The organism is Pueribacillus sp. YX66, from assembly GCF_041725775.1.
Classification (GTDB): Bacteria; Bacillota; Bacilli; order Bacillales; family UBA6769; genus Pueribacillus.
Genome location: NZ_JBEUEL010000027.1, coordinates 1 through 41,056 on the forward strand (window position 1 = coordinate 1; position 41,056 = coordinate 41,056).

The window sequence follows — 41,056 nt, forward strand, 5'->3', positions numbered from 1 at the left end:
GAGAAGGAATTCATAGAGCTACTCTTCTATATCCGAGAACACGATAACTTAGACGATGTCATGAAAGCAGTCAATCAATTAAGCATGATGGGTCCAAGCCATGTCACAACCGAGAAGATCGTCTTTATTTGTGAACAAGTGGAGCCTATAGAGTCACAATCGCTTTACCGTGATGAGACTACGGCTCAATCCGAACACAATTTGAAAGCTTATGCAGATCTCTTTCAACAACAGGAGGAAGAGGTGACGCACTGTGGATAAAAAACAGCGATTGGTAGAGTTATGCAGAATTACGGTTACCAAGTATTCGTCACATGGTTCAAGAAGAAACGTCATTTAAAAATCCAGATGAAGCATTTGATGTGTTGCTTCAGGTGCTTCTCCAAGAACAAAGCGATCGTTTCGTACGTGCGAAACAAAACCGAATCCGAGCAGCGAATTTCCCGCAAAAAAAGCTGTTGGAAGAATTAGTAGAAGAGACCTTACCCGAACAGGCAAGACAAAAGCTACCTCATTTAAAGACACTTGAATTTGTAAAGGAAGGACAAAATGTCATTTTAGCTGGTTCTCCTGGTACAGGGAAAACACATCTAACGATTGGACTTGGAATGGAAGCATGTTTAGCCGGCTATAAAGTGTTTTTTGCGACGGTACCGTCGTTCATCAATCAACTAAAAGAACACCGTTCTGAACGAACATTACGGTCCTTTGAATTAAAGTTTGAGAAGTATGATCTTGTGATTATTGATGAGCTCGGTTATATCTCTTTTGATAAAGAAGGTGCGGAACTCTTATTCACCCACCTCTCTTTACGGGCTGGAAGAAAATCAACGATCATTACAAGTAATTTACCATTTCTAAAATGGCAAGAAATCTTCCACGACCCTGTTCTGACCGCAGCACTAACCGATAGACTGACGCATAAATCACATGTCATCAATATGAATGGCCCTTCCTATCGAATGAAAGAAACGCAGGAATGGATCAATTTTGAAGCCAATCAAGTGGATCAAAATTAAATTGCGAAGTGGATCACTTTTCACTTGCGAAATACAAAAAAACAGCAAAAAACCGAGTCATGACTGCCATTACCAAGTTTATCGAAAAGAAGCTAGGACTTAAGGTCAATATGGAGAAAAGTCGAATTTCTCGTCTAGCCAAACGAAGTTTTTAGGTTTTGGATTTTACTTTGACCCAAATAAAAAGCAGTTTCAACCGAGACCGCATGAGACGACTGTTCAGAAATTCCAACGAAAACTTCGGTCAAGAATTCGTGTCATCATTTGGAAACAATGCAAGAACAACAAGAAGAGAATCAACGCTCTTGTCCAACTCGGTATACCCGAAGGAGAAGCGAAAGGCTTAACTTACTGCCGAAAAGGCTATCGTTTTATTGGATTATCGAAAGTCATCCATCGAGCATTATTAAACAAACGTTTAGGGCAAAGGGGAATTTCCTTTGCCCTAAATTATTATCTAAAAGTACACATTGAAATATAAATTGAACCGCCGTATGTACGTACGGTGGTGTGAGAGGAAAGTTAATCAACATTCCCTTCTACTCGATCTTTAAGAGAGAAGAAATTAGTTTTGTGCTAAGATAATGAAGTAAACGACATAAACAAGATTGCGGAAAGAGTGAGAATTACAATGTACTCAATATTAAAGGATATTCAAGTTCGTTATGGGGAAACTGATCAAATGGGAGTTGTTTATCATGCGAACTATATTATTTGGTTTGAATTAGGTAGAACGGAATTAATTCATAGTCTCGGATTGAGTTATGTAGAAATGGAAAAGAAGGGGATTATTTCTCCAGTTATTGATGTGCAAGCATCTTATAAAAAACCCGTTCGATACGGAGATAAAGTGAAAGTAAAAACTTATATCAAAAAATATGATGGGTTAAGAGTAACGTATCACTATGAAGTATTAAATGGAGAAAATGAAGTGTGTGTGACGGGTGAAAGTGTACATATTTGTGTTATTAAAGACAACTTTCGTCCAATTGCCATTCGAAAGCATTTACCAGAATGGCATGAAGCGTATGAAAAAGTGAAGTTGAGTTGATCTTGAAATGGCATTTGGAATAACGAGAAGTGAGTTAAGCAAATGGAAGTATAAAGTGTTGCAAGGGGAAATCGCTTTTTTAACTCATTACTGGTTTGATGAACGTTTTCCCGAGGCTAATACAGTAACAAAAGTAGGTTGTATTGATATTGAGCGATTAATCTATTGGGGAAAGCAATACAATTTGAAAGACTCTTGGATCGATAGAAGAAATGCGTTTCCGCATTTTGATCTAATTGGGGAAAGGCAAATATTCATTTTAAAAAAAGAAAAACAATGGGATCAAATTCATCGTTTTCAGTTAATTCGTCAAACATGGGATTGAGTCATTGATGAAAAAAAGATTATTGTTAATGAATATTTTTCTTGTTGCTATTTTGTTAATTGGGTCATCGATTTATTTTTTTAAAATGAAGGTAAGTAATCATAAAGCGATTGAAGCGGTAACAGTTCAAATTTTACCTGAACGTACACAATTAATTGAAAGGAAACGAGTAAATATTATAGGATTAGGTGATTCACTAACTGTAGGTGTTGGTGATCCATCTAGTCAAGGATATATCGGTATCGTGAAAGAAAAATTAGAAATGAAAAACGTCATTACAGTTCATTTAAAAAATGAAGCGAAAAAAGGATTGCGTAGTGAGCAATTAGTAAAAAAATTGAAGAAAAAAAAATTACGTGAAGACGTAAAAGAAGCAGATGTTATTTTCCTTTCACTAGGTGGAAATGATATAATGAACGTGTTTAAAAATCATTTTTTTCATTTGAACGTTCATTTATTTGAAAAACAAAGTGAAGATTTTGCAAGTAACTTAAAACAAATTATGCATCTCATTCGTAAAGAAAATACCGACGTTCCAGTTGTTATGATTGGATTGTTTAACCCATATTTCACTTATTTCTCAGAAATTGTTGAAATTAATCAAATCATCCACATATGGAATACCGAATCAAAAGAAGTGCTTAGTCAATTTAATGATGCGTATTTTGTTGAGATCGACTCCATTTTTTCTAATGATAACGATGTGTTGTTACACGAAGATAACTTTCATCCAAATCGAGAAGGATACGAACGTATAGCCGAAACAGTGATGAAAGAGTTACATGAGCAACAGATCATTAGATAGTGAATGTTTTTTTGGGGAGAGTGAGATGAGCGAATCTTTTCAAACGATCATTGAAAAATTAAGTGAAAATTATAGTGTGCAATCATTAATTCCAAACACGGCTACTTTTATATTTATTTTAGAATCTCCACATGTTCAAGAGTTAAAACATCAAGCGCCTATCGCTGGTTCTTCAGGTAAAACGATGACAACTAAGCTGCTTGGGGAAACGTATAATCAGCCGTTAGGTTTACTAATTAAACAGAATCTTGAGGTAAGAAATTACGAGACCTTGTTAAATAAAATTGGGGTTATGAATGTTTCGAACATTCCGTTGCAACGAAAAGCATATAACGACGAACAACTTGTCCATCGTTACGAGTCATTTTTTACTTTGTTGGAAAAAATAAGAACGACAAACGAAAAAACAACATATGCTTCAGAGAAATTGAATGAATTACAATGCATCCTATTATCCCGTTTTAACAGTGAGTTAGAAAAACTGCTTGATCGGAAATGTACAATCATCCCATGTGGTCGATTTGCACAAAAATTTTTAAAACTATCGACCGTGAGAGGCGAGGATTGGACGATTATTCATAATATCCCTCACCCGTCTTATAATTCTTGGAATCAAGCAAAGTATAAACAAAAAATCGATGAACTTCTACAAGCATTTATCTATCGTTAAACGGTTTAGAAATCATTAAAAATTGGAATTATAGTAATAAAAGTTCAAAATTTTAAGGAGATATTCATTTGAAAACGTTTTATGAGTTTAATTTAAGCCACGAAGTGATTCAATCAGTTAGCGCGCTAGGATTTGAAGCGGCTACACCGATTCAAGAACAAACTATTCCACTTGCGCTTGAAGGTAAAGATGTTATCGGACAAGCTCAAACGGGGACAGGAAAGACTGCGGCGTTCGGAGTTCCAATCATTGAAAACAGTGATAAGCAAAACCGAGCAATCCAAGCGGTTGTGTTAACGCCAACGCGAGAATTAGCAATTCAAGTTGCGGAAGAACTAAATAAACTCGGGCAACATAAAGGGATTCGAACTGTACCGATCTATGGAGGTCAAAGTATTGATCGCCAAATTCGAGCATTAAAAAATAAACCTCAATTAATTGTTGCAACACCTGGGCGATTAATGGATCATATGCGCCGAAGAACGATACGTTTTCAAGGAATTAAAACAGTCGTTTTAGACGAAGCGGATGAAATGTTGAATATGGGGTTTGTTGAAGATATTGAATTGATTTTAAGTGAAATGCCGACCGAACGACAAACGTTACTATTTTCAGCAACGATGCCGAATCAAATTCGCATGCTAGCTGAGAAGTTTATGGATAAACCACAATTAATTAAAATTAAAGCTAAAGAAATGACTGTTTCGAATATCGAACAACAGTATATTGAAATACAAGAGAAAAAGAAATTTGATGTATTGTGCCGTTTCCTTGACATTCAAGCGCCAGAACTTGCCATCGTGTTTGGGCGAACGAAAAAGCGTGTTGATGAACTTTCTGAAGCATTGATTAAACGAGGATACTTTGCCGAAGGTATTCATGGCGATTTAACACAATTAAAGCGTGATCAAGTCATTCGTAAGTTTAAAGATAAAACGATTGAAATTATGGTAGCGACAGATGTGGCAGCGAGAGGGTTAGACATTTCTGGTGTCACACATGTCTATAACTTTGACATTCCACAAGACCCTGAAAGTTATGTCCACCGAATCGGAAGAACAGGACGAGCAGGACATACAGGGTTAGCGATAACATTTGTTACACCGAGAGAACTAGACCATCTAAAAGTGATTGAACGAGTGACGAAGAAAAAAATTGTTAAAATAGCAATTCCAACTTATCAAGAGCTATTAGTCGGTCAACGCCAGCATGCGATCGACGCATTGTTACAAACAGTAGAGGAAGAAGATTTAAAAGAATATAAAGTAGCTGCTGAGCAATTATTGGAAGATATAGACTCCGTTCAATTAGTGTCAGCTGCATTAAAATTGATAACAAAAGAACCGAATACAACGCCAGTTAAATTAAGTGCGATTGAGCCATTAAGAGCGAAGAAAACAAAACGGAGAGAAAATAAAAAGCGTAATTATAGTAGAAACCGTGAGCGAAGATATAGAAAGAAGCAGAGCCAGTCAAGAAGACAAAGATAAAATTGTTAATCATGGGTCTCCTCCCGTAACAAGCTGCCCTTTTCAAAATGATGGGGCAGTTTTTCATTGCATCATGTTATTGAACCTAGTGTTTGTTTAATTAACCTTGATAACATTTCTAATGGACCTGATATGTTAAAATATAAGTACTATAGATAAAGAGTGGGGAACAAGTGATGAATATAAAAGTTTCGGAGAGAGTGACAGAAGACATCATAACTGAATGGGTCAATCGCCTAGCGGTTATTCGACACCGAATGCAAGAAAAAGGTGATGATGCGAGCGGGGAAAAAATGTGGCAGCTTATTCGTAAAGCTCAAAAACGTGAATTTTCTATTGGTTTTTGTGGGCATTTTTCAGCTGGAAAATCAAGTATGATTAATGAACTGTGGAATGAAAGCTTATTACCGTCGAGTCCGATTCCGACGAGTGCAAATTTGGTGAAAGTGAGAACTGGTGAACCGTGGGCACGGGTTTATTTTAAAAATCGTGATCCAGTCCAGTTTGCCTATCCGTACGACATTAACAAAGTAAAAGCCTATTGTCTCGATGGCGATGAGGTGGACTCTGTTGAAATTAGTCATCCGAGCGAACATTTTCCGAATCAAGTTGCAATTTTAGATACTCCGGGCATTGACTCAACGGACGATGCTCACCGTGTTGCGACAACGTCTTCACTTCATTTAGCTGATGTCGTTTTTTATGTGATGGATTATAATCACGTCCAATCGGAATTAAATTTTCATTTTGCAAAAGAAATTAAAGAGCAAGGGAAACGCCTTTACTTTGTCATTAACCAAATTGATAAGCATCATGAAGGAGAACTTCCATTTTCTGAGTTTAAACGTGGAGTAAAGATGGCGTTTAATCATTGGAATATTGATCCAGACGGCATTTTCTATACATCATTGATGCAACAAATTGACTTTAATGAGTTAGACGAATTAAAACAGTTTATTCAATCGTTAATTGAAAAGAAAGACGAACTCTTTATTAGCAACATTCAAAAGGCATCCGCAACTATCATTAATGAACATATGCAATGGATACAAGCTAAACATGAGGAGAAAAGAGAACAGTTTCAAACTACGATCGCATCTGCTGACGTCAGTCGAGTAAAAGAGGATTATGAAAATGCTTTACATCGTAAAGAGAAACTTGAAGGTAAGCTTGAACATTTTGAACAAGAAATAAAAATCGAAATCGCAAACATATTAAAAAATGCGATTCTAATGCCTTTTGAAACACGAGACCTTGCGAAACAGTATTTGGAGGCAAACGAAGAGAATTTTAAAGTTGGTTTTTTATTTTCCAAAAACAAAACTGAACAAGAGCGACAGCGAAGAATGGATGCGTTTTATACTAATTTTATGGAAAAGGTGACTTCACAACTCGACTGGCACATTAAACAATTACTTGTTGAACAAGCGAAACAGAATGAAATTAACGACAATACGCTATTTACATCAATTTATGATGAAGACATCGATATTCCAATTGAGATATTAAGTGAACAAATAAAAACCGGTGCAAGTGTAAACGGTGACTATCTTTTAAAATATGCGGAAGACGTTGCAGACGAAGCAAAGAAAATTTATCGAGCTTTTGCGTTTAAAATGGTTGATAAGCTATTAGCTCGGCTTAGATCAAATGTTAATGATGAACTAAAGGAGCTTAAGACGACTATTGAACAAAATGAAGGGGTCATTCGTGCCCTAGAGGCAGAAAAACGGCTTCAGCAAGCAGAACAACACATTTATGAACAATTCCATTCGATATTATTAGAAAAATCTACAATTTCTTCTGCTGAAGTCGCAGATGCATTATCAAGCCTTCCAGCTGACCCACAGGTTACGATTGTCCATGACGAGGAGGAAATTAACGCTTCACAACAAATAAGTGAGCGAGAGCGACAATCGCAGCCGAATCATCATGAAAAAAGTGTGCGTGAACCGAATCCGATCGAGAATGTCGAAGAAACAATAAATAAACTTAAATTGTTCGCTCATGAAGTAAGTGAAATAAAAGGGTTTACGACGATAGCGAAAGAAATGCAAGAGCGGGCAAATCGTTTAGAACATCAACGTTATACCGTTGCATTATTTGGAGCGTTTAGTGCAGGGAAGTCTTCGTTTGCAAATGCGTTAATCGGGCATCCCGTACTACCTGTATCACCAAATCCAACAACGGCTACGATTAATAAAATTATGCCTGTTGATGAAAAACATCGTCATGGAACGGTTGTCGTCAAAATGAAGTCTAAAAAAGATCTATTTCATGACATTGAGACGTCGATGAAATTTTTAGATGAATCGATCGAATCTCTACAATCCGTAGAAAAGAAAATCGCAACGATTCATAGCGAAAACTTACAACCGAAAGCAAAACCGCATTATGCTTTTTTAAAGGCAGTTGAAAAAGGAATCGAGTTTTACCGTAAACGCGCTGGTAAAGAGTTTGTCATTTCGTTAGATGAATTTCAATCTTTTGTTGCACAGGAAGAAAAAGCGTGTTTCGTCGAATGGGTTGAGCTTTATTATGATTGCTCATTCACTCGACAAGGAATTACGTTAGTTGATACACCTGGAGCTGATTCAATTAATGCTAGACATACAGGTGTAGCATTTGAATATATAAAAAATGCTGATGCTATTTTATTTGTAACGTATTACAATCATGCTTTTTCACACGCTGATAAAGATTTTTTAACACAACTTGGAAGAGTAAAAGACGTTTTTGAATTAGATAAAATGTTTTTCATTGTCAATGCTGCAGATTTAGCTAAATCTGATGAAGAGTTATCCTTAGTTTTAACTCACGTTGAAAATAATTTACTTCAACATCAAATTCGTAAGCCGAGAATTTTTCCAATTTCAAGCCAAGTCGCGTTGTTGTCACGTCTAGGGAAAAGTGGTGAAATAACGGATAAACAATACGAGAGATTAAAAGAATTACTTCACGAAAATGAAAGCGAAAAGAACGGATTATTTGAGAAAGGGTTTGCTTCCTCCAAGATTGAAACGTTCGAACGTGCATTTCACCAATTTATTCATGTTGAATTGACAAGTACAGCAGTAGCAGCAGCAAAGACGGAGATGACACGAACGATTGCAACATTACATGATTGGCTTTCGTCAGCAAAACAAGGGGAAGAAGTACGTTTACAGCAAAGAAAAGAGACAGAAAAAACTAGAAGAAGCTTAGTCGAACTTATCGAAACGATTCATCCGACTTCAGAAAAACAAGCGCTTCTTCAAGAGATTGAAGAGTTATTTTATTATGTGAAACAACGGTTGTTTTTACGGTTTAACGATCGATTTCAAGAAGCATTTAATCCAGCTGTACTTCAAATCGATGAACGATCAATAAAGGAAAAATTAAAAATTAGTTTACAACAACTCGTTGATTCAATTGAATTTGATTTAGTTCAAGAAATGAGAGCAACTTCATTACGAGTTGAAGCTTTTTTGCGTAAACAAGTAACAGCGGTTTTTAAACAAGCTGAAGATAACATTCATAATCTCGTTTCCGCTAAGTTTTTACATTCATTTGAGCTTGGAAAAATTGAGATTCCGAACTTCCAAGAATCGTTTTATTCGTTGAATATACAGTCTTTATATCCACTTCTAGCGATGTTTAAAAATCCGAAGCAGTTTTTTGAGCATAACGGGCAAATTGAGATGCGAGAAGTGTTTGAAGATGCGCTACAACAACCAGTGGATCATTATTTACAAGTGAACTTTGAGCAGTTTAAAACATATTATGAAAACGAATTTTCATGCGGAATTGAGGCAATGCAAAAACAACTTGAAAAAGAAATTGAAGATTACTGCGAAGGAAAACTTTCAGTCCTTTCTGCTACCGTTGATCTTGAACACTTAGAAACGACATACAATAAAATAAAGGCACTATAAAAGAACTTGGCTCACACCAAGTTCTTTTAATCATTAGCATTTGTTTTTATTTTAGATAGAGATAAAGTGCACTCATATCTTGATCACCATGACCGGAATCAACAGCTTTTTTAAGCATGTCCGTTAGCTTTTTACCGATAGGCAATGGGATATTTTGTTCATCTGCAAGCTCACCGGCAATTCTTAGATCTTTATGTAACAGTTTCATAGCAAAGCCAGGATGATATTCATTTTTCGAGATGAAGTTTTCATAGTGTCGGTCAAATACACGGCTTTGGGCATAGCTTGCATGCAATATATCAAAAAGTACGTTAGAATCGACACCCATTTTTTCTCCAAGATTTAATGCTTCGGCGACCGCTTGCGTATGGAAACCAACCATTAAGTTGTTAACGAGTTTGACAATGGATCCGCTACCACAATCTCCGACATGGTAAATATTTTCGCCTAACACTTCAAATAAAGGCAACATTTCATCAAAGGCGTCTTTGTCGCCTCCGACCATGATGCTTAATGTCCCTGCTTCAGCGCCAAAGTTACCCCCGCTAATTGGTGCATCGAGAAAACGTATTTTTTTCGCTTCGGCTTGTTCATAAACTTGTCGATTTAACGTAGGAGAGACTGTACTAAAATCGATGATGATTTGTCCAGCACGTCCGTTGTTTACAATCCCATCCTCTCCTAATATTACTTTTTCAACATCTTCTGGGAAAGGCAGGCACGTCATAAGCACATCACATTTTTCAATCACTTCTTGTAGTGTATACCCAGCTTCTCCGCCAGCATCGATAAATTGTTGCTCTTTCCCTTTACTGCGATTTAATCCGATTACTCTATAATTTGCTTTCACTAAATTTTTTGCCATTGGCAATCCCATTGCACCTAACCCAATAAAGCCAATTACTTTAGCATTTGACATTAATGATCTTCTCCTTCCATCATTTTCATTTATTTTAACACAGTTTTATGCATGTCCCGGGTAAATTTATAAGATTAATATTCTGAAAAGACTAAAAATAGATTGAAATTTCATTCATTATTCGATATAATAAAAAAAAGCAGAGGAGGAACAAACATGAGAAATGAGAGCTCCTACAAAGAAAATATGAAGAAATCTGCTATGGAAAAACAGAGAAAAGACAATGCTTTTATGCTCGATCTCTTTTCTCAAATGGTCATTGATGAATCGATTTTGAAGTCAAAACGTGAAAAACTTTTAGATTTAATTGACGATGCACTTGATAAAAGGGATGAAAAAAAATTTTATAGTTTGTCACAACAATATAAAGAGATGATGAAACAAATTTATAAATAAGTAATTTTAGCCCCCTTTTGATACGCAAAAGGGGGGTTTATTGTTTATATCGGTTGAACTATAGTCGTAAACCATTGTCGTGTTTCAGCTATAAATGAATGGTTTCCGACGACTACAATGAGATCGTTTTTTGATTGGTTTAAAGCATGCTTCACTGCTTCTTCGGGTGATGAAACAACTTCACACGGCAACAAGTGTGACGAATAGTGGAAAATTTCTTGTTCATGAAAAGATTTATAGCCTTTTGTCGGTTTGCTTATAATACATCTTTTCGTAAATGGCGCCAGTGTATGAACGACTCCTTTATAATCTTTGTCTCTTGATAGACCGACAATAGCAACGACGTTTTTACGTGAAAAGTATGTGATCACTTCACGTAAATAAGTAGCAGAATGTTCGTTGATCGTTGCATCAGCGATAACGACAGGTTCGTCTAAAAGTAGTTCACATTTTCCGAAATTCGTTAACGTTTTTAGCCATTGGTGAATCTCTGTTTGGTTGATCATTTTACCAAGTATTCTTTCACACGTTTGCACTGCAAGTGCAATGTTCTCACATTGAAATGAACCGAACAAAGGAACGTGCAAATTTTTGTATATTGCACGGCTCGTTTTAAAATCAAACGTCATTCCAGATTTTGAAATGTCCGAATGTAAAACAGAAAAGTCACGCTCGTACGTAAAAACATTCTCATGAGCCGCAAGTGATTTGTCTATTTCTTTAACAATATTTTTTTGTTGTTTACTAATTAAAGTGACTGAATTTTTTTTAATAATTCCAAGTTTATGCGTAATAATGTGCGATATCGTAGGACCGAGTTCGTCGATATGCTCATTAAAGATCGGGGTAATTACAGACCATTGGTTGTGTACGACATTCGTATCGTCATTTTTGCCACCTTTTCCCGCTTCTAAAATGATAAAGTCAACCTGTTTTTCGGAAAAATAAAGTAAAGCAATTGCTAAATTTATGGCGATAGGACCTAAATATTCATTCGCTTTCAGACGTTCAACGATTTTATATACGTGTGGGGCAACACGGTTGGCTAGACGAACAAAGTCTGAATCTGAAATGGGTATCCCATTTACTTGAACTCTCTCATTAAACGATATGTAATGAGGAGAGGTAAATAATCCCGTTTTGTACCCTAAACGATGTAATAACGATGAAATAAATGAAGCGGTTGATCCTTTTCCTTTGCTACCTGTAACGAGAACGATTTGTTTGTGATTATCTGGAGATCCGAGCGAATTTAAAAGTTCACGGGCAAGATATTGGACTCTAGTTATTTCATCTGAGCTTGTTTTTGCTTTATTATAAGATGAATAAATGAGGTCGATAGCTTCAGTTTTTGTTTGAATCATATCTATATACCTTAAAAAGCCGCATAAGCTGCGGCTTTTTCCCTTTTTTACTCCCAATAATATGGTGTCTCTTGATAAACATAATAATTAAGCCAGTTGCTAAAGAGAAGATTCGCATGTGAGCGCCAAGTGTGAAGTGGTAGCTTATTCGGGTTATCGTCTGGAAAATAATTTTTTGGTATTGCAATTTCCAGCCCTTTGTTTAGATCTCTTTCGTATTCGTCCCTTAATGTACAGGCATCATATTCGAGGTGACCTGTAATAAAAATTTGTGAGCCACTTTCGTTTACAACGATTGTTACACCCGCCTCCTCTGACTCACATAAAATGGATAATTCTCTCACATTTTCAATCTCTTCTCGGCGAACTTCAGTATATCGCGAATGGGGAATATAAAAAAGGTCATCAAATCCCCTTAATAATCTAACATTATATTTTAACAAACGGTGTTCAAAGATCCCAAATATTTTTTCGTCTAAATCATACTTTTGTATATCGTAGTGATAATATAGGCCTGCTTGAGCACCCCAACATATGTGCAATGTTGACGTAACGTTCGCTTTCGTCCATTCCATGATGTCTTTTAGTTCATCCCAATACGTCACATCAGTAAAGTCAAGGTGTTCAATAGGTGCACCAGTGATGATCATGCCATCAAACTTTCGATGTTTTATATTTTTAAACGTTGTGTAAAATGAATCTAGGTGTGATTTAGCTGTTGTTTTTGGTTGATGCGTTTCAGGAATGATTAACGTAATGTTGACTTGCAATGGTGAATTCCCTAACAATCGAAGTAATTGTGTTTCAGTTTTAACTTTTTCAGGCATAAGGTTAAGTATAACAATATTTAAAGGCCTAATATCTTGGGTATAGGCTCGTTGGTTATCCATTACAAATATATTTTCTTTCTCTAATATTTCTTTAGCTGGTAAGTCAGTAGGGATATTTATTGGCATAGCAAAAAAGCTCCTTATTCCATATTTTTGATCGTGGTGTCACGTGTATCATTTATTTTATCATATAAATTATAAAAATAGCACATAAGTAAGCTTAATCACTTGGATGTTTTAATTGTTACAGAGGGGGATTACTGAGTGGAAAGAAAACTCGTTGTTCATAAAGTGAACGAATTGCTTGATACCTTTTGTCAAGATTGTTTTTTAAATAAATATTTACGTCAGACATACGGTAAAAATCATGCGCAGCGTTTTTGTATCCAACAATGTTCTGTAGGTGACGAATTAAAAACGTATGGAAAAATGTTAGTTAGTCGTGACAGTTAAGATAATTACATAAATGATAATTAATATGCATATTGTATCCGTTTTTTGAACGTGTTCGAAACCGTTTCTTTTGGGGAAGTTACGGGCTTTTCTTCGGACACATTGCTAATGAAGCCGAAGTTGTACTTTCACAATTAGGAATTTTTGTCCCTTCCGCTTCAAAAGGGTACAGTTACAGACTAAAAATGCGCACAAATATTGACTTTTCCACTTATATTGGTAATAATTATGGTAACATTATATTAGGTTTGCTATGATAGGGATTAGTAAAAAGACCGTCTTGTATTAGAGAGTAGGATTCACGGCTGAAAGATCCTATTACATGACCCTTTTGAACCTGCCCTTGAGCTGTCAACGTACAAGTTTGACCGGAACACACCGTTATCGATTGAAGTGGACATTTAATATACGTGTCAAAAAAGGTGGTACCACGGAAAACTTTCCGTCCTTTTATAGGATTGGAAAGTTTTTTCTTTAATCTGCAAGTTGTCATATGGAAAGGTGAAAGAAATGAGGAAACAACGAATCGTCGTAAAAATTGGTAGCAGCTCTTTAACAAATGATAATGGGAGCTTATCGTTAAGCAAATTAAATGAGCATGTCGATGCGATTGCAAAAATTAAACGAGCAGGCAATGAAGTTGTCCTCATCTCATCCGGTGCGGTAGCAGCTGGTTTTCATAAACTTGGTTATCCGACACGACCTGTTACGATTGCAGGTAAACAATCGGCTGCTGCAGTTGGTCAATCGCTGTTAATGCAAAGCTATGGAGAATCGTTTTCACGGTTTGATATCGTTACAGCACAAATGTTGCTTACGAGAAATAATTTTAAAAATCGTGATCAATACCGCAATATTTACCAAACATTATCTGAATTACTACATCGAAATGTTCTGCCGATTATCAATGAAAATGATTCAGTTTCTGTGGAAGAACTTACTTTTGGTGATAACGATATGTTATCAGCGCTCGTTAGCGGAATTATTAGTGCTGATTTTTTAATTATTTTAACAGATACAAATGGCTTATATAATAAGGACCCTAGAATGAATTCAGATGCAAAAAAATATAACTTCTTAAAAGAAATCACTAGTGAGTTAATGGCACAAGCAAATGAAAATGGCTCATCTGTTGGAACAGGCGGCATGCGTTCGAAGCTTGAAGCTGCAAAAACAGCATTGTCACTTGGAGTAAAATGTTTTATTGGAAAAGGATTCGGAGAAAACAAGCTTCTTGATGTTTTAAATGGTAAAGGTGATGGCACATACATCGGGGCACCAACCTCATATTGGGTGAAAAACAATAAACAGTGGCTTGCGTTACATTCACCGATTTCCGGAGCCCTTGTCGTTGATAAAGGAGCAGAAGAAGCGTTGCTTATGAAGGGAAGAAGTCTTTTACCAGCTGGGGTTGTAGCGGTCGAAGGTCATTTTACAGTTGGTAACGTCGTTGAGATTAAAAATATAGCTGGTCAGCAAATTGCAAAAGGTGAAGTTAACTATTCTTCAGATGAATTACTTAAAGTAAAAGGAATGCCGAGTGAAAAAGCGAAGAATATTACGAAACGTACTGTAAGTGAAGTTATTCATCGTGACCATATGATTGTACGTACATTATTGGAAAAGGAGCGAGAGCAATGGAATTAATTGAAAAAGCAAAAAAAGCAAAGACTGCTTCTGCATTCGTCTCGATCGCATCAACAGAAGAAAAAAATCATGCGTTAAAAACAATTGCAGAAGAACTAATCAAAAATAAAGACTACATTATAGAGCAAAATAAACTTGATCTTGAAAATGGAAGACAAGATGGTCTTAGCAGCGCATTACTTGATCGTTTAGCAATTAATGAAGTACGCCTTCAAGGAATTGCAGACGGATTAAACGAAGTGGCACAGTTAGATGATCCGATCGGTGAAGTGATGGAATCATGGGATCGTCCGAATGGCCTTCAAATTGAAAGTGTTCGTGTACCAATAGGTGTTGTCGGAATGATTTACGAAGCAAGACCAAATGTAACCGTGGATGCAGCTGGATTATGTTTAAAAACAAGCAATGCTGTTATTTTACGTGGCAGTTCATCTGCGATTGAATCGAATAAGGCGCTAGTGTCGATTATTCACAAAGCGTTAGCCAAAACTTCGCTTCCTGTGGATGCCGTTCAACTGTTGGAGGACACAAGCAGAGAAACAGCAGCAAAATTGTTTAAGTTAAACGAATATCTCGATGTACTCATTCCGCGGGGTGGAGAAAATTTAATTCGCACAGTTGTTAACAATGCTACAATTCCAGTTTTAGAAACGGGTGCTGGGAATTGTCACGTATTCATCGATGAATCTGCAAATAAAGAGATGGGGATTCAGATTGCAATAAATGCAAAAGTACAGCGTCCATCTGTTTGCAATGCAATTGAAACACTACTCGTTCACAAAGAGTGGGCGAAACAACATTTAATTGATTTATTAAAAGAATTGGAAGCGAATGGTGTTGAATTGTACGGTGATGATTACGTTGTCAGTCAACATGATGGAGTGAAAGAAGCAACAGAAGAAGATTGGGCGACTGAATATCTTGATTTAGTGTTAGCGGTAAAAACGGTTGAAAATGTTGAGGAAGCAATCGCTCATATTAATCAGTACGGCACAAAACATTCTGAGGCGATTGTAACTGAAAATAGCGAAAGTGTTAAACGTTTTTTCCAAAGTGTCGATGCTTCTTCGCTTTATCATAATGCTTCCACACGATTTACGGATGGGTTTGAATTTGGATTTGGAGCTGAAATCGGAATTAGTACTCAAAAGCTTCACGCACGCGGACCGATGGGGCTAAAAGCATTAACGACAAACAAATATGTAATTAAAGGTAAAGGACAAATTCGTTCTTAAATGCGTATACACAATGCACAAAAAATCCGAAGAATTATTTCACTTCGGATTTTTCTTTTTTGGAAAAATAATCAAGCAGTCCCATCGAGAAGACTTGTAAATCCATTTGTAATATTTTATAAATCACATGATTTTTCGGAACATTGTATTTATCAAGCACAATTGAAATTTTTTCAAGTAACCGTTTTACGAGTTCATCAACACTTTTTCCTTCACGATAGACATCTTCTCCTGTTTTTACATAAATAGGTAACCAATGTTGAATTTGACTGTAAACTTCTTGAACATTTTCGGCTACACTAAAATGACCAAAATAAATTCGCTCAACACCTAAATTTTTAATCCGCTCTAATGACTGTAACGTTTTGTCGGGATCAAATTGGTTAGGAGATGTTGCTGGTAAATATAATTTAAAACCAAACTCTTCAATCTGTTTATGTTGAACCCCCAATGTATCACCGATGAAGATTCCATTACTTATCGGATCGTAAATGCTGAAATGGTGATTTGCATGTCCAGGTGTATCGAGAAACAACAATTCGCAATTTGCGCTGATTTGTAACGTTTCATTATCATCTTTGATCATCACTCTTTCTTCTGGTACTGGTAAAATTGGCTTAAAAAGCGAATCAAATTGAGGACCATAAACTGCTTTTGCCCCTTGTATTAGTCGAGATGGATCGATCATGTGTCTCGCTCCTCTCGGATGAACGACAAGCTTCGCATTTGGGCATTTTTCCATGAGTAAACCTGCGCCACCAGCGTGATCAAGGTGGACATGAGTGACGATAATGTACTTTACTTCCATAAGGTCGATTTGTAATGAGTCAAGTCCTTTCAAAATGTGTGGAATTGATGAACTCGCACACGTTTCAATTAACGTAATGTTTTCTTCTTGAATGACATATGTACCTGTTCGTTCACTTATTCCTAAATCAATACCATCAATAAGGTGGATTCGATTACCGAGATCAATTGGTATAGCTGTAGTCAAATTTTGCAACCCCCTCAATTTTTTAGAAAACGTCATACATTTATTTTACGGTAACCGTTTTCAATTGTAAATTGAATACTCCGAACTGTTGGATTGGGATATTTTTTGTAATGTAATTCAGTTTGAAACTTCTCATACTAACTGTAATCTCCTACAAACAGAAGGGGGATTATGTATGCAGACACACGAATATGATGCAACCTTATTCTACCTCCATCGCATGGCTTGCACTGAGTTAATGACAATCATGACATTGACCGCTGATGACTTTTTAGCCAAAAAAATTGAAAACTTTGTTAAAGCGTACATGTATGATCCAGACTTTACAAAAGTAGAGCGAGCTTACAATTCATTGTTACGTTATCTTGACCATGTTTTCGTGTCTCATATCGATGAACGAGTTGAAATTGTGACACTCACATAAGGAGCCAATCTTAATACGGCTCCTTTTTTTTATTCATGATACACTAAACATAGTGAAAATGGTGTAGGAGGAGTAACATGTACGCTTCAAACTTGATGTCAAAATTTAAAACGAGCATTTTTACAGAAATGGCTCAACATAAACAACAGAAAATATCTGAAGGGAAAGAAATGTTTGATTTAAGTATTGGAAGCCCTGATTTGCCACCGCCACCGTTCGTACTTGAAGAGTTAATGTCTGCGGTTCAGCAACGAAATCATTACGGTTACACGTTAAAGGGCACAAGTGAATTTAATGAAGCCGTTGCTCATTTTTACAAAAGGCGATATACAGTCGATTTAGATGAAAATAGAGAAGTTGTACAATTATCTGGTTCACAGGAAGGGCTCGTACATCTACCCCTTGTATTAGTAAATCCAGGTGATCTCGTATTGCTTCCGAATCCATGTTACCCCGCTTATCAAACCGGTGCTGATTTAGCTAATGCAAATGTGTATTACATGCCACTTGAAAAGAAAAACAATTTTTTACCAAATTTGCAAGCTATTCCGATTGAAGTAGCGCAAAAAGCAAAAATAATGTTTCTTAATTTTCCTGGTAACCCAGTTCCAGCATTGCCAACGAAACAATTTTTCAAAGATGTTGTCGAATTTGCTAAAAAAAATAACATCATTGTCGTCCATGATTTTGCGTATTCCGAATTAAATTTTTCAGGTGAAAAACCGCTTAGTTTTTTATCCATTCCCGGAGCGAAAGAAGTTGGTGTAGAGTTTAACTCGTTATCAAAGAGCTTCAATATGGCGGGGTGCAGAATTGCTTATGTCGTCGGAAATGAACATGTCATTCAAGCGCTTAGCAAGTTAAAATCAAACTTGGACTTTGGCGTTTTTTTGCCAATCCAATGTGCAGCAACGAAAGCTTTAAATGAAGGTGACTCGTTTTTAAAAGAAAATGCATTATTTTATAAAGAACGACGAAACGTCCTTGTAGATGGCTTAAATACAATTGGTTGGAAACTGGAGAAACCACTTGCAACGATGTTCATTTGGGCACCGATACCAAATGGTGTAACCTCACTACAATTCACATTAAAATTAATGGATAAAGCTGGCGTCGTAGTGACACCGGGTTCTGCCTTTGGAGCGTATGGGGAAGGATACGTTCGAATAGGTCTCGTTGAAAGTGAAGCAAACTTAGAGTTAGTTGTTCAAAAAATAGATGAAGCAAAACTGTTTTAGAAGATTGGCAAATATCTTCCTTTTTGTTATGATAAAAAGTTGTAAGTAAAATATGAAAGGTGATGTTTGCTATTGGAAAGCAAAAAATCTTACCGAGTATTATTGTATTATAAATACGTCCATATTGAAAATTATGAAGAATATGCAGCTGAGCATCTTAAATTTTGCAAAGAACTTGGTTTAAAAGGAAGAATTCTCGTAGCTGAAGAAGGAATTAATGGCACCGTTTCGGGGACAGTTGAGCAAACGAATAAATATACTGAAACGATGCACAGTGACCCGCGCTTTACAGATATGCAATTTAAAATTGACGAACATGATGGACATGTATTTAAAAAAATGTTTGTGCGACCACGGCAGGAAATTGTTTCGTTACGACTTGAAAATGACATTAACCCGAATGAACTAACGGGTACATATATGAGTCCGAAAGAGTTTTATAAAGAGATGCAGCGGGACGATGTTATTATTTTAGACGTGCGAAATGATTATGAATACGAAATTGGCCATTTCCGTGGAGCGATTAATCCAAAAGTAAATGCATTCCGAGAATTACCTGAATGGGTAAGAGAAAACTTAAGTGAACATAAAGACAAAAAAATTCTCGCCTATTGTACTGGTGGCATTCGTTGTGAAAAATTTACTGGCTTTTTACTTGAAGAAGGCTTTAAAGATGTGAATCAACTTCATGGTGGCATCATTATGTACGGAAAAAATGAAGAAGTTCAAGGCGAACTTTATGATGGAAAATGTTATGTATTCGATGAAAGAATATCTGTAAGGGTGAATCAGAAGGAAGATATTATCGTATCCAATTGTCACCATTGTGGTAAAAAAGAAGATCGCTATATAAACTGTGCAAATCCTGAATGCAATCTTCAGCATGTCTGTTGTGAAGAATGTGAAGAGAAACACTATCGCTCATGTTCAGCGGAATGCAGACAACATCCTAGAAATAGATATAAACGTGAATTACAAAAAGAAGAAGCATAAACAAATACTCCCACCGGTTATTGAGGTGGGAGTTTACATACTACTGCAGAAAGGCAGGAAATAGGATGAAACAGTATTTGGATCTATGTCGGCATATTTTAAATAACGGGGTTGAGAAAAAGGATCGAACGGGAACCGGAACAATTAGTGTTTTCGGTTATCAAATGCGTTTTGATTTAGAAAAAGGGTTTCCACTGCTTACAACGAAAAAACTCCACTTAAAGTCAATTATCCATGAGTTACTCTGGTTTTTAAAAGGCGATACGAACATCCGATATTTAAATGAAAATGGTGTCCGTATTTGGAATGAATGGGCAGATGAAAATGGTGATCTCGGTCCTGTTTATGGACACCAATGGCGATCATGGCCTGATAACAAGGGCGGAACAATTGACCAAATTTCGCAAGTTATCGATCAAATTAAAAATAATCCTAATTCTCGCCGCCTTATTGTAAGTGCTTGGAACGTAGCGGATGTAAATGATATGGCGTTACCACCATGTCACTGTCTTTTTCAATTTTACGTTGCCGATGGGAAATTATCGTGTCAACTCTATCAACGGAGTGCTGATGTTTTTTTAGGAGTTCCGTTTAACATTGCTTCGTATTCGCTATTAACGATGATGATTGCTCAAGTATGTGGATTGAAGCCAGGGGAATTTGTTCATACGTTCGGTGACACGCATATTTATTTAAATCATATTGACCAGGTTAAGTTACAACTTACAAGGATCCCAAAGACATTACCTTCGATAGAAATCAATCGAAACGTACAATCGATTTTCGACTTTAAATATGAAGATTTCAATATTCGAAATTACGATCCGCATCCACACATAAAAGGAGAAGTGTCTGTATGATCTCTTTTTTAGTTGCGATGGATCGAAATCGTGTAATTGGAAAAGATAACGATCTCCCGTGGAAACTGCCAGCGGATTTAGCTTATTTTAAAAAGTTAACGACAGGGCATACGGTTGTCATGGGCAGAAAAACGTATGAATCGATCGGTCGTCCGTTACCGAATCGCCAAAATGTGATATTAACGAGAGATAAACAATATACAGCAGAAAATTGCGTTGTCATCCATTCTGTTGAAGAAGCTTTAGAACTTATGAATAAGAAAGAAGATAAGTATTTTATAATCGGCGGTTCCGATTTGTTTGAACAATTTCTTCCGTATGTTGATCGTATGTATATTACGTTTATTGATGAAACGTTTGAAGGAGATACGTTTTTTCCTGAAGTCGATATGTCGAATTGGAAGCTCGTATTGAAACAGAAGGGTAAGAAAGATGAAAAAAATCGGTATGAGCACAGTTTCTTAGTTTACGATAGATTAAAACGATAAAAATGAACGAATTAAACACCTTGATTTTTGTTGGATCTGATTCAAGGTGTTTTTTTATCCGTATGATATTAAACTATACAGAAGGAAATTGGATCATAATGTAAGAAGTTCAAGTAATTGGTAGGTAGATCAGTGAGATAATAGAAGAGCAATTATAATTCTGAATATTTGTAATATATGCTGTTTGCAGATAACTTTTTCCCTTGTTATGCTTTTAACAATCTTGTAATTAGCTAAGGGAGGTACAATATGAAGAAATATTACGGAATTGTTATTTTACTATTAGCATTCGTCATTATTTCAGCTTGTGGCAACTTAGATTCTAGTAGTACAAAAGAAGTCGACATATTAGCAACGCTTCAGGAAAAAGGAACGGTACAAGTTGGGTTTGCAAATGAAAAACCTTATGCTTACGAGGAAGACGGAGAGTTAAAAGGAGCTGCTGTTGATATTGCAAAAGCAGTTTTTAAAGAATTGGGAATTGATGAAGTTGAAGGGAAACTAGCTGATTTCGGTCAGTTAATTCCGGGACTTAATGCTGGCAAATTTGATGCAATTACAGCTGGAATGGCGATACAGCCTGACCGATGTGAAAACGCTGCTTTTGCTGAACCGGAAATTCAATATGGTGAAGGGATGGTTGTTCAAGCTGGTAACCCCGAAAACTTATACAGCTATAAAGACATTGCGGATAACCCAAATATTAAAGTTGCTGTAATGGCGGGTGCGTCTGAAAATGATTTTCTTATTAAAGAAGGGGTAAGTGAAGATCAAATTATGAGTGTTCCTGATATCCCGGCATCGTTTTCAGCGGTAGAGTCTGGACGAGTACATGCAACGACAGCTACTGAAATGACAGTGAAAGAAGCGTTGCAATCAGCAAGTTCGAATAAGATCGAGCTTGTTGAAGAATTTGAACAGCCTGATATCGAAGGTATTCCAAGTTACGGTGCTCCAGCGTTTAGAAAAGATAATGAAGCATTGAGGGATGCATACAACGAGGCATTAGCGAAGCTAAAAGCGGATGGAACGATCGCTGAACTTGCTGAAAATTACGGATTTACTGTGCCAGACGATAGTATTAAGACTGAAAAAATTTGTAGTGGCGAACAGTTTTAATAGTCGATTTTATAATAGGTCAGGTTCTCTTAACATTTATTAAGAGCTGACCTTTTTTATTCAACAGTAAATATGGGGTGGTAGCAATTAATGAAATTACTGAAATACTTGCTGTATTACTAAGAGGATTACAAGTAACAATAATCGTCTTATTGACTTCTGCAATTTTTTCCTATGCGATTGCATTTATCGCTGGTTTTTGCCGATTATCTCACGATCGTTTTTTAAGCAAGCTTACAGGTTTTTACATTGAAATTTTTCGGGGAACTTCACTAATCGTTCAATTGTTTTGGTTTTCGTATGCGTTACCTGGTTTATTTGGAATCCATTTAGGCAGTGATTTATGGGCAGGGATTTTAGCGATTTCACTCAATTATGGCGCATACATGTCGGAAATCGTTCGGACGTCGATTCTTTCGATTTCTAAGGGGCAAACCGAAGCAGCAATTGCGTTAAATATGTCCAGGTTTCAGCGAATGAGACTTGTGATCTTACCCCAAGCAGTCCGCATGATGCTTCCTGAGTTTGGTAACTATTTCATTCACATCTTAAAAGCGACTTCACTTGTGTCTTTAATTGGTTTAACCGACATTCTGTACTATGGTGACATTTATCGAAGTACAAATTTATCATTAGCTCCAACGGTATATTTAATCATTCTCGGATTTTACTTTCTTCTTGCCTTACCACTCATCGGCTTAACTAGAAAGTTCGAACGAATGGCTAAGAAGGGAGTGGCGCAATGATGGAATGGAGTTGGCCAGTGTTCATTGATGCATTTCCTAACGTTTTTAAAGGCTTATGGATCACACTACTTTTAACGATTGCTTGTTATGTTTTTTCACTAACTTTCGGTTTTTTCTGGTTGATCATTCGAAACATCCCTTTCAAGCCATTTCAATGGCTTGTATTCTGGGTGATGGAATTTATTCGGTCAACCCCACCGCTCGTTCAATTGTTTTTTATTTATTACGCTTGGCCAATGGTTCCTGTCGTGGGAGTGACATTACATCCATTTGTTGCTGCGATATTAGGATTAGGTATTCATTTCAGCACATATATTTCGGAAGTGTATCGGTCAGGGATTGAATCCGTTGATAAAGGACAATGGGAGGCAGCAGAAGCGTTAAACTTTTCTAAAACAAAAAAATGGTCAAAAATTATTTTACCACAAGCGATCCCTCCAACGATTCCGATGCTTGGTAACTATTTAATCATTATGTTTAAGGAAGTACCACTCGCTTCTACGATCGGTGTCGTTGGCATGTTACACATGGCAAATGAATACGGCTCAATTCATTGGAAATATTTGGAGCCCTTAACGATCGTTGCCTTACTATTTTTAGTGTTAAGTTATCCTTCAGCTGTTTTTATTAAGAAATTGGAACAGAAGTTCAATCAAAATTTTGACAAAAAGCAGGTAGTTACTTCAAAGCCTGCATAAAAAAGGAGTAAAATTCGTGAGTAATCCAATTGTAAAGTATGAAAATGTATATAAATCCTTTGGAGATGTTAACGTATTAAAAGGAATTAATTTAAGTATTGGTCCAACGGAGAAAGTGGCACTCATCGGTCCAAGTGGTTCAGGAAAAACGACGATCATTCGTATGTTAATGACATTGGAACAGCCAACGTCTGGTACGATTTATGTCAATCATAAAAATTTATGGCAAATGCGGAAAAACGACAAGCTAGTTACTGCAAACGAAGCACATTTACGCAGCATACGAGGAGATATTGGTATGGTGTTCCAACATTTTAATTTATTTCCTCATATGACGATATTGGAAAACTGCATGAGTGCTCCGATTCACGTCAAAAAAGAAAAGGAAGAAGTTGTGAGAGAACGTTCTCTGGAAATGTTAGATAAAGTTGGATTGTCAGATAAAGTTGATTTGTATCCTTCACAATTATCAGGTGGTCAAAAACAACGAGTAGCGATGGCACGTGCATTAGTAATGCGACCAAAAATTATGCTGTTTGATGAAGTTACATCAGCATTAGATCCAGAGCTCGTTGGCGAAGTTCTTGAAGTCATTCGAGAGCTTGCTGAGGAAGGAAATATGGCTATGATCTTAGTTACACATGAAATGGATTTTGCGAAAGACATTGCCGATCGGATTTTATTTTTAAATGATGGTGTGATTGAAGCAGAAGGACCACCATCGCTAATGTTAAACAATCCGAAAAGTGAACGGTTAAAAGCATTTCTAAGTAGATTTACAAATCATCATCAAGCCCAAACATTAATAACCTCCTGAAAAAATCAGGAGGTTTCTTTGGTTAAAAATGACAAGCATATGTAAACGTATAATGTAAAAAATAAGTACCGTATCGTTAAATTCAGGAAATAAGGGAGGAAGCTGAGTGACTGTTGTAGATCAAGTGAGACAAACTGTCGCAGGTTTAAAAAGTGCTCAAGCAAGTTTAGAAACATTTGCGCTCCAAACGGAAAATCAACAAGCTAAACAAATGTTCCAACAGGCGGCACAACAGACGCAAATGATCGTCGATCAAGTCGATCAAAGACTTCAAGAAATTGAAGCAGAAGAACCTCAATATCGACAACAGTAGTCAAAGTAGCTCCCGCCTGCCGCCTGCTTAGGTGGGAGTACATATATAAAGACTGTTTACAAGATGTAAGTCAGTTCGACGTTTTCTCGCTTTATCATAGGACGTGATGTTTTTAGTCGAAGGAGTTTCTACTAAGACCGCCCACGTAGAAGTTACCATATGCTGTGCAAAGGCGTGACTGAGAGTTGTGCCTCCTCGACTTTCAACGCACACGATGTGTTAGTGTCGACGTTAAAACAGGACGTTTTCGTATTTAGTCGACCTCGCCTCTCATTGTCCTCTTTTTTGAACACGTAAATATAGAGAAAACACCTTTTAATTTTGCAAACGAGGTGCGTATGTGATGAAACGAAAACTAGCTTTGCTCATTATTTTTTTCATATTAGCTGGTTGTCAATTAAATGAACAAGAAACGGAACATCCGATTTTAACTGAAACGTCTTCAGATTCGACAATTAGTCAATCAATAGCGAATCAAGCGGTCAATACAGTGTTACAAAGAGAAGAAGTAACAAAGGCGAATGCCGTTAATACTGACAAGCTATTATTGTTAGCGTTTGAAGTCGAGCAGTTTGAACGCTTCAATTTAAAAATAATTGAGAAAAAAATAAAAAAGCAACTAAACGAACAATTTAAAGATATTGAAGTTGTCGTCAGTTATGATCCGAAAATCATGTTAGAAATTGAAAAATTACAAGCAAAGGTTGAATCGAACAACATTGACACGAAAAAACTAAAAAAAGAAACGAAAAAAATCGTCAAATTAAAACGTGAAAAAACGTAATGGAAAGTCAGTGAAGCGAGGTTTTACAAATGGCGAATAATAAGAAGAAAAATCTCACTCCTGTGCAACAAGAGTATCAAAAATTACAGAAAGAAAAAGAAACGAAAAGACCCATTTTTATAAACTGTGTAAAAGCGTTTTTTGTTGGTGGCTTCATCTGTCTTATCGGGCAATTTATTCAAATGTTTATGATTTATCAATTTGACTTTACTGACCAAACAGCTGGAAATCCAACGGTAGCAATTTTAATTTTTATTTCAATGCTTTTAACAGGCTTTGGAGTCTATGAGCGAATTGGTCAATTTGCGGGAGCGGGCAGTGCAGTTCCAGTTACAGGGTTTGGAAATGCTGTTGTTTCAGCTGCGATTGAACATCGCTCAGAAGGATTTGTGCTCGGAGTCGGTGGAAATATGTTTAAGCTTGCGGGTTCGGTTATCGTCTTTGGTGTCTTTTCGGCATTCGTCATAGCTTTAATCAAAACAATTTTAATTAAGTGGGGGGGATTGTAATGCTTCTAGGGCATAGCACGTGGAGTTTTGAAAATAAGCCCGTCATCAAGTCATCTTCAACAGTCGGAGGACCGTTTGAAGCAAAGGGGAAAATTGCTGATGATTTTGATGTATTGCATGAGGACCTTTGGTTAGGACAAGATTCTTATGAAAAGGCGGAAAAAGTTTTATTTGAAGAAGCGTTGTTAAGAACGACGGAAAAAGTCAATATGACTAAGGATGATATACAATTTCTACTTGCAGGCAATTTAATTAATCAGCTTACTCCTGTAAACTTCGCAGCTCGAACAATCGGTGTCCCTTTTCTTGGACTTTTTGGAGCGTGTTCAACTTCGATGGAAGGATTAGCATTAGCTGCAATGATTGTAAATAGCCATTATGGAAATAACGTTTTAACAGGGGCAGTTAGCCATAATGCGGCTGCAGAAAGACAATTTCGATATCCAACGGAATATGGATCTCAAAAGCCTCCAACAGCTCAATGGACTGTAACAGGTGCCGGGGTAGCATTGTTAACATCAGAAGGAGATGGCCCATACGTAACGAGTGCAACAATAGGTAGGGTCGTTGATATGGGATTAACTGATCCTTTTAATATGGGTGGAGCCATGGCCCCTGCGGCTGTCGATACGATTGAAGCTCACCTGAGAGATACGCAAAAAGATATTAATGATTATGATCTAATTGTCACGGGTGATTTAGGTAAGGTTGGACGAGAAGCATCGTTAGAGTTATTTATTAAACATGGAATAACGATAGATGAATCAAAATACCAGGATTGTGGTTTGATGATTTATGAAGAGGATCAAGAGGTTTTTGCAGGAGGAAGCGGAACGGCATGTTCTGCTGTTGTTGTATATGGTCATTTATTAAACCGTATGAAAAAAGGCGAGTTGAAAAGTATATTATCGGTTGCGACAGGTGCATTATTATCTCCGCTTTCCTATCAGCAAAAAGAATCAATTCCGTGTATTGCTCATGCTGTATCCATTGAGTATGGAGGTGAGAGATCTTGACTTTTTTTTGGGCATTTGTAGTAGGCGGTATCATTTGTGTGATCGGTCAAATTATGTTAGATGTATTAAAATTAACGCCAGGTCATATGTTAAGTACATTTGTTGTCGCTGGCGCCATTCTTAGTGGCTTTGGATTATATGACCGGCTCATTGATTTTGCAGGAGCTGGGGCAACAGTACCGATTATGAGCTTCGGTAATTCACTCGTAAATGGTGCGATGCAAGAGGCTGAAAAACACGGGCTTATCGGTGTTGTTACCGGAATGTTTGAAGTGACGAGTGCTGGAATTTCTGCTGCGATTATCTTCGGATTTCTCGGTGCCTTATTATTTAAGCCAAAAGGATAGGAGAGTGATAGAGGTGACGGTTGGAGCACAAGTTAAACAATGCTTAGCAAATTTAAAAAGTGTAAAAGCAGGACTAGAAATATTTGCAGCCCAATCTGATGATGCCTATGTGGAAAAAGAACTTTATGAGGCGGCATCAAGCTTTGAGAAGATCATTGTTGACTTAGGAAAAAGAATTAGTGATATCGAAAGGGAAGAACCTCAATATAGAGGCTTTTAAGTTAGATGAGGAGGAAGGATAGTGCCTGGCTGGCTCGAAATTACATTGCGTTCCTTAGTCATTTTCGTTGTACTTTTATTCGTCATTAAACTATTAGGCAAGAAACAAATATCTGAAATGTCGTTTTTTGAATATATTATCGGGATAACAATAGGGGCGATTGCTGCATCTATTTCAATTGATCGTAATATTCCACTAATTTTTGGTGTAGTCAGCCTCTTCATATGGATTCTCATCCCTTATCTGTTGAATTACCTCACTTTAAAAAGTAAAAATGTTCGTGACTTTATAGAAGGGTCGGAAAGTGTGCTTATAAAAGATGGTAAAATTATGGAAGATAACCTTAAAAAAGAAAACTATTCAGTTGAAAACTTGTTAAATCAGTTAAGAAAAAAGAACGTTTTTAATGCGTCTGATGTAGAATTTGCGGTTCTAGAGACCGATGGAAATTTAAGTGTATTACTAAAAAAAGATAAACAGCCTTTAACTCCAAATGATTTAAATATTCCAGTTGGGTTTGAAAAGGAACCTCAAACAGTCATTATGGATGGACAAATTGTTGATGAGGAATTAAAAAATAGAGGATTGAATCGACGTTGGTTGAAAACAGAACTTGAAAAAATTGGAGTGACGATTGAAAATGTTTTTCTTGGACAAGTCGATTCTACAGGTCAACTAACAGTTGATTTATTCGATGATAACATCACAGTTCCAGAACCGATTCAAAAACCGCTATTATTAGCTACAATGAAAAAGTGCCAAGCTGATTTAGAACTGTTTGCACTTGCTACAAAAAATGAAGAAGCAAAACAAATGTATTCGCAACATGCGTACGAAATAGAACGTGTTATGACGAATGTAAAGCCTTTATTAAATTAAAGGCTTTACGTTTCTTCGTTTTCGTTTTTTAACTGAACTGCTTTCAAGTCTTTTATCCGATTTTCATCTTCTTTAAAGTATTCAACTAAATCACTAATGCGGTCAACCGTTTCTAAGCTTAAGTGGTGTTCAATTCCTTCTACCTCTTCATAAATTTTATCTTCATCTACACCGATGATTCGTAACAGTTCTTCTAATAAATCATGCCGATAAACGAAATGTTTTCCGGTTTTCTTTCCTTTTGGTGTGAGCATTAAGCCTCTATACTTTTCATAAATCAAATATTTTTTTTTATCTAATTTCTGCACCATTTTCGTAACAGAAGAAGGATGGACTCCAAGGATTTCAGCAATGTCTGAAACTCTTGCGTAACCTTTATCTTCAATAAGCAAATAGATTTGCTCAATGTAATCTTCCATACTCGGTGTTGGCATTTAGATTCCCTCCAAATATACGATCATTATTCATTATAGCAGATGGACGTAAAGTTGGTAGAATTTCGAGATAGAAAGGACTGAGTCAAGCTTTTGTGGGAGATTTCCTATTGCTTTTAGGTAACGCTGCTTACGGCACTTTATTCTTCATAATTAAAAGCCTTTCAATGCTTTCAACGCTTTATACATTGGTTTACCATTATTTCTGTTTAAATAAGGAAGATTATTAACTGTCACTTCTTTAGGTGCTTTCCAAAAGAAAGCCTTCCGAGTCAGCGAATTTACCCACAAACATTTTACTCATACGATAGAAAATAAGGGCAACTGTCAATAATAATAAAGGAGATTAAAGAAACGAGGGAATTACATGAAAAAATTTTGTTTCTATTTATTTTTTGTCTTTTTTTTAATTATTGGTGTTGCTGACGCAATGAAAAAACAATGATTTATATTGACTTGTGGGAAAGCACGCTTTTTTTGATTAAGGATGAAAAGGTCGTTCAGCAATTCAAAATCTCTGGCGGAACGAATGATACACCTACGCCAATTGGTACTTTTAAAGTAATTGAAAAATCGGAAGGTTGGGGAGGAGGATTTGGTTCAAGATGGCTCGGTTTAGATGTTCCTTGGGGAAAGTATGGAATACATGGAACGAATAAGCCGTGGCTTATCGGACAAGATGTCAGCAGCGGATGTGTAAGAATGTTTAATGATGACGTGGAAAAATTGTATGATCAAGTTCCGATTGGCACAATCGTTCACATTGACGGACCGATTACCGGTGTAGGTAAATACGAGTTCAAAAACCTTGCAGAAGGTTCGAAAGGAACACTCGTACAAATTGTACAGCAGCAACTAAAAGCAAAAGGGTATTACAAAGGAAAGATCGATGGAATTTTCAATCGAGAGACAGAAAAGGCGGTAAAACAATTTCAAAAAGATAACAACCTTCCAGTGACCGGGGGAATTACGAAAGTAGAATACAATTTGTTAGGAATACTCGAATAAAAAGATAAGTAAGCTTTGATTTTCATATTCGCGCGGTGTAATATTTAAGTAAAAAAGGTGTGCAGCAATATGAAAACTAAACGGCGATGGTATTATGGGTGGAATATTGTTATTGCTGCATCGATTGTTACGTTAATCACTGTCGGTATGCGAATGAGCATTGGGCCATTTTTTTTACCTCTGCTAGAGCATTTTCATTTGAGTCGTACGAGTTTGTCACTCATTGTAGCAATCGGTATGTTCGTATATGGAGTTGGTATGCCGTTAGCAGGGTATTTAGAAAAGCGTTTTGGGACACGTATTGTTTTAGTATCTGGCACAATCATTGTATTTCTTTCTTCGATATGGACGATATTCACTGAAACAGTATTTGGCTTATTTTTATCATTCGGTTTTTTCATGTCGTTTGGGTTAGCTTTTACTAGCCCTGTTGCTTTAACACCAGTTATTAGCCGTTGGTTTGTGAAAAAACGAGGGCAAGCTCTTTTTTATTTATCGACAGGATCGATGACAGGAATTGCGGTAATGAATCCAGTGAATACATTTCTGATTGAAATGGTCGGTTGGCAATGGACATTTTTTATTTTTGCTATGTCATTTTTACTTCTCGTTTTGCCTACTGCTTTGTTTATTATTCGTGATGATGTTCCTGACGGAGCAGATGGAATGATGGATGAAATGGATAAGACAAATGATCCTCATCCACAATTAACCGTGAGAAGCGCGATTAAAACTTTGCCATTTTGGCAAGTAAGTATAGGGTTATTCGCTTGCGGTTATAGTATGAATTTACTTGGAAGCCATGGCATTCCAATGCTTGTTGATCATGGCTTTTCGGAAATGACAGCATCATTTGCGATTGGTTTAATTGGGATTGTCGCGATACCGAGTACAATCGTTTTAGGAAAATTATCAGACAGACTACAGCGGAAAAATTTGCTTGCGGTCATTTATTTCGTTAGGGGACTTGGTTTTATATTTCTCGTTTCGGTAACTGTTACATTGCAATTATATCTTATCGCATTTGTAGCTGGCTTCGTTTGGGCAGGGAGCATTGCACTTTCATCTGCAATCTTGTCTGATCTTTACGGGGTCAGACTCGTCGGGATATTATATGGTTGGGCATATTTCTCTCATCAAGTCGCTGCGACAATAAGCTCTTTACTCGGTGGTTGGGGTTATGAGCAATTTCATACACATTTGGTTTCTTTCGGGAGTGCGGCAGTCATTTTACTAATTGCGGCAATCGTATCATATATGTTGCCAAGCTCATTATCGCTAAGAATAAATTTTGATAAAAATTTTGGGATAGTGGAAAAGTCGTAAAGCCTGCTTCACAAAGCAAGCAGGCTCCTTCTTAAGAATTTGCGTGGATTATGTTTCTTTTGGTTAATTCGCGAATACCGTCGGGCACTCTAACTTTTTGTCTTGATTTCTGATTGACGGTGACGAGGATTACAGTAGCACTAACGGCAAGGTCACCATTTTCGGTGTGCATTTCTTGTTTGAGTGTAATACTAGTATTTCCAACTTTTTCAATCGTAGAGTTGATCGTTAGCTTTTCTTGATGAAACACTTCACGTTTATAATCGGCATTTATGTTAGCGACCATCGCTTCAACACCGTGAGATATACAACGCGCATACAATTCTTTTCTAGCTAATTCCAAATATTCTAAATACGTGACATTGTTTACGTGATTGCCTTTTGCTTCTGCTTTCACTTGCATCGTAAATAAAGACAATGGTTTCTCCCTCTCTATGTTTATTTTAATTTATCTTATCATGGTTAGGCTAAGTTTTCATGTTCGCTACGTTTTGTAAAAAGAGGATGAAGAGAGCATAATTTCATAAGTCGTAATTCGTTTTCAAATGATTCAATACGAAGGGGAGGTTTGTAGTTTGTTAACATTTGCACCAAATTTAACAACTCTTTTCACTGATGTTCCTTTTTTGGAGCGATTTGAAAAGGCAAAAAAAGCAGGCTTTACACATGTTGAATTTCAGTTTCCTTACGCTTTTTCGATTGATGAAATTATAGAACAACTTACACAACATGAGTTACAAACAGTACTGTTTAACTTACCAGCAGGAAATTGGGAGAAAGGCGACCGTGGAATCTCGATTTTTCCTGAACGACGTGACGAATTTAAGCAATCTGTTATAACCGCAATGACATATGCACGAGCTTTACGATGTTCAACACTTCATTGCATGGCTGGGGTTAAACCGAATGATTTAGATGTTAATGATGCACTTCACATTTATAAAGAAAACTTGAGTTTCTGTGCAAAAGAATTCGAACAACACGATTTAACGGTAGTCATTGAGCCGATTAATACGTTTGATATACCGAATTATTTCCTTTCTAATTTACAGTTAGCGGTTGATATTCTTAACGATTTATCATTACCAAATGTGAAGCTTCAATATGATGTGTATCATATGCAACGAATGCAAGGTGAATTAATTGCTTCGTACAAAAAATATAAAGACATCATTGCCCATGTTCAAATTGCCGATAACCCTGGTCGTCATGAACCGGGTACGGGGGAAATTCATTATGAAAATGTATTCCGCGCATTAATGGAAGAAGGCTATAACGGGTTTATCGGCTTAGAATATAATCCGCAAGGTCAAACAGAGGAAAGTTTTACTTGGCTATAGAGGGTGTGCAAAAGGGGCGGAAAATTGACCGCATTTTTCTTCGGGTCGTTCAGATTGAAACGATTCAGTTAAAATTGCAAATAGAGTTTCATAGAACAGGATGTGATTTGAAATGAAGATTGGTTTTATTGGGTTAGGTGTTATGGGTTCAAGAATGACGAAAAGATTATTAAATGCAAACTATGAAGTTGTTATTTATAACCGAACAAAAGAAAAAATGGCACCATTTCTGAACCTCGGCGCTGAAGCGGCTGAAAGTATTGAGGATTTATCCGAAAAAGCTGATATTGTTTGTACATGTTTGTCCATGCCGGAAGATGTTGAGGAAGTGTACGAAGTCGTTTTTCAACATGCAAAAGCAGGGACCATTTGTGTTGATTTTACGACTGTTGGTTTGGATACGAGTCAACAGATGTCTGAACAAGCGTCTAAAAAAGGCATTCATTTTTTAGACGCACCGATAAGTGGGGGACCTGAGGGAGCGGAAGCGGGAACGCTTACGATTATGGTTGGTGGTGACAAGCAAACGTTTGAAAAGGTATTACCTGCCTTTCAAGTGTTAGGAGAAAACGTTCAACATTTAGGCAAAAGTGGCATGGGTAGCGTTGCAAAACTTATGAATCAATATTTAGTCGCAGTTCATTCACTTGCTGCATCAGAAGCTATGGTTGTCGGAACAGCATTAGGTCTTCAATCTGAACAGCTTTACGACATTTTAAAATCAAGTTACGGTGACAGTCGTATGTTACGACGCCATATGGAGCATTACGTATTAGATAGACAATTTGCGCCTGGGGGTGCGGTAAAATATGTACATAAAGATGTACGATTAGCTAACGTGTTAATGGAGCAGGCGGGGTTGAGCGAATTTACAGGAAACATAGCTCAAGACGCTTTTAATATAGCTATACGAAGCGGACATGCTGATGAAGATATGTCTGCCGTTATTAAACCATTAGAAAAGCAAAGCGATACGATCGTAAAGAAATAATGTGAACTCGAGGGGAGAAGGTCCCCTCCTTTTTAAAAAGAGAACGAAATAGTGATGGTTCAGCGCGTTCTTGGTAAGTAAACGCTTGGTTAAAGACATCATCAATGTTCACAAGTTCACCAATCGTCGCTCCTAGCTTGATTTTCTCTTGAAGAATATGCTCTGTTTAAAGTAAATGAACAGATTTTTGTAACACCTCTTCAGCGTCAGATTTCGACACGACAACGACCCCTTTTTCATCTGTTGATAATATCCCTGGGACTAACCGATACACCAGCGCATTGAATGTCAACATTAACGTGACCATAACCCGAGTTTGAAGCGACATTCGGTACGATTCCTTTCAAAATAACAGGAACGTTCATTGCTCTTACTTCGGAAACATCGCGGCAACACCCGTCGATGATTGCTCCAACGACCTTTTTATTTATCGTTAATTGTGTGAGTCAAGAACGATTACATCTCCACGTAGACATAAGTCAATCGCTTTAAAAGCTGTAGTGAGATCGGATGTTAAAGCTTTCACAGTCACAGCAGGTCAACAAAGCGAATGACCTCAAATAAGGGCTTCATGTCTGATGTCATTGCATTAACTCAATCCATACTATCTGAAACTGCACAAGGTACTGAATCATAATTTTGCACTAACTCGCTACATTTTTTTACAACTTCTTGATTAGCGCGTTCGATTTCCTCAATTATCTTCATTTTTTATACTCGTTTGATGCTTATTTCTCTTTAATGTAAATGAAAACGTAAGATAGTTAAACATTAATGTGGACTTTTCACGTAACAAAGGGGGGAAACGACTTTCTGTCTTAATAATTAAACTTTTTTAAAAAGTAGGTTTATAGTAACATAGAAAAGAGGATGGTTTTTTTCTTTTTATTTATTATACTAATATAATTTTAAGATAAACATATAGAAGGTGAGACATATGACTGTTATACCTAAACCAGCGTCAACCGTAGTGTTGTTAGATGAAAAGTCACGTGTATATTTAACTAAACGACCAAAGACGATGAAATTTTTAGGTGGGTATTATGTTTTTCCGGGTGGCTCGGTTGACAAAACAGATGCAGTAGTTGAAAGTGAGTTTATTTTAAATCGACCTAATTCACGTTTAAACCCCGCCTATTACATTGCTGCAGCTCGAGAACTATTTGAAGAAGTCGGCATCTTACTTGCAACGAATCGAGACGGAACGATAAATTTTGATGAAGGAAAAGCAAGGGAGTACCGACAGCGGTTAATGAATGGTGAGTTGTCTTTTATAGAAATGTTGCAACGCGAAGAACTTTTTTTTAATTTAAAGCAATTAAAATATTTTGGTACACTCGTTACGCCTGAAGGAAATCCATATCGATTTGATACGAGTTTTTTTCTAGCGTATTTGCCAAAAGGACAATCACCGATTCCTGATGCTTATGAAATTGAGGATGCCTTTTGGGTTTCTCCAAACGATGCATTGTCTGCTTATTCGAAAGGCAAGCTTCCAATGATTGCACCGACAATTATGTCACTCCAAACGATTATTAATTATCAAAAAGGCAACCCGTTACAGTTGCCTAAAAATCCTAATCTACTATAAAGTACTCAGAACATTGTTTCGTTACTTTATCTTCTTCAATAAGTTTTATAAGATGTGCTTCAATCGTTCGTTGTGCAACATCGAAAATACTTGGGTGAATTGTATCTTTGTAAATCAATTTTGTTAAATTAGAAGCAGTTAATTTTTTATGTTCGCGTAGTAGTTTCTGAATTTGATTTTCGCGTAGCAGTCTTCGCTTAATAACAAAGTCAATATGCTCATACGGTTGTTCGACCCAATCACCGTGTCCTGGACCAATTTTTGAAAGAGGTAGTTGTTTTAACCGTTGTAGCGTATGCAAATATTCACGCATATTTCCTTCAGGAGGACCGATCCAAGTCGTTCCTTCAGCAACGATATTATCTCCAGCAAGTAAAATTTGTTTTGATGGAATGTAAAGGTTTAATTGTCCTTTTGTATGGCCAGGACCGTGAATCACTTGCAACTTCATTCCAGCGATTGTTAATTGATCACCATCGCGTAATAACTCGATTTGATTCACTGGTGAAATGGCGCTTTCAATAGCATCTTTCTCATGTGAATGACAGTACACGATGGGGGACCAGCCGATAAGCTGGCGAACACCGGGAGCATGATCAGGGTGTGAATGTGTAAGTAGTATTGCTTTTGGTATCGCGAGTCCGTATTTTTGAAGCATTTGTTCTAACACTTTTCGGGTGACTTCTTTGTCATATCCTGCGTCTACTAATAAGCTTTCTTCGTTATTTCCGATTAAATAGCTGTTTGTCGTTGTATGTGGCCATAACGTAGGGGTTTCAATTGGAACACGAATAATTTTAACCATCGGCTAGGATCATCCTTTCTAACGTTGGCTGATGAAAGGGATTTCATCACATTACACTATACCAGAGCAATCCCTATTTTTGTACATTAAAATGACTTCGATCCGTAAAAAGTAGGGTTCATTTACTGAATTATTAATGATAATAAGCTATGTAAATTTTATGCTGTTCGTATCTCGCAAAAACGTTCATATTTGACACAGTTGTAATCGTATGGTACTTAATTAATGATTATCACTCTAGTAAATGTAGAGTGACAAGAGTAAATTTCACGAAAGGAGAAGTAAATATGGAAAAGAAACAGTTTCAAGCTGAGTCGAAAAGGCTATTAGAATTAATGATCAATTCCATTTACTCTCAAAAAGAGGTATTCCTAAGAGAACTCATATCAAATGCGAGTGATGCGATTGATAAGATGTACTACAAAGCACTTACAGACGATTCGCTGTCATTTGAAAAAGATAACTATTATATTAAAATTATTTCTGATAAAAAAAATCGGACATTAAAAGTTGTCGATACAGGAATTGGAATGACGAAAGGAGAGTTAGAGCAAAATTTAGGTACGATTGCAAAAAGTGGTTCACTTGCATTTAAAACAGAAAATGAAATTAAAGATGGGTACGATATTATTGGTCAGTTTGGAGTCGGATTTTACGCTGCATTTATGGTTGCGGATGTCGTTACTGTTATTAGTAAAGCACATGGTAGTGAGGAAGCGTACAAATGGGAATCTGAAGGTGCAGACGGTTACACGATCGAATCGTATGATAAAGATCATGTTGGAACAGAAATTATCTTAAAGTTAAAAGAAAATACAGAAGACGAAAATTACGATGATTATCTTGAAGAGTACCGATTAAAGGAAATTATTAAAAAGTATTCTGATTTTATCCGTTATCCGATAAAAATGAATGTAACGGTTCAAAAGCCGAAAGAAAATAATGAAAACGAATTTGAAGAGCACGTTGAAGAACAAATCATTAATAGTATGGTTCCGATTTGGCGGAAAAACAAAAATGAATTAAAGAAAGAAGATTACGAGCAATTTTATAACGAAAAGCATTACGGTTTTGACAAACCTTTAAAGCATATTCATATTAGCGCAGATGGTACCGTACGCTACCAAGCAATCTTGTATATCCCTGAACGAATTCCGTTTGACTACTACAGTCAAGAATACGAGAAAGGGTTAGAACTATACGCCAATAGTGTACTTATCATGAGTAAATGCTCGGATTTGTTACCCGATCATTTTAGTTTCGTCAAAGGGATGGTTGATTCAGAAGACCTATCGTTAAACATATCACGAGAAATGTTGCAGCATGACCGCCAGTTAAAAGTGATTGCAAAAAACATAAATCGTAGAATAAAAAATGAATTGCAACTACTCTTAAAAAATGATCGTCAAACATATGAAAAGTTTTATGAAGCGTTTGGCAGACAGTTAAAATACGGAGTCTACAGTGAATTCGGAGCACATAAAGAAGATTTACAAGATCTGTTGCTTTTTTACTCATCAACTGAAAAGAAACTTGTTACGTTGGATGAATATGTTTCCCGAATGTCTGAAGAGCAAAAATATATTTATTATGCAACAGGTGAATCGTATGAACGAATTGAAAAGTTGCCGCAAACAGAATTAGTTGCTGATAAAGGCTACGAAATTCTCTATTTTACAGAAGATATTGATGAGTTTGCGATAAAAATGCTCTTACAATATAAAGAAAAAGAATTTAAGTCTGTATCGAGCGGTGATCTTGGAATTGAAGAGGACGAGAAAGAAAAGAAAAAAGACAACGCTGAAAAAGAGTTTGAAAAGTTGTTTGCATATATGAAAAATATTTTAGGTGATAAAGTGACAGATGTTCGTGCTTCAAAACGATTACGTTCACATCCAGTCTGCTTATCTTCCGAAGGGGAAGTTTCGATTGAAATGGAAAAAGTATTACAAGCTATGCCAGACAATCAAAATATTAAAGCGAACAAAGTGTTAGAAATCAATACGGAACATGATGTTTTCAATTCTTTAAAAGAAGCGTTCGAACATGATAAAGAAAAAGTAACGTTGTATACGAATATTTTATTTAATCAAGCACTGCTCATTGAAGGCTTACCTGTAGAAGACCCCGTTGAATTTACAAATGACATTTGCAAAGTGTTAGTGTGAAACAATGCAGCCCTAAAAAATTAGGGCTGTTTTTCTTAATATTTGTTACTATTTTTGCAAAATTCGCTTTTTGTTTATGGTAAACTAACGATAAACTTTTAATTAACGATAGAGGGTGGGAACAATTTCGGAACAAATTGTACGTGCGATTCAAGATGATTATCCAGATGATTTTGCATGGTGTCACGGATGTGGAAGGCTGAATGAGTCAGGTTATCACTTTCGTACAGGTTGGCAAGGTGATGAAACGATAACGATCTACAAACCGAGTGATGCAACTCTTCATAGTGGTGGGATACCTGGCTATGTTTATGGCGGATTTATTGCGTCTTTCATCGATTGTCACGGAACAGGATCGGCTTCTTTAGCGTTACATCGTAAAAATGGTTTTGAGCCTGGAAGCGGGGAGGAACCTCCGCGTTTCGTAACGGCATCACTTCAAGTTCAATATCGTAAACCAACGCCTCAAGGTGTAGAGCTAAAAGCAGTTGGCAAAGTTGAAGAAATACATCCGAAAAGATTTAAAGTTTATACCGAAGTATATGCAGATAATGAGTTATGTGCAACTGGGGAAGTGGAAGCTGTCGTTATGCCAAAAACGTTTGGACAAAATTAGTACAGTATAGTATAGGGTTATGGGGACTCGCCTATTTTTTAATAGCTCTCGTAAGTTTGGTGAGTCCCTTTTCAATGCAAAGCGTACATAAATTAATGTGACAGGTGAAAAAGGAGATTCAAAATGAAAAAACATGATATAATGACGTAAATCCCGTGTAGTAATTTGGGATTTTTTTCAGTTTATTAGATGTAAAATTAAACAAATTGGTAACGTATCGTTAATGAGGTGTACGATGATTCAACTACCTAAAAATTATGTGGAGAAAATGAAAGGCTTGTTAAAAGAAGAAGCCGTTGCTTTTTTGAACAGTTATAAAGACACGAAGAGTGTCGGTTTACGTGTGAATACACTTAAAGTATCAGTTCGTGAGTTTTTAAATATCCATCCGTTTACTTTGACTAAAGTACCTTGGACGGAGACGGGGTTTTATTATGAAGAACGAGACAAACCCGGTAAACATCCGTATCATGATGCAGGTCTGTATTATATACAAGAACCGAGTGCGATGGCAGTTGCGGAATTTTTGAATCCACAGCCAGGTGAAAAAATTTTGGATCTATGTGCTGCTCCTGGCGGTAAAACAACTCACATTGCAGAGAAAATGAAACAACAAGGGCTCATTGTTGCAAACGAGCTTTACCCATCGCGAGCGAAAGTGCTTTCGCAAAATATTGAACGAATGGGAATTAAAAATGCGATTGTCATGAATGAAACATCAGAACGACTTGCTCATCGATTTGGCAATTATTTTGACAAAGTTTTAGTCGATGCCCCGTGTTCAGGAGAAGGTATGTTTCGCAAAAATCCTGACGCTTGTGAAGAATGGAGTTTAGACCATGTTAGTATGTGTGCCATTCGGCAACTTGATATTTTAGAACAAGCAAGTCGCATGCTCCGCGTTGGTGGTCGACTCGTCTATTCAACGTGCACATTTTCGCCGGAAGAAAATGAAAGCGTAATTAGCGAGTTTTTAAAATCAAATCCAAACTTTGAGATCGTCAATGTTCCAGTATTTAAACATTTTTCATCAGGGAGAAAAGATTGGGCAGATACTCTAGCTATTACTAACATCGAGAAAACGATTCGCATTTGGCCCCATCACGTAAAAGGAGAAGGTCATTACATTGCAGTTTTAACAAAAACAGATGGAGAAGAAGCGATAAAACGGAAGAAAGTAGATTTCTTGAAACAGAGTAAGCAGCTTGATTTATATTTTAAATTCGCTTCTGAATATTTAAAATCTACTCCAAAAGGCGATTATTTTTTATTTGGCGATCAATTATATATCATTCCGGAAGATATGCTTTCTTTTAAAGGATTAAAAGTGATTCGTCCTGGTTGGCATCTCGGGACGATGAAGAAAAATCGCTTTGAGCCTTCACATGCACTCGCATTATCCCTAAATGTAGAAGAAGTGGCGCAAAAGTATAGCTTTAATGTGTCCGAAATAGTTCCATATTTAAAAGGTGAATCACTATATGCTGATGGAGCGAAAGGGTGGTATTTAATTGAAGTAGATGGCTATTCAATCGGTTGGGGAAAGCTTACAGATCATGTATTAAAAAATCATTATCCTAAAGGTTTGCGTTGGCCACTAAATGTTTAAATGTTGCAGGAAATGATTCAAACGTATCGAATGCAAAAAGAAAAATGTTGAAGGGAGAAAGATAATGTAAACGATTGAGCCATTTGTTCACTTTATGACTTACGGAAGTCATTTTATTCCTAAGTATGAAAACATGACTCAAGAGCGGTTGGAATGGAAGATTGATGGATACAAAAATGACATTGAAAAGAAAAAATGAATTGTCAACAATAAAGGAACTTCTTGCATATTTGCACGAAACGAGAAATAATACGATTGCATTTCTAGAGGATAATGAAATTTCCATTTTACAAGAAAACCGAACAATGTCTGAAGGTTTTCGTGGAAAAGAAGTAAACAATCACAATCCTACAGTTGAGTGTATCATCTTGCACAAGTAAATATGATGCTACGTTTGCAAGGAATTAATCCTCCAAGGATGTAAAGCACATTTGAATATGTGAGAATGTTTATATGCAGTTCGTTAATAATGAACAAGAGCCCATCCTTATAAAAAGGATAGGGCTTTCGATTTAATCAGATAGAGTTGATGACGTAAAATATTTTGTGTAAAGGTCTTTTCAATAAAAAATAGGTAGGGTATCCTCGGAATTGTCGGATTCCAT

General features: G+C 36.7%; 44 protein-coding genes, 1 pseudogene and 1 other annotated feature. Of the genes and pseudogenes, 37 read left to right on the plus strand and 8 right to left on the minus strand.

The window, feature by feature from the left end; genetic code table 11:
• The 8 genes and pseudogenes from ABU914_RS11535 to ABU914_RS11570 all read left to right on the plus strand — a co-directional run.
• Positions 1 to 261: pseudogene (locus ABU914_RS11535) on the plus strand (IS21 family transposase); the annotation flags it as partial.
• A 53-nt stretch (positions 262 to 314) separates the two neighbouring features.
• The gene (gene istB, locus ABU914_RS11540) at positions 315 to 1,019 is read left to right on the plus strand and encodes an IS21-like element helper ATPase IstB (protein ID WP_379669882.1); all 705 of its coding nucleotides are present in this window, start codon (positions 315 to 317) and stop codon (positions 1,017 to 1,019) included.
• A gap of 631 nt (positions 1,020 to 1,650) precedes the next feature.
• Positions 1,651 to 2,070, plus strand: coding sequence for an acyl-CoA thioesterase (locus tag ABU914_RS11545; RefSeq protein ID WP_379669883.1), 420 nt, complete (start codon positions 1,651 to 1,653; stop codon positions 2,068 to 2,070).
• A 7-nt stretch (positions 2,071 to 2,077) separates the two neighbouring features.
• Positions 2,078 to 2,395, plus strand: coding sequence for a hypothetical protein (locus tag ABU914_RS11550; protein WP_379669884.1), 318 nt, complete (start codon positions 2,078 to 2,080; stop codon positions 2,393 to 2,395).
• A 7-nt stretch (positions 2,396 to 2,402) separates the two neighbouring features.
• Positions 2,403 to 3,200, plus strand: coding sequence for a GDSL-type esterase/lipase family protein (locus tag ABU914_RS11555; protein ID WP_379669885.1), 798 nt, complete (start codon positions 2,403 to 2,405; stop codon positions 3,198 to 3,200).
• A gap of 25 nt (positions 3,201 to 3,225) precedes the next feature.
• Positions 3,226 to 3,870, plus strand: coding sequence for a hypothetical protein (locus ABU914_RS11560; protein WP_379669886.1), 645 nt, complete (start codon positions 3,226 to 3,228; stop codon positions 3,868 to 3,870).
• Positions 3,871 to 3,938: 68 nt separating this feature from the next.
• A complete protein-coding gene (gene cshA / locus ABU914_RS11565; protein WP_379669887.1) occupies positions 3,939 to 5,360 on the plus strand; it encodes a degradosome RNA helicase CshA in 1,422 nt (473 codons plus the stop codon).
• A gap of 176 nt (positions 5,361 to 5,536) precedes the next feature.
• Positions 5,537 to 9,274: a dynamin family protein gene (locus ABU914_RS11570; protein ID WP_379669888.1), complete on the plus strand. Its 3,738-nt coding sequence runs from the start codon at positions 5,537 to 5,539 to the stop codon at positions 9,272 to 9,274.
• A 46-nt stretch (positions 9,275 to 9,320) separates the two neighbouring features.
• Here ABU914_RS11570 and ABU914_RS11575 read toward each other — a convergent pair whose 3' ends face one another.
• Positions 9,321 to 10,193, minus strand: a complete 873-nt coding sequence (locus tag ABU914_RS11575; protein ID WP_379669889.1) for an NAD(P)-dependent oxidoreductase — start codon at positions 10,191 to 10,193, stop codon at positions 9,321 to 9,323.
• Positions 10,194 to 10,349: 156 nt separating this feature from the next.
• Here ABU914_RS11575 and ABU914_RS11580 point away from each other — a divergent pair, with 156 nt between their 5' ends.
• Positions 10,350 to 10,589 carry an IDEAL domain-containing protein gene (locus ABU914_RS11580; protein WP_379669890.1) on the plus strand — a complete coding sequence of 80 codons (240 nt, stop codon included), beginning with the start codon at positions 10,350 to 10,352 and terminating at the stop codon, positions 10,587 to 10,589.
• Positions 10,590 to 10,633: 44 nt separating this feature from the next.
• Here the strand turns inward: ABU914_RS11580 and ABU914_RS11585 are convergent, their stop codons facing one another.
• Together ABU914_RS11585 and metA are read right to left on the minus strand one after the other, a co-directional pair.
• Positions 10,634 to 11,953, minus strand: a complete 1,320-nt coding sequence (locus ABU914_RS11585) for a bifunctional folylpolyglutamate synthase/dihydrofolate synthase (protein ID WP_379669891.1) — start codon at positions 11,951 to 11,953, stop codon at positions 10,634 to 10,636.
• A 47-nt stretch (positions 11,954 to 12,000) separates the two neighbouring features.
• Positions 12,001 to 12,909 carry a homoserine O-acetyltransferase MetA gene (gene metA / locus ABU914_RS11590; protein ID WP_379669892.1) on the minus strand — a complete coding sequence of 303 codons (909 nt, stop codon included), beginning with the start codon at positions 12,907 to 12,909 and terminating at the stop codon, positions 12,001 to 12,003.
• A 138-nt stretch (positions 12,910 to 13,047) separates the two neighbouring features.
• Between metA and ABU914_RS11595 the strand changes: the two genes are divergently transcribed.
• From ABU914_RS11595 to ABU914_RS11605, 3 genes are all read left to right on the plus strand, one after another.
• Positions 13,048 to 13,236, plus strand: coding sequence for a zinc-finger domain-containing protein (locus ABU914_RS11595; protein WP_379669893.1), 189 nt, complete (start codon positions 13,048 to 13,050; stop codon positions 13,234 to 13,236).
• A gap of 244 nt (positions 13,237 to 13,480) precedes the next feature.
• Positions 13,481 to 13,689: a binding site (T-box leader), on the plus strand.
• 57 nt (positions 13,690 to 13,746) lie between these two features.
• Positions 13,747 to 14,883, plus strand: a complete 1,137-nt coding sequence (gene proB / locus ABU914_RS11600) for a glutamate 5-kinase (RefSeq protein WP_379669894.1) — start codon at positions 13,747 to 13,749, stop codon at positions 14,881 to 14,883.
• The gene (locus ABU914_RS11605) at positions 14,874 to 16,118 is read left to right on the plus strand and encodes a glutamate-5-semialdehyde dehydrogenase (protein WP_379669895.1); all 1,245 of its coding nucleotides are present in this window, start codon (positions 14,874 to 14,876) and stop codon (positions 16,116 to 16,118) included. The genes proB and ABU914_RS11605 overlap by 10 nt, the downstream gene beginning before the upstream one ends.
• 34 nt (positions 16,119 to 16,152) lie before the next feature.
• Here the strand turns inward: ABU914_RS11605 and ABU914_RS11610 are convergent, their stop codons facing one another.
• Positions 16,153 to 17,112, minus strand: a complete 960-nt coding sequence (locus ABU914_RS11610; RefSeq protein ID WP_379669896.1) for an MBL fold metallo-hydrolase — start codon at positions 17,110 to 17,112, stop codon at positions 16,153 to 16,155.
• A gap of 175 nt (positions 17,113 to 17,287) precedes the next feature.
• Here ABU914_RS11610 and ABU914_RS11615 point away from each other — a divergent pair, with 175 nt between their 5' ends.
• From ABU914_RS11615 to ABU914_RS11690, 16 genes are all read left to right on the plus strand, one after another.
• Positions 17,288 to 17,536: a YhdB family protein gene (locus ABU914_RS11615; RefSeq protein WP_379669897.1), complete on the plus strand. Its 249-nt coding sequence runs from the start codon at positions 17,288 to 17,290 to the stop codon at positions 17,534 to 17,536.
• Between the two features lie 95 nt (positions 17,537 to 17,631).
• A complete protein-coding gene (locus ABU914_RS11620) occupies positions 17,632 to 18,774 on the plus strand; it encodes an LL-diaminopimelate aminotransferase (RefSeq protein ID WP_379669921.1) in 1,143 nt (380 codons plus the stop codon).
• 72 nt (positions 18,775 to 18,846) lie between these two features.
• The gene (gene trhO / locus ABU914_RS11625) at positions 18,847 to 19,767 is read left to right on the plus strand and encodes an oxygen-dependent tRNA uridine(34) hydroxylase TrhO (protein ID WP_379669898.1); all 921 of its coding nucleotides are present in this window, start codon (positions 18,847 to 18,849) and stop codon (positions 19,765 to 19,767) included.
• A 65-nt stretch (positions 19,768 to 19,832) separates the two neighbouring features.
• Positions 19,833 to 20,627 carry a thymidylate synthase gene (locus ABU914_RS11630; RefSeq protein WP_379669899.1) on the plus strand — a complete coding sequence of 265 codons (795 nt, stop codon included), beginning with the start codon at positions 19,833 to 19,835 and terminating at the stop codon, positions 20,625 to 20,627.
• A complete protein-coding gene (locus ABU914_RS11635; protein WP_379669900.1) occupies positions 20,624 to 21,115 on the plus strand; it encodes a dihydrofolate reductase in 492 nt (163 codons plus the stop codon). The genes ABU914_RS11630 and ABU914_RS11635 overlap by 4 nt, the downstream gene beginning before the upstream one ends.
• A gap of 249 nt (positions 21,116 to 21,364) precedes the next feature.
• Positions 21,365 to 22,234 carry an ectoine/hydroxyectoine ABC transporter substrate-binding protein EhuB gene (gene ehuB, locus ABU914_RS11640; RefSeq protein ID WP_379669901.1) on the plus strand — a complete coding sequence of 290 codons (870 nt, stop codon included), beginning with the start codon at positions 21,365 to 21,367 and terminating at the stop codon, positions 22,232 to 22,234.
• A gap of 86 nt (positions 22,235 to 22,320) precedes the next feature.
• The gene (locus ABU914_RS11645; RefSeq protein WP_379669922.1) at positions 22,321 to 22,980 is read left to right on the plus strand and encodes an amino acid ABC transporter permease; all 660 of its coding nucleotides are present in this window, start codon (positions 22,321 to 22,323) and stop codon (positions 22,978 to 22,980) included.
• Positions 22,977 to 23,678 (plus strand): ectoine/hydroxyectoine ABC transporter permease subunit EhuD, encoded by a 702-nt coding sequence (gene ehuD / locus ABU914_RS11650; RefSeq protein ID WP_379669902.1) that lies wholly within the window; start codon positions 22,977 to 22,979, stop codon positions 23,676 to 23,678. The genes ABU914_RS11645 and ehuD overlap by 4 nt, the downstream gene beginning before the upstream one ends.
• A 16-nt stretch (positions 23,679 to 23,694) precedes the next feature.
• A complete protein-coding gene (locus tag ABU914_RS11655) occupies positions 23,695 to 24,495 on the plus strand; it encodes an amino acid ABC transporter ATP-binding protein (RefSeq protein ID WP_379669903.1) in 801 nt (266 codons plus the stop codon).
• Positions 24,496 to 24,601: 106 nt separating this feature from the next.
• On the plus strand, positions 24,602 to 24,808 hold the full coding sequence (locus ABU914_RS11660; RefSeq protein ID WP_379669904.1) for a DUF1657 domain-containing protein: 207 nt from the start codon (positions 24,602 to 24,604) through the stop codon (positions 24,806 to 24,808).
• A 343-nt stretch (positions 24,809 to 25,151) separates the two neighbouring features.
• Positions 25,152 to 25,592, plus strand: a complete 441-nt coding sequence (locus tag ABU914_RS11665; protein ID WP_379669905.1) for a YhcN/YlaJ family sporulation lipoprotein — start codon at positions 25,152 to 25,154, stop codon at positions 25,590 to 25,592.
• Between the two features lie 29 nt (positions 25,593 to 25,621).
• Complete coding sequence (gene spoVAC / locus ABU914_RS11670; protein ID WP_379669906.1) at positions 25,622 to 26,101, plus strand: stage V sporulation protein AC; 480 nt, start codon at positions 25,622 to 25,624, stop codon at positions 26,099 to 26,101.
• On the plus strand, positions 26,101 to 27,117 hold the full coding sequence (gene spoVAD / locus ABU914_RS11675) for a stage V sporulation protein AD (RefSeq protein WP_379669907.1): 1,017 nt from the start codon (positions 26,101 to 26,103) through the stop codon (positions 27,115 to 27,117). Before spoVAC ends, spoVAD begins: the two co-directional genes overlap by 1 nt.
• A gap of 53 nt (positions 27,118 to 27,170) precedes the next feature.
• Entirely contained in the window at positions 27,171 to 27,464 is a 294-nt protein-coding gene (spoVAE, locus tag ABU914_RS11680; RefSeq protein WP_379669923.1) for a stage V sporulation protein AE, read from the plus strand.
• A gap of 13 nt (positions 27,465 to 27,477) precedes the next feature.
• Positions 27,478 to 27,684, plus strand: a complete 207-nt coding sequence (locus tag ABU914_RS11685) for a DUF1657 domain-containing protein (protein ID WP_379669908.1) — start codon at positions 27,478 to 27,480, stop codon at positions 27,682 to 27,684.
• Between the two features lie 21 nt (positions 27,685 to 27,705).
• Entirely contained in the window at positions 27,706 to 28,563 is an 858-nt protein-coding gene (locus ABU914_RS11690) for a DUF421 domain-containing protein (protein ID WP_379669909.1), read from the plus strand.
• Between the two features lie 5 nt (positions 28,564 to 28,568).
• Here ABU914_RS11690 and mntR read toward each other — a convergent pair whose 3' ends face one another.
• Positions 28,569 to 28,997, minus strand: coding sequence for a transcriptional regulator MntR (mntR, locus tag ABU914_RS11695; protein ID WP_379669910.1), 429 nt, complete (start codon positions 28,995 to 28,997; stop codon positions 28,569 to 28,571).
• A gap of 441 nt (positions 28,998 to 29,438) precedes the next feature.
• On the opposite strand from mntR, the gene ABU914_RS11700 reads away from it, so the two are divergent.
• The gene (locus tag ABU914_RS11700) at positions 29,439 to 30,005 is read left to right on the plus strand and encodes a L,D-transpeptidase family protein (RefSeq protein ID WP_379669911.1); all 567 of its coding nucleotides are present in this window, start codon (positions 29,439 to 29,441) and stop codon (positions 30,003 to 30,005) included.
• Positions 30,006 to 30,074: 69 nt separating this feature from the next.
• Positions 30,075 to 31,331: an MFS transporter gene (locus ABU914_RS11705; protein WP_379669912.1), complete on the plus strand. Its 1,257-nt coding sequence runs from the start codon at positions 30,075 to 30,077 to the stop codon at positions 31,329 to 31,331.
• 31 nt (positions 31,332 to 31,362) lie between these two features.
• Here ABU914_RS11705 and ABU914_RS11710 read toward each other — a convergent pair whose 3' ends face one another.
• On the minus strand, positions 31,363 to 31,749 hold the full coding sequence (locus ABU914_RS11710) for an acyl-CoA thioesterase (RefSeq protein ID WP_379669913.1): 387 nt from the start codon (positions 31,747 to 31,749) through the stop codon (positions 31,363 to 31,365).
• A 157-nt stretch (positions 31,750 to 31,906) separates the two neighbouring features.
• Here ABU914_RS11710 and ABU914_RS11715 point away from each other — a divergent pair, with 157 nt between their 5' ends.
• Together ABU914_RS11715 and ABU914_RS11720 are read left to right on the plus strand one after the other, a co-directional pair.
• Positions 31,907 to 32,671: a hydroxypyruvate isomerase family protein gene (locus ABU914_RS11715; RefSeq protein ID WP_379669914.1), complete on the plus strand. Its 765-nt coding sequence runs from the start codon at positions 31,907 to 31,909 to the stop codon at positions 32,669 to 32,671.
• Between the two features lie 112 nt (positions 32,672 to 32,783).
• Positions 32,784 to 33,662 (plus strand): NAD(P)-dependent oxidoreductase, encoded by an 879-nt coding sequence (locus ABU914_RS11720; RefSeq protein WP_379669915.1) that lies wholly within the window; start codon positions 32,784 to 32,786, stop codon positions 33,660 to 33,662.
• Positions 33,663 to 33,898: 236 nt separating this feature from the next.
• On the opposite strand, the gene ABU914_RS11725 is transcribed toward ABU914_RS11720, so the two are convergent.
• On the minus strand, positions 33,899 to 34,093 hold the full coding sequence (locus ABU914_RS11725; RefSeq protein WP_379669924.1) for an RraA family protein: 195 nt from the start codon (positions 34,091 to 34,093) through the stop codon (positions 33,899 to 33,901).
• 506 nt (positions 34,094 to 34,599) lie between these two features.
• On the opposite strand from ABU914_RS11725, the gene ABU914_RS11730 reads away from it, so the two are divergent.
• The gene (locus ABU914_RS11730) at positions 34,600 to 35,253 is read left to right on the plus strand and encodes an NUDIX hydrolase (protein WP_379669916.1); all 654 of its coding nucleotides are present in this window, start codon (positions 34,600 to 34,602) and stop codon (positions 35,251 to 35,253) included.
• Here ABU914_RS11730 and ABU914_RS11735 read toward each other — a convergent pair.
• Positions 35,240 to 36,058, minus strand: coding sequence for an MBL fold metallo-hydrolase (locus ABU914_RS11735; protein ID WP_379669917.1), 819 nt, complete (start codon positions 36,056 to 36,058; stop codon positions 35,240 to 35,242). The two genes, ABU914_RS11730 and ABU914_RS11735, sit on opposite strands and share 14 nt — an antisense overlap.
• Before the next feature lie 287 nt (positions 36,059 to 36,345).
• On the opposite strand from ABU914_RS11735, the gene htpG reads away from it, so the two are divergent.
• The 4 genes from htpG to ABU914_RS11755 all read left to right on the plus strand — a co-directional run bounded on the left by htpG (position 36,346) and on the right by ABU914_RS11755 (position 40,831).
• Positions 36,346 to 38,226 (plus strand): molecular chaperone HtpG, encoded by a 1,881-nt coding sequence (gene htpG / locus ABU914_RS11740; RefSeq protein WP_379669918.1) that lies wholly within the window; start codon positions 36,346 to 36,348, stop codon positions 38,224 to 38,226.
• Positions 38,227 to 38,350: 124 nt separating this feature from the next.
• The gene (locus ABU914_RS11745) at positions 38,351 to 38,842 is read left to right on the plus strand and encodes a PaaI family thioesterase (RefSeq protein ID WP_379669925.1); all 492 of its coding nucleotides are present in this window, start codon (positions 38,351 to 38,353) and stop codon (positions 38,840 to 38,842) included.
• 235 nt (positions 38,843 to 39,077) lie between these two features.
• Positions 39,078 to 40,451, plus strand: a complete 1,374-nt coding sequence (locus ABU914_RS11750) for an RsmF rRNA methyltransferase first C-terminal domain-containing protein (RefSeq protein ID WP_379669919.1) — start codon at positions 39,078 to 39,080, stop codon at positions 40,449 to 40,451.
• A gap of 164 nt (positions 40,452 to 40,615) precedes the next feature.
• The gene (locus ABU914_RS11755) at positions 40,616 to 40,831 is read left to right on the plus strand and encodes a hypothetical protein (RefSeq protein ID WP_379669920.1); all 216 of its coding nucleotides are present in this window, start codon (positions 40,616 to 40,618) and stop codon (positions 40,829 to 40,831) included.
• The last annotated feature ends 225 nt before the right edge of the window (positions 40,832 to 41,056 follow it).

What these genes read in the sequence shown, in the direction of transcription:
- istB (WP_379669882.1), top strand. Translation starts at nt 315, where the DNA reads ATGGTTCAAGAAGAAACGTCATTTAAAAATCCAGATGAAGCATTTGAT.
- ABU914_RS11545 (WP_379669883.1), top strand. Translation starts at nt 1,651, where the DNA reads ATGTACTCAATATTAAAGGATATTCAAGTTCGTTATGGGGAAACTGAT.
- ABU914_RS11550 (WP_379669884.1), top strand. Translation starts at nt 2,078, where the DNA reads ATGGCATTTGGAATAACGAGAAGTGAGTTAAGCAAATGGAAGTATAAA.
- ABU914_RS11555 (WP_379669885.1), top strand. Translation starts at nt 2,403, where the DNA reads ATGAAAAAAAGATTATTGTTAATGAATATTTTTCTTGTTGCTATTTTG.
- ABU914_RS11560 (WP_379669886.1), top strand. Translation starts at nt 3,226, where the DNA reads ATGAGCGAATCTTTTCAAACGATCATTGAAAAATTAAGTGAAAATTAT.
- ABU914_RS11570 (WP_379669888.1), top strand. Translation starts at nt 5,537, where the DNA reads ATGAATATAAAAGTTTCGGAGAGAGTGACAGAAGACATCATAACTGAA.
- ABU914_RS11575 (WP_379669889.1), bottom strand. Translation starts at nt 10,193, where the DNA reads ATGTCAAATGCTAAAGTAATTGGCTTTATTGGGTTAGGTGCAATGGGA.
- ABU914_RS11580 (WP_379669890.1), top strand. Translation starts at nt 10,350, where the DNA reads ATGAGAAATGAGAGCTCCTACAAAGAAAATATGAAGAAATCTGCTATG.
- ABU914_RS11585 (WP_379669891.1), bottom strand. Translation starts at nt 11,953, where the DNA reads ATGATTCAAACAAAAACTGAAGCTATCGACCTCATTTATTCATCTTAT.
- metA (WP_379669892.1), bottom strand. Translation starts at nt 12,909, where the DNA reads ATGCCAATAAATATCCCTACTGACTTACCAGCTAAAGAAATATTAGAG.
- proB (WP_379669894.1), top strand. Translation starts at nt 13,747, where the DNA reads ATGAGGAAACAACGAATCGTCGTAAAAATTGGTAGCAGCTCTTTAACA.
- ABU914_RS11605 (WP_379669895.1), top strand. Translation starts at nt 14,874, where the DNA reads ATGGAATTAATTGAAAAAGCAAAAAAAGCAAAGACTGCTTCTGCATTC.
- ABU914_RS11615 (WP_379669897.1), top strand. Translation starts at nt 17,288, where the DNA reads ATGCAGACACACGAATATGATGCAACCTTATTCTACCTCCATCGCATG.
- ABU914_RS11620 (WP_379669921.1), top strand. Translation starts at nt 17,632, where the DNA reads ATGTCAAAATTTAAAACGAGCATTTTTACAGAAATGGCTCAACATAAA.
- ABU914_RS11630 (WP_379669899.1), top strand. Translation starts at nt 19,833, where the DNA reads ATGAAACAGTATTTGGATCTATGTCGGCATATTTTAAATAACGGGGTT.
- ABU914_RS11635 (WP_379669900.1), top strand. Translation starts at nt 20,624, where the DNA reads ATGATCTCTTTTTTAGTTGCGATGGATCGAAATCGTGTAATTGGAAAA.
- ehuB (WP_379669901.1), top strand. Translation starts at nt 21,365, where the DNA reads ATGAAGAAATATTACGGAATTGTTATTTTACTATTAGCATTCGTCATT.
- ehuD (WP_379669902.1), top strand. Translation starts at nt 22,977, where the DNA reads ATGATGGAATGGAGTTGGCCAGTGTTCATTGATGCATTTCCTAACGTT.
- ABU914_RS11665 (WP_379669905.1), top strand. Translation starts at nt 25,152, where the DNA reads ATGAAACGAAAACTAGCTTTGCTCATTATTTTTTTCATATTAGCTGGT.
- spoVAC (WP_379669906.1), top strand. Translation starts at nt 25,622, where the DNA reads ATGGCGAATAATAAGAAGAAAAATCTCACTCCTGTGCAACAAGAGTAT.
- spoVAD (WP_379669907.1), top strand. Translation starts at nt 26,101, where the DNA reads ATGCTTCTAGGGCATAGCACGTGGAGTTTTGAAAATAAGCCCGTCATC.
- spoVAE (WP_379669923.1), top strand. Translation starts at nt 27,171, where the DNA reads ATGTTAGATGTATTAAAATTAACGCCAGGTCATATGTTAAGTACATTT.
- mntR (WP_379669910.1), bottom strand. Translation starts at nt 28,997, where the DNA reads ATGCCAACACCGAGTATGGAAGATTACATTGAGCAAATCTATTTGCTT.
- ABU914_RS11700 (WP_379669911.1), top strand. Translation starts at nt 29,439, where the DNA reads ATGATTTATATTGACTTGTGGGAAAGCACGCTTTTTTTGATTAAGGAT.
- ABU914_RS11705 (WP_379669912.1), top strand. Translation starts at nt 30,075, where the DNA reads ATGAAAACTAAACGGCGATGGTATTATGGGTGGAATATTGTTATTGCT.
- ABU914_RS11720 (WP_379669915.1), top strand. Translation starts at nt 32,784, where the DNA reads ATGAAGATTGGTTTTATTGGGTTAGGTGTTATGGGTTCAAGAATGACG.
- ABU914_RS11730 (WP_379669916.1), top strand. Translation starts at nt 34,600, where the DNA reads ATGACTGTTATACCTAAACCAGCGTCAACCGTAGTGTTGTTAGATGAA.
- ABU914_RS11735 (WP_379669917.1), bottom strand. Translation starts at nt 36,058, where the DNA reads ATGGTTAAAATTATTCGTGTTCCAATTGAAACCCCTACGTTATGGCCA.
- htpG (WP_379669918.1), top strand. Translation starts at nt 36,346, where the DNA reads ATGGAAAAGAAACAGTTTCAAGCTGAGTCGAAAAGGCTATTAGAATTA.
- ABU914_RS11750 (WP_379669919.1), top strand. Translation starts at nt 39,078, where the DNA reads ATGATTCAACTACCTAAAAATTATGTGGAGAAAATGAAAGGCTTGTTA.
- ABU914_RS11755 (WP_379669920.1), top strand. Translation starts at nt 40,616, where the DNA reads ATGGATACAAAAATGACATTGAAAAGAAAAAATGAATTGTCAACAATA.